The 57671-nt window shown below is 39.1% G+C and carries 58 protein-coding genes, 1 tRNA gene and 2 pseudogenes (1 of these 61 running past the window's edge); 34 read left to right on the top strand and 27 right to left on the bottom strand.

The annotated features are described in order from the left end of the window. A protein-coding gene (gdhA, locus tag IR083_RS05580) for an NADP-specific glutamate dehydrogenase (protein ID WP_194223579.1) crosses the window boundary here: on the bottom strand, positions 1-581 show its 5' portion. It extends 757 nt beyond the left edge of the window; 581 of the gene's 1338 nt are visible here — the first part of the coding sequence; it begins with the start codon at positions 579-581; its stop codon lies beyond the left edge, outside the window. A gap of 183 nt (positions 582-764) precedes the next feature. On the opposite strand from gdhA, the gene epsC reads away from it, so the two are divergent. The 7 genes from epsC (at position 765) to IR083_RS05545 (ending at position 7100) form a co-directional block, all read left to right on the top strand. Continuing rightward, positions 765-1583, top strand: a complete 819-nt coding sequence (gene epsC, locus IR083_RS05575; protein WP_006798396.1) for a serine O-acetyltransferase EpsC — start codon at positions 765-767, stop codon at positions 1581-1583. 31 nt (positions 1584-1614) lie between these two features. After that, positions 1615-3132 carry a TlpA family protein disulfide reductase gene (locus IR083_RS05570; RefSeq protein WP_194223578.1) on the top strand — a complete coding sequence of 506 codons (1518 nt, stop codon included), beginning with the start codon at positions 1615-1617 and terminating at the stop codon, positions 3130-3132. A gap of 104 nt (positions 3133-3236) precedes the next feature. Then, positions 3237-3692, top strand: coding sequence for a hypothetical protein (locus IR083_RS05565; protein ID WP_006798394.1), 456 nt, complete (start codon positions 3237-3239; stop codon positions 3690-3692). A 193-nt stretch (positions 3693-3885) separates the two neighbouring features. Next, positions 3886-4491 (top strand): hypothetical protein, encoded by a 606-nt coding sequence (locus IR083_RS05560; protein WP_194223577.1) that lies wholly within the window; start codon positions 3886-3888, stop codon positions 4489-4491. A gap of 2 nt (positions 4492-4493) precedes the next feature. Then, positions 4494-4793, top strand: coding sequence for a winged helix-turn-helix domain-containing protein (locus IR083_RS05555; protein ID WP_006798392.1), 300 nt, complete (start codon positions 4494-4496; stop codon positions 4791-4793). A 62-nt stretch (positions 4794-4855) separates the two neighbouring features. After that, the gene (gene creD / locus IR083_RS05550; RefSeq protein WP_194223576.1) at positions 4856-6217 is read left to right on the top strand and encodes a cell envelope integrity protein CreD; all 1362 of its coding nucleotides are present in this window, start codon (positions 4856-4858) and stop codon (positions 6215-6217) included. 115 nt (positions 6218-6332) lie between these two features. Continuing rightward, entirely contained in the window at positions 6333-7100 is a 768-nt protein-coding gene (locus IR083_RS05545) for a hypothetical protein (protein WP_194223575.1), read from the top strand. Here the strand turns inward: IR083_RS05545 and IR083_RS05540 are convergent. After that, complete coding sequence (locus tag IR083_RS05540) at positions 7072-7650, bottom strand: hypothetical protein (RefSeq protein ID WP_194223574.1); 579 nt, start codon at positions 7648-7650, stop codon at positions 7072-7074. The two genes, IR083_RS05545 and IR083_RS05540, sit on opposite strands and share 29 nt — an antisense overlap. Positions 7651-8307: 657 nt before the next feature. On the opposite strand from IR083_RS05540, the gene IR083_RS05535 reads away from it, so the two are divergent. Further along, positions 8308-9615, top strand: coding sequence for a Na+/H+ antiporter NhaC family protein (locus tag IR083_RS05535; protein WP_194223573.1), 1308 nt, complete (start codon positions 8308-8310; stop codon positions 9613-9615). Between the two features lie 21 nt (positions 9616-9636). Here IR083_RS05535 and IR083_RS05530 read toward each other — a convergent pair whose 3' ends face one another. Beyond that, a complete protein-coding gene (locus IR083_RS05530) occupies positions 9637-10401 on the bottom strand; it encodes a DeoR/GlpR family DNA-binding transcription regulator (protein ID WP_006798387.1) in 765 nt (254 codons plus the stop codon). Between the two features lie 296 nt (positions 10402-10697). Here IR083_RS05530 and IR083_RS05525 point away from each other — a divergent pair, with 296 nt between their 5' ends. The 4 genes from IR083_RS05525 (at position 10698) to IR083_RS05510 (ending at position 15655) form a co-directional block, all read left to right on the top strand. After that, the gene (locus IR083_RS05525) at positions 10698-12287 is read left to right on the top strand and encodes a glycerol-3-phosphate dehydrogenase/oxidase (RefSeq protein WP_194223572.1); all 1590 of its coding nucleotides are present in this window, start codon (positions 10698-10700) and stop codon (positions 12285-12287) included. Between the two features lie 127 nt (positions 12288-12414). Continuing rightward, positions 12415-13902: a glycerol kinase GlpK gene (gene glpK, locus IR083_RS05520; RefSeq protein ID WP_194223571.1), complete on the top strand. Its 1488-nt coding sequence runs from the start codon at positions 12415-12417 to the stop codon at positions 13900-13902. Between the two features lie 152 nt (positions 13903-14054). Continuing rightward, on the top strand, positions 14055-14753 hold the full coding sequence (locus IR083_RS05515; RefSeq protein ID WP_006798384.1) for an MIP/aquaporin family protein: 699 nt from the start codon (positions 14055-14057) through the stop codon (positions 14751-14753). Positions 14754-14896: 143 nt separating this feature from the next. Continuing rightward, entirely contained in the window at positions 14897-15655 is a 759-nt protein-coding gene (locus IR083_RS05510; protein ID WP_194223570.1) for a hypothetical protein, read from the top strand. Positions 15656-15755: 100 nt separating this feature from the next. Here IR083_RS05510 and IR083_RS05505 read toward each other — a convergent pair whose 3' ends face one another. Continuing rightward, entirely contained in the window at positions 15756-16898 is a 1143-nt protein-coding gene (locus IR083_RS05505; RefSeq protein WP_194223569.1) for an aldose epimerase family protein, read from the bottom strand. Positions 16899-16907: 9 nt separating this feature from the next. After that, complete coding sequence (locus IR083_RS05500) at positions 16908-17903, bottom strand: glycoside hydrolase family 43 protein (RefSeq protein ID WP_194223568.1); 996 nt, start codon at positions 17901-17903, stop codon at positions 16908-16910. 181 nt (positions 17904-18084) lie between these two features. On the opposite strand from IR083_RS05500, the gene IR083_RS05495 reads away from it, so the two are divergent. From IR083_RS05495 to IR083_RS05470, 6 genes are all read left to right on the top strand, one after another. Then, a complete protein-coding gene (locus tag IR083_RS05495) occupies positions 18085-19065 on the top strand; it encodes a polyprenyl synthetase family protein (protein WP_006798380.1) in 981 nt (326 codons plus the stop codon). A gap of 25 nt (positions 19066-19090) precedes the next feature. Then, entirely contained in the window at positions 19091-19798 is a 708-nt protein-coding gene (locus tag IR083_RS05490; RefSeq protein WP_006798379.1) for a hypothetical protein, read from the top strand. Then, positions 19785-20561 (top strand): TatD family hydrolase, encoded by a 777-nt coding sequence (locus IR083_RS05485; RefSeq protein WP_194223567.1) that lies wholly within the window; start codon positions 19785-19787, stop codon positions 20559-20561. The genes IR083_RS05490 and IR083_RS05485 overlap by 14 nt, the downstream gene beginning before the upstream one ends. 32 nt (positions 20562-20593) lie before the next feature. Continuing rightward, positions 20594-20681, top strand: a tRNA-Ser gene (locus tag IR083_RS05480). 76 nt (positions 20682-20757) lie between these two features. Continuing rightward, on the top strand, positions 20758-21276 hold the full coding sequence (locus IR083_RS05475; RefSeq protein WP_194223566.1) for a thermonuclease family protein: 519 nt from the start codon (positions 20758-20760) through the stop codon (positions 21274-21276). A gap of 192 nt (positions 21277-21468) precedes the next feature. Beyond that, positions 21469-22851 carry a tyrosine phenol-lyase gene (locus tag IR083_RS05470; protein ID WP_194223565.1) on the top strand — a complete coding sequence of 461 codons (1383 nt, stop codon included), beginning with the start codon at positions 21469-21471 and terminating at the stop codon, positions 22849-22851. A 147-nt stretch (positions 22852-22998) separates the two neighbouring features. Here the strand turns inward: IR083_RS05470 and IR083_RS05465 are convergent, their stop codons facing one another. Both IR083_RS05465 and IR083_RS24455 read right to left on the bottom strand, forming a co-directional pair. Continuing rightward, positions 22999-23598 carry a nitroreductase family protein gene (locus tag IR083_RS05465; RefSeq protein WP_199343192.1) on the bottom strand — a complete coding sequence of 200 codons (600 nt, stop codon included), beginning with the start codon at positions 23596-23598 and terminating at the stop codon, positions 22999-23001. 234 nt (positions 23599-23832) lie between these two features. Beyond that, positions 23833-24003, bottom strand: a complete 171-nt coding sequence (locus tag IR083_RS24455; protein ID WP_206759850.1) for a hypothetical protein — start codon at positions 24001-24003, stop codon at positions 23833-23835. Between the two features lie 530 nt (positions 24004-24533). Here IR083_RS24455 and IR083_RS05460 point away from each other — a divergent pair. After that, positions 24534-24902: a YccF domain-containing protein gene (locus IR083_RS05460; protein ID WP_194223564.1), complete on the top strand. Its 369-nt coding sequence runs from the start codon at positions 24534-24536 to the stop codon at positions 24900-24902. A gap of 28 nt (positions 24903-24930) precedes the next feature. Here the strand turns inward: IR083_RS05460 and IR083_RS05455 are convergent, their stop codons facing one another. The 3 genes from IR083_RS05455 to IR083_RS05445 form a co-directional block, all read right to left on the bottom strand. Next, the gene (locus IR083_RS05455) at positions 24931-26688 is read right to left on the bottom strand and encodes an LIC_10190 family membrane protein (RefSeq protein WP_194223563.1); all 1758 of its coding nucleotides are present in this window, start codon (positions 26686-26688) and stop codon (positions 24931-24933) included. Positions 26689-26726: 38 nt separating this feature from the next. Beyond that, the gene (locus IR083_RS05450; RefSeq protein ID WP_194223562.1) at positions 26727-28655 is read right to left on the bottom strand and encodes a carboxypeptidase-like regulatory domain-containing protein; all 1929 of its coding nucleotides are present in this window, start codon (positions 28653-28655) and stop codon (positions 26727-26729) included. A gap of 135 nt (positions 28656-28790) precedes the next feature. Beyond that, positions 28791-29273 carry a surface-adhesin E family protein gene (locus tag IR083_RS05445; protein WP_194223561.1) on the bottom strand — a complete coding sequence of 161 codons (483 nt, stop codon included), beginning with the start codon at positions 29271-29273 and terminating at the stop codon, positions 28791-28793. A gap of 655 nt (positions 29274-29928) precedes the next feature. Here IR083_RS05445 and IR083_RS05440 point away from each other — a divergent pair. From IR083_RS05440 to IR083_RS05430, 3 genes are read left to right on the top strand one after another with little or no spacing between them, the layout of a single operon-like run. After that, positions 29929-30762 (top strand): ATP-binding cassette domain-containing protein, encoded by an 834-nt coding sequence (locus IR083_RS05440; protein WP_006800561.1) that lies wholly within the window; start codon positions 29929-29931, stop codon positions 30760-30762. A 4-nt stretch (positions 30763-30766) separates the two neighbouring features. Next, entirely contained in the window at positions 30767-31549 is a 783-nt protein-coding gene (locus IR083_RS05435; RefSeq protein WP_194223560.1) for a hypothetical protein, read from the top strand. Positions 31550-31553: 4 nt separating this feature from the next. Next, on the top strand, positions 31554-31913 hold the full coding sequence (locus IR083_RS05430; protein ID WP_006800559.1) for a GntR family transcriptional regulator: 360 nt from the start codon (positions 31554-31556) through the stop codon (positions 31911-31913). Between the two features lie 194 nt (positions 31914-32107). On the opposite strand, the gene IR083_RS05425 is transcribed toward IR083_RS05430, so the two are convergent. The 5 genes and pseudogenes from IR083_RS05425 to IR083_RS05405 all read right to left on the bottom strand — a co-directional run bounded on the left by IR083_RS05425 (position 32108) and on the right by IR083_RS05405 (position 36988). Further along, positions 32108-32698 carry a hypothetical protein gene (locus tag IR083_RS05425; RefSeq protein ID WP_194223559.1) on the bottom strand — a complete coding sequence of 197 codons (591 nt, stop codon included), beginning with the start codon at positions 32696-32698 and terminating at the stop codon, positions 32108-32110. 87 nt (positions 32699-32785) lie between these two features. Beyond that, a complete protein-coding gene (locus IR083_RS05420; RefSeq protein WP_006800557.1) occupies positions 32786-33223 on the bottom strand; it encodes a PaaI family thioesterase in 438 nt (145 codons plus the stop codon). A 6-nt stretch (positions 33224-33229) separates the two neighbouring features. Beyond that, on the bottom strand, positions 33230-33757 hold the full coding sequence (locus tag IR083_RS05415) for a Hint domain-containing protein (RefSeq protein ID WP_194223558.1): 528 nt from the start codon (positions 33755-33757) through the stop codon (positions 33230-33232). A 110-nt stretch (positions 33758-33867) separates the two neighbouring features. Beyond that, complete coding sequence (glmS, locus tag IR083_RS05410; RefSeq protein ID WP_194223557.1) at positions 33868-35712, bottom strand: glutamine--fructose-6-phosphate transaminase (isomerizing); 1845 nt, start codon at positions 35710-35712, stop codon at positions 33868-33870. A gap of 565 nt (positions 35713-36277) precedes the next feature. Continuing rightward, positions 36278-36988: pseudogene (locus IR083_RS05405) on the bottom strand (helix-turn-helix domain-containing protein). Between the two features lie 317 nt (positions 36989-37305). On the opposite strand from IR083_RS05405, the gene IR083_RS05400 reads away from it, so the two are divergent. From IR083_RS05400 to IR083_RS05390, 3 genes are read left to right on the top strand one after another with little or no spacing between them, the layout of a single operon-like run. Next, complete coding sequence (locus tag IR083_RS05400) at positions 37306-37857, top strand: hypothetical protein (protein WP_194223556.1); 552 nt, start codon at positions 37306-37308, stop codon at positions 37855-37857. Then, positions 37854-38069: a hypothetical protein gene (locus tag IR083_RS05395; protein ID WP_194223555.1), complete on the top strand. Its 216-nt coding sequence runs from the start codon at positions 37854-37856 to the stop codon at positions 38067-38069. The genes IR083_RS05400 and IR083_RS05395 overlap by 4 nt, the downstream gene beginning before the upstream one ends. 3 nt (positions 38070-38072) lie before the next feature. Further along, positions 38073-38453 (top strand): protein-export chaperone SecB, encoded by a 381-nt coding sequence (locus tag IR083_RS05390; protein ID WP_194223554.1) that lies wholly within the window; start codon positions 38073-38075, stop codon positions 38451-38453. A gap of 92 nt (positions 38454-38545) precedes the next feature. On the opposite strand, the gene IR083_RS05385 is transcribed toward IR083_RS05390, so the two are convergent. Genes IR083_RS05385 through IR083_RS05370 form a run of 4 tightly spaced genes read right to left on the bottom strand, consistent with a single transcriptional unit; the run spans position 38546 to position 43602 of the window. Continuing rightward, a complete protein-coding gene (locus IR083_RS05385; RefSeq protein WP_194223553.1) occupies positions 38546-39451 on the bottom strand; it encodes a glycosyltransferase family 2 protein in 906 nt (301 codons plus the stop codon). Positions 39452-39457: 6 nt separating this feature from the next. Beyond that, positions 39458-42031: a hypothetical protein gene (locus tag IR083_RS05380; protein ID WP_194223552.1), complete on the bottom strand. Its 2574-nt coding sequence runs from the start codon at positions 42029-42031 to the stop codon at positions 39458-39460. Positions 42032-42040: 9 nt separating this feature from the next. Continuing rightward, positions 42041-42943: a class I SAM-dependent methyltransferase gene (locus IR083_RS05375; RefSeq protein WP_194223551.1), complete on the bottom strand. Its 903-nt coding sequence runs from the start codon at positions 42941-42943 to the stop codon at positions 42041-42043. Continuing rightward, positions 42943-43602, bottom strand: coding sequence for an HAD family hydrolase (locus tag IR083_RS05370; RefSeq protein WP_194223550.1), 660 nt, complete (start codon positions 43600-43602; stop codon positions 42943-42945). The genes IR083_RS05375 and IR083_RS05370 overlap by 1 nt, the downstream gene beginning before the upstream one ends. Positions 43603-44637: 1035 nt before the next feature. Between IR083_RS05370 and IR083_RS05365 the strand changes: the two genes are divergently transcribed. After that, positions 44638-45024, top strand: a complete 387-nt coding sequence (locus IR083_RS05365) for a hypothetical protein (RefSeq protein WP_194223549.1) — start codon at positions 44638-44640, stop codon at positions 45022-45024. A gap of 39 nt (positions 45025-45063) precedes the next feature. Here IR083_RS05365 and IR083_RS05360 read toward each other — a convergent pair whose 3' ends face one another. From IR083_RS05360 to IR083_RS05350, 3 genes are all read right to left on the bottom strand, one after another. After that, positions 45064-46062: a hypothetical protein gene (locus IR083_RS05360; protein WP_194223548.1), complete on the bottom strand. Its 999-nt coding sequence runs from the start codon at positions 46060-46062 to the stop codon at positions 45064-45066. A 163-nt stretch (positions 46063-46225) separates the two neighbouring features. Then, positions 46226-46660: a hypothetical protein gene (locus IR083_RS05355; RefSeq protein ID WP_006800546.1), complete on the bottom strand. Its 435-nt coding sequence runs from the start codon at positions 46658-46660 to the stop codon at positions 46226-46228. A 140-nt stretch (positions 46661-46800) separates the two neighbouring features. Then, positions 46801-47541: a hypothetical protein gene (locus tag IR083_RS05350; protein ID WP_194223547.1), complete on the bottom strand. Its 741-nt coding sequence runs from the start codon at positions 47539-47541 to the stop codon at positions 46801-46803. 200 nt (positions 47542-47741) lie between these two features. On the opposite strand from IR083_RS05350, the pseudogene IR083_RS05345 reads away from it, so the two are divergent. The 4 genes and pseudogenes from IR083_RS05345 to IR083_RS05330 all read left to right on the top strand — a co-directional run. Then, positions 47742-48026: pseudogene (locus tag IR083_RS05345) on the top strand (zinc ribbon domain-containing protein); the annotation flags it as partial. 4 nt (positions 48027-48030) lie between these two features. Then, on the top strand, positions 48031-48918 hold the full coding sequence (locus IR083_RS05340; RefSeq protein WP_194223545.1) for a GyrI-like domain-containing protein: 888 nt from the start codon (positions 48031-48033) through the stop codon (positions 48916-48918). After that, positions 48915-49790 carry an SPL family radical SAM protein gene (locus IR083_RS05335; RefSeq protein ID WP_194223544.1) on the top strand — a complete coding sequence of 292 codons (876 nt, stop codon included), beginning with the start codon at positions 48915-48917 and terminating at the stop codon, positions 49788-49790. Before IR083_RS05340 ends, IR083_RS05335 begins: the two co-directional genes overlap by 4 nt. Before the next feature lie 25 nt (positions 49791-49815). Then, on the top strand, positions 49816-50574 hold the full coding sequence (locus IR083_RS05330; protein WP_194223543.1) for a GNAT family N-acetyltransferase: 759 nt from the start codon (positions 49816-49818) through the stop codon (positions 50572-50574). Between the two features lie 4 nt (positions 50575-50578). On the opposite strand, the gene IR083_RS05325 is transcribed toward IR083_RS05330, so the two are convergent. The 3 genes from IR083_RS05325 to IR083_RS05315 form a co-directional block, all read right to left on the bottom strand. Beyond that, positions 50579-51112, bottom strand: a complete 534-nt coding sequence (locus IR083_RS05325; RefSeq protein WP_006800540.1) for a GNAT family N-acetyltransferase — start codon at positions 51110-51112, stop codon at positions 50579-50581. Positions 51113-51259: 147 nt separating this feature from the next. Next, positions 51260-51931, bottom strand: a complete 672-nt coding sequence (locus IR083_RS05320) for an oxidoreductase (RefSeq protein WP_194223542.1) — start codon at positions 51929-51931, stop codon at positions 51260-51262. A gap of 199 nt (positions 51932-52130) precedes the next feature. Beyond that, entirely contained in the window at positions 52131-52784 is a 654-nt protein-coding gene (locus IR083_RS05315; protein ID WP_006800538.1) for a hypothetical protein, read from the bottom strand. A 204-nt stretch (positions 52785-52988) separates the two neighbouring features. Here IR083_RS05315 and IR083_RS05310 point away from each other — a divergent pair, with 204 nt between their 5' ends. The 4 genes from IR083_RS05310 to IR083_RS05295 all read left to right on the top strand — a co-directional run bounded on the left by IR083_RS05310 (position 52989) and on the right by IR083_RS05295 (position 56732). Then, positions 52989-53366 (top strand): hypothetical protein, encoded by a 378-nt coding sequence (locus tag IR083_RS05310; RefSeq protein ID WP_006800537.1) that lies wholly within the window; start codon positions 52989-52991, stop codon positions 53364-53366. A 209-nt stretch (positions 53367-53575) separates the two neighbouring features. Next, positions 53576-54136, top strand: coding sequence for an RNA polymerase sigma factor (locus IR083_RS05305; RefSeq protein ID WP_006800536.1), 561 nt, complete (start codon positions 53576-53578; stop codon positions 54134-54136). After that, entirely contained in the window at positions 54114-55427 is a 1314-nt protein-coding gene (locus tag IR083_RS05300) for an outer membrane beta-barrel protein (protein ID WP_194223541.1), read from the top strand. Before IR083_RS05305 ends, IR083_RS05300 begins: the two co-directional genes overlap by 23 nt. Before the next feature lie 39 nt (positions 55428-55466). Beyond that, positions 55467-56732 (top strand): LVIVD repeat-containing protein, encoded by a 1266-nt coding sequence (locus IR083_RS05295; RefSeq protein WP_194223540.1) that lies wholly within the window; start codon positions 55467-55469, stop codon positions 56730-56732. Between the two features lie 74 nt (positions 56733-56806). Here the strand turns inward: IR083_RS05295 and IR083_RS05290 are convergent, their stop codons facing one another. Next, positions 56807-57166: a DUF805 domain-containing protein gene (locus tag IR083_RS05290; protein WP_006800533.1), complete on the bottom strand. Its 360-nt coding sequence runs from the start codon at positions 57164-57166 to the stop codon at positions 56807-56809. 278 nt (positions 57167-57444) lie between these two features. Then, positions 57445-57671: transposase family protein (locus IR083_RS05285; protein ID WP_242052372.1), on the bottom strand; the 227-nt coding region annotated here is incomplete at its 5' end.

The raw sequence follows: 57671 nt of genomic DNA, 5'->3' as shown, positions 1-57671 counted from the left end.
CCTTTGCCTGTGAAAGTCCCGGTATTTTCTCTTGCCAGTTTTTTATACATGCCATACAAATAACCGATTTCGCGTGTGCCTACGCCGATGTCTCCGGCAGGAACGTCTGTGTCGGGGCCAATATTGCGCCAAAGTTCAAGCATGAAAGCCTGGCAGAAACGCATAATCTCGGCATTCGACTTGCCTCTCGGGCTGAAATCGGAACCTCCTTTACCGCCACCCATAGGTAGTGTAGTCAATGCATTCTTGAAAGTTTGTTCAAATCCTAAGAATTTGAGTGAGGATAGATTGACTGATGCATGGAACCGCAAGCCTCCCTTGTAAGGGCCGATAGCGTTATTGAATTGTACGCGGTATCCCAGGTTTACCTGAATATCGCCTTTGTCGTCTACCCATGCTACACGGAATGTGAAAATCCTGTCGGGTTCCACCAGACGTTCGATAATACGGTTTTTTTCAAACTCGGGATGCTGATTATATACATCTTCAATTGATACAAGCACTTCTTTTACAGCTTGCAGAAATTCATGCTCGCCGGGGTGTTTTGCCTCCAGCTCTGATAAAATGTTATTTATTTTCATGATTTAACGATTAAATCGGTTCTTGACTATACAAATGTAGGAATAAACAACGATTTTAAGTAATATTTTGTTTTGTTTTTCACATAGAAATACATGATTTAAAACATACAAAAATTAAGGGGAATCATAATTCCTGATTTTCTGTATTTAATTATTACATTTGTTGTTTTCAAAGCTAAAGTTATGACTAATATATACGAAATCGCGAATAAACTGAGAGCCGAGTCAAAGCACTTGCCAATCAATAGAATTGAACTGGAAGATGCGCTGAATACACTGATCCATCGAGTACTGTTTCCGATCTGCGATCAGGAGAAGTCCAGAGAGAAAAAACTGTATTATTTCTACTCTATTCTGGTAGAAAATATTTCCGCATTGTCGGACCGAAAAACGGCAGAGGCAATGGTTGACAGATTCATATCAGGGTTACCGGAACTTCAGGACAAGCTCTATGACGAAGCAGCTGTCTACTTTGAAAATGACCCGGCCGCCAAATCGATAGAGGAAGTAATTCTTACCTATCCCGGTTTTTTCGCACAGGTGGTCTATCGTATTTCCCATGAATTCTATAAAATGAATACGCCTATTATTCCCCGGTTATTTTCCGAATACGCCCATTCGAAAGTGGGTATAGATATAAATCCGGGAGCGCAGATAGGACGGGCTTTTTACATCGACCACGGGACAGGGATCGTGATAGGTGAAACTACGGTTATCGGTAATAATGTGAAAGTTTACCAGGGGGTTACTCTCGGAGCATTGTTTGTAACCAAAGGCCTTGCCAATGAAAAGAGGCATCCCACCATCGAGGATAATGTGGTTATCTATGCCGGAGCTACTATTTTGGGCGGTAAGACGGTTGTAGGCCACGATTCCACAATCGGGGGTAATGCCTGGCTGACAAAAAGCGTGGTACCCTATTCACTTGTTCAGCAGAATTCAGAGATAAGGATACACAATACGCTTAATGCGGGAGAGCATATTATCGATTTTAATATATAGTTCATTGTTAATGTCATAAAGCCTATACCACATGAAAACAACAATCAGAATATCCTGTTTATGCCTGCTATTATGCATAAACACTGTAATCGTATATTCACAAACAGATAATGCGTTACCGGCACCCCGGTTTAAATATGGTATAGCGACCTTATCAGGTAAGATAACCGGAAATGTACCCGATAGTATGAAAACCGTATCGCTGGATCTGCTTTTGAACAGGCCTTTCTTTGATTATGCAATTAATCAGATACCTGTTCAGGAAGATGGGACATTTACATTTACCACTCCGGTATTTGCTGTGGGTTCTTGTGTTATCAGATCTTCAGTATTTGAGGGGAATGTTTATATAATCCCAGAGGAGGAAACCAAGCTGGAGATAAATTTTGATAAAAACGGAGCTAAACATATAAAGATTTCCAATAGTCTGAACCTGACTGCTTATGACGCTATGAATATCGGGCTTGTGTTTAGGGATATTCTCAGCAATAATCCGGCGAATGATAATTACAGGATGACAATAGAGGAATATAGCAAATATGTTATTGACTACACTAAAGATGCTATAGCTAAACTGGACAGTTATACAGAGTTATCGGCAAATGCGAAACAGATCTTATCATACGAAATGAAGGCTTTTTTGTTGCATATGTTGTATCTGGGCTATGAGGAGAATATGCAGATGAGGTATAATTATAAATACCGTGATCAACCTAAGGATGAAAGAAAAGATTTTGTACCTCAAAAAACCTCTGTTGAGTATTATTCAATTCTTAGTCATCTGGATTTTAATGATTCCCGCTATTTGTACGCCTCTTATTTGCAGATAGCAATTGGTGAATTGCTGAAAAATAAAGTTCTGAATATTCCATCTATTGAGGGGCTGACTATTGATGAATGGTTAGTTAAAGCCAAAGAGCCTTTGCATATTATAACAGGAGCAAATCCGGGATTTTTCTGTAATGTACTTATTGCAAGTATGTATGCTGCGCAGTTAGATGCAATGAAGCCCCTGTCTGAAATACAAAAGAAAGATATCGATACATACTTTACTGATAAATCGTTTGCTGAGGTATTGTTTTCGAGGAATGAAGAGATAGTAAGTATGCTCAACTCGCAGACAGGTAGCAAGAAACTTGTGAAAAACGAAACGCCAGCCGTAGCTAAAGACGCTATGATGGATGCCATTGTGGCAAAATATAAGGGAAAAGTTGTTGTCGTAGATTTCTGGGCAACCTGGTGTGGCCCTTGCCTTGCCGCAATGAAAAGGACAGAGTCTATCAAATCAGAATATGCGGATAAAGATGTCGTGTTTGTTTATATAACCAACCCTTCTTCGGTACGTAAGACGTGGGAAGAGAAAATTCCACAAATCGGGGGAGAGCATTTCTATTTAACAGATGAAGCGTGGGACTACATTTTGGAGCAATTTGACTTCGAAGGAATTCCTACCTATCTGATCTTCGACAAGGAAGGAAAATTGAAAAGAAAGAGTGTCTCTTTTATGGGTGTAGAGAAAATGCGGGAATGGATTGAAGAATTATTTTGATTATCATCTGTTTATTGCTCTTTACATTTTATAAAAGAAATAGAAGAAAGCAGGATATAATGCAATATTTTTCTAACTTTGCATAAATATTATCTATCATCTACATGGGAACAGGAGCAAACAGGGACACATCTACTCTGATAAAAGATACTTTTAAACAGGCCATAGACAGTTTAGCAAAGGATTATAAGGGCAGTTCTCTGACCGATATCTTTATCACTGTGGATAAAGAGAGTGGAGAGGTAGCCTTTTATGACGACGAAGAAAATAAAGTGGCTGAGATCGTTATTTTCAATTGGGTAGACAAAGTCGATGAATTGCCGGATGAAAAAGTTATATCTGTTTTGCGTAAGGTGACAGAACAACTGGATGAAGAAAATATGTTCTCTTCTCTGGATCTGTTCAAACCTTTCTCTGTGAATTATGCCGATGAAAACTTTGTGGTAATGGAAGAACTTCTGCTTATCAGCGAAGATGATGTTGTTAAAATCGACAATGACCTGATGGAAAAGTTTGATCGTGAATTCGATGAATTTCTTGATAAGTTATTGAAAGAATAACGGCTTTAGACACCATTATAATACATACTTCTCATTATACAAACCTTGCAGTTTTTTATATGCTGATTTGTCACGTAAATCTTGTAAACTGACGGATCTGTGATGTTTATTTTCCCTTTCACAAAAAATATTACCCCAACTTATTGCATATCCCAAATATAACAGTTTACTTTGTGTTTCAAAGTGAAATGTTATGGATACTAATCTGGATGATTTAAAACACATTCGTTCCATGATGGAGCGGTCGAGCAAGTTCTTGTCTATAAGCGGTATGTCGGGCGTATTGGCTGGTACATTCGCTATTGTAGGAGCGGTAGTGGCATACCTTGTTCTCAAAGGACGGTTTACATTTACAGGCTCGCTCCTGTATGATTTCATCCTGATTGCATTTGCGGTGCTGGTCTCTGCTTTAACAGCAGGATTGGTTCTGTCTTACAAGAAGGCGATACGAAGCAATGCGAAGCTCTGGCAACCTGTAACCCTGCAAATAGCTAAGGACTTTTGTGTACCGATGGCTGTTGGCGGACTATTTTGCATCATTCTCATATATAAGCATGTCGCTTACCTGGTAGCACCCGGTATGCTGATATTTTATGGACTGGGGCTTATTGCTGCAGGCTCGCGTACCTACCGCGATGTGAAAATACTGGGAGCATGTGAGATTATATTGGGATTGGTAGCAGCTGTAGTTGTAGGTTATGACCTGATATTCTGGGGAATTGGATTTGGTGTTTTACATATAGTATATGGTATCCTCATTTATTATAAATATGACATGAAGTCTGTAAAAAACGGTTAATTATGAAAGATATTATATCAGGATTGAATAAGGTCTTCGACAGCCGTGTACGCTTGGGGATAATGTCGGTGCTGATGGTAAATGACAGCGTGGACTTCAATACAATGAAGGAGTTACTTGATGTTACCGACGGCAATCTGGCCAGTCATCTTAAAGCATTGGAAAAAGAAGAGGTTATAGAGGTCAGAAAACAGTTTATAGGGCGCAAGCCTAATACTTCTTATCAGGTTACCTCCTTGGGGCAAAAGCTATTTAAAGAACATATCGACGCACTTGAAAAATTAATTAATCCTTTGCCATAAAATTTTTTATTTATATACTTTGAAATTCAAAGAACTTTTATTTAAATATTAACTTGAAACTTATGAAAACAAACTTTGGAACAAACGTAGACATGCTTATCGTCAAAATCGTTGTCGTCGCTGTCCTTGTAGCAGTAATGCTGCTACCTATTACTATGATAAAAAGCCTGATCGAAGAGAGGGAACAGAATCAGCAGGCAGCTCAGGACGATATTGTAAACAAATGGGGAGGAGCTCAGCAATTGACAGGTCCTGTATTGGTACTGCCTTATCAGAGCGGTATCGATAAAAACGGTAATCCGCTTATCGCTTACTCTTACTACCTTCCGGATGATTTTCGTGTAGACGGTAATATCACGGCGGAGGAGCGTTCACGGACATTATTTCATACTTTGGTATATCAGTCGGATATGAAAATCAGCGGAAGATTTAGTCTGCCCGATTATGCGAAACTGAATATAAAAGAGGAACAGGTAAGATGGCAGGATGCCTTCGTTTTAATTGGCATCCCATACCTACAGGGTGTGAGGAACAAGATTGAGTTTAACGTAAATGGCAAGTCATTGCCGGTACAGCCCGGTGTGAAAAGCAACACGCTTATCGATTCGGGTGTGACAATCGGTATGCCTGTCGATCCGTCAGTACAGAGTTATGAGTTTAGTTTCGATCTGGGACTGAATGGTAGTGGAGGGCTTTATTTCACCCCGATAGGAAAGGAAAACCGCATTCATCTGAAGTCGCCATGGAGTACGGTCGCTTTCAATGGGGATTTCCTTCCTGCTGATCGTGTAATTAATAACGAAGGATTTGATGCCAGTTGGAATGTATTCGATTATAATCGCAACTATGTGCAGATGTGGACAGGGAGTAACGATGTAATCAAAACATCTTCTTTGGGTGTAGATTTACGGTATCCGGTAGATAAATACCAGATGACAATGCGTTCGGTGAAGTATGCGATTATGTTTATCGTTCTTACATTTGTTGTATTCTTCCTGGTGGAATTACTGAGCAAGAAACGGATCCACCCTGTACAATATTTGCTTGTCAGCTGTGCATTGGTGTTGTTTTATACCTTATTACTGGCAATATCAGAGCATCTTAGCTTTGGCCTTTCTTACCTGATTTCGGGGGCGGCAACCACATTGCTGATAACGGCTTATTCCACCACCATGTTCCGTAATGTGAAACAGACTGCTGTTATGGGACTCTTCCTTACAGTACTTTACGCTTATCTGTATATTATCCTGCAACAGGAAAATATGGCTTTACTATTCGGCGCGGTCGGATTATTTGTCGCCCTGGCTATAGTGATGTATGTTTTGCGGAAGGTGAACTGGTATAAGAATGACGAAGAGAATGATGAAACCGAAGAGATCCCTCCGGTATACACACCTGGGGATGAGGATCGTGATATGAATTAAGTTTAGTCAATCAATTACTTGAAGGATTGCAAAATGGAATCCCTGTACCGGGGTTTCATTTTGCAATTGTTATATGTTTATGCTATGTTTGTAAAGTTATTTAATACTGTCAAATATGTTTGGTATCTTCAGGTCGAAAAAGTATGAACCACTCAATTATGAACTGAGGAAATGGTTCGAAAACTCTCTTTTATGGTTGGAAGAAGAATTCCCTGAGCCTAAAGTGGAAGACAGGAAGATATTCTTACCTACCGCAGACAATATGCCCTTTATATGGAATAATGATGAGGATAGTGTGCAAAAAGCACTGAAAATGGTAGCCGGTTGTATGGCAATCCCTGAGAATGAATTGGAGTTGGATTTTTATGAAACCGGAATAACTGAAATAAATTCCGGGTATAATCCTATCTTTCTGAATAATGAAAGTGATCAGGCGGCAGGCTTGTATTATGAAAAAGATGAAAGAGGAAAATATACGATCGCTATTGATAAGCAATTTGTTAACAGCCCGGAACATGCTATTGCAATTATTGCTCATGAATTGTCCCATGTCAAATTATTGGGAGAAAAACGGATAGAGGAGAATGATGAACATCTGACAGATTTGGCAACTGTGCTTTTCGGATTCGGTATATTTTGTGCTAATACCAGTTTCCAATATTATCAGTCTTCCTCTGGCTGGGGGTATTCGTATCAGGGATATATGAATCAGGATGAATGGGCATATTCTCTTGCTTTATTAGCATATATGAGGAATGAAGAAAAACCTGATTGGGCCAACAGCTTGAATCCTACGCTGAAAAAAGATTTCGACCGGTCTTTAAAATATATTCTTGACAATGAAGATGAAATATTTAAGTTTGACCCTGAACCTGATAAATAATTGATTCCGGAAGTTGTTCTTCTATAATCTTCCATACTTGTTTATCATAGGCAAAAGCTACAGTTGAATTGCTGGCAGCTATATGTCTATATAGGTTAAGTTTTGAGTATATACCGTCGTTCGGTTTTATTATATCTTTTTTTGAAAGAATAATGTAGGTACTTGTGCGCTTCATCCATACCCCGTGTGTTTCAGGCGAATCTGTATATTTCCATTCCACATACATTTGCATCGGGACGGGGATATTTTTATTTTGTGTTTTACTTTTCAATAATTTGATGTCTTTAACATCATGCCATGCCAGTTCCCTTTTCCGGAAAAAGCCATAAGATGTGATTCCGCTTTTATTGATTTTTATGATAGGGAAAATGACGCTTCTGATAAGAAGAATATTCAATATTATGTAACATAGAACAATAATAGAATATACGGTATCGAATTCTGAAATAGTACCCAAATAAACGAAATATATTGTGAATAGAATGCATATAAAGGTTAGTATGATAAGCCCTGTGTTTTTCGAAAATATTCTATAGATGGTGTGTTTCATATCCGGTTATTTAATAAAGGCGAATTTAAAGAAAATATCCTATGCTTAGAGTCCAATATTTGGCTTTTTAGGGCAAGCTATGAAATTTAATCTTTTTGAAAAAGTTTATCTATACTATTTTAATGTGCCGATTGGTTAATATGCCAATGTGTCAATGAACGGAAAATAGAATAAAAAGTGACAAAAAGGAATATTGAAAAAGGTGTAACCTTTGTTACCTTTTAACAAGTAATGAGTTTTAAGTACTAAGTTGAAAGTTATATGAGATACGAGTAGACGAGGTACGAGATACAAGTTGTTGGCTGTTGACTGTAAATAGTGTTCTTTGTGTAAATCTCTGTGCCCCTTGTGGTAAAGAGTTTTTAACCACTAAGTACACGAAGGAAATCACAAAGGACACAAAGGCTAAAAGACTGTTACCTTTGTTACCTTTTAACTAAACGTAGTTAATGGATGCAAAATGCACGCAATGAAAATATTGAAGAATGTGTCAGATGTGTCAGTTTTTAACAAAATATAGTTAATAAATGCAAATGTATCGATGAGCCAGGTTTTACGTCTTAATGTTTCCATGTGAGAATACTGTTAATTGCTGACTGCTGACCGTTAACTGAAAAAAGCTATCTTTGCATCCGGTTATTAAAAAAGATTGAATAAATGAATCAAGATAAAAAGTGGTATCACTCAAAAGGCTGGGCATTGATGCCGTTGGCAGTGTTTTTCCTGCTGTATGTCCTCACCTTTATTTTCACAGGAGACCTTTATCAGATGCCTGTTTCGGTAGCCTTTATGACAGCATCGATGGTTGCGGTCTTATATTCGAAAGGAGGAAAGCTGGCAAACCGCATCACCCAGTTTTGCCGTGGTGCAGCCAACGAAACCATTATGCTGATGGTTGTTATCTTTATTCTGGCAGGAGCATTTGCCGGTACAGCCAAAGCAATGGGGGCGGTGGATGCTACGGTGAATATGCTTCTCTATCTCTTGCCGGAGCAATCTATATTGGCAAGTGTATTTATTGCAGCTTGTTTCATATCCATGTCTATGGGTACATCTACCGGAACTATTGCCGCTTTAGCGCCTATTGCAGTAGGAGTCTCGTCTCAGGCAGGACTCGATTTACCAATGATGTTGGGTGTTGTAGTTGGCGGGGCTATGTTCGGAGACAATCTCTCCTTTATATCGGATACTACGATTGTGGCTACACGTACGCAGGGATGCCAGATGCAGGATAAATTCAAGGTGAATATCCGTATTGTATTTCCTGTTGTCATACTGGTACTCCTGCTTTATATCTATCAGGGGCTGGAACTGACAGGCGGAGCATCTGTTTCGGCGGAGCAGGTAGAATGGGTGAAAGTGTTGCCTTATCTGGCTGTATTGATTACAGCTTTGGTAGGAGTTAATGTGATGGTCGTACTGGCTTTGGGGATTATCCTATCGGGTGTAATCGGACTTATCACAGGCGGCTTTGGTGTCTGGGACTGGACTGCGGCCATGAGTCAGGGTATCGTTGTGGATATGGGAGAGCTGATTATTGTATCGTTGATGGCAGGAGGTATGTTTGAACTGATACGCTTCAATGGTGGAGTCGACTGGCTGATAGGCAAGATGACACGCAATATACGGTCGAAGCGTTCCGCTGAATTTTCTATTGCCGGACTTATTTCGTTAACCAATCTTTGCACGGCGAATAATACCATCGCCCTGATTATAAGCGGGCCGATAGCAAAAAATATCAGCGATAAATTCGATTTGGACAATCGGAAGATCGCCAGCCTGCTGGATACTTTCTCTTGTTTTGTCCAGGGTTTGATACCTTACGGGGCGCAATTGCTTATAGCTGCGGGATTGGCTAATGTAAGTCCTATGCAGATTGTGCCTTATTTGTATTATCCTTTGCTGATAGGGCTTGCTGCAATAGCATCGATCATATTCCGCTATCCGAGGAAATATACCGGGTAATGCTGAATGGTCTGAATATCCTTATACAAGGGTAACTTCTATATCGCGTTCGCGGAGCATATCTATGATATGAGCAGGCGCGTTGGTATCTGTAATAATATGGTGTATCTTGTTCAGATCGCATATTTTGCAGAAGCCTCGTTTGCCGAACTTTGAAGAGTCGGTCAGTATAATAATCTTTTGCGCTGCGTCTATCATTTGCTGGTTTATGCGGGCTTCGCTCATGTCGCTGGTAGTCAGTCCGTAATCGAGGTCAATGCCGTCCACGCCAAGGAATAGCTTGTTGCAAGACAGGCTTTCCAGTATATTTTCGGCATAGTGGCCAATGACCGAAACAGAGTTCTTTCTCATATTGCCGCCCAGTTGCACTATCTCGATATTCGGGTTGTAGCAAAGGGTCAGAGATACTTTTACCGAAGATGTGATAACGGTGATATTATGATCCACGTTAATCTCATTTGCGAAAGTGAGCAGGGTAGTACCGGAAGCTATGATTATTTTATCGTTAGGTTCAAGCAGGCTATTGGCGGCTTTGGCAATTCTGGTCTTTTCCTCCATCTGCATCTTCTCTTTCACATCTATATGTTTATCCGTGATGATAGAACTCAGGCTGCTGGCACTACCATGATTACGATAAAGCATTTTTTTGCTTTCGAGATATTTTAAATCTTTACGAATTGTAACTTCCGAAACTTCTAACTTCTCACTGAGTTCCTGGACCTTTACGTATCCGTCCTGCTTTAACTGTTCCAGTATGAATTTGTGTCGTTTAGCTATATTTCCCATATCTCAAATTGAAAATTACAATTACTAACTACAAAGATATAAAAACTTTAAGAATTGAACGCTTTAAAAATCCTGAAAGATATTGGTTTCGTTTTATATTTCATTCGATAAAATTGAGATGTGTAATGTGCGAAAAGTATTGTTTGATTTGAAGTTTTGGATTATATTTTGTTTCGAAATATTGTGTTTGGTTTTGAATTTGATGTAAAATATTAATATTTGATATAAAAAAGTTTCGAATTTGTTTGTTTGTTTAAAATACATGTTTATCTTTGTGTATATTAAAGCTAAAAGTTATGAATCGATATAATCATATAAAGCAAATAGCAGACAGATCTATAGTCTGGGATTTTGTTGTTGTCGGTGGCGGTGCTACCGGGCTTGGTGCGGCAATCGACGCTGCTTCCCGTGGGTTCAAGGTCGCCTTGGTAGAGCAGGCTGACTTTACGAAAGCCACATCCAGCCGCAGTACAAAACTGGTACACGGAGGTGTGCGCTATCTGGCGCAAGGCGATGTGAGTCTGGTTATAGAAGCTTTGCGCGAAAGGGGATTGATGAAGAAGAACGCCCCGCATCTGGTGAAAGATCAACGGTTTATTATAGGAAATTATAAGTGGTGGGAAAAGCCATTTTACACAATCGGATTAACTATTTATGATATACTGGCCGGAAAGCGCGGATTGGGCCGTTCCTTGCCGATGAGTAAGAAATCTGTGGTCAAGGAAATACCTCAAATAGCAACTAACGGGCTAAGAGGCGGGGTTGTGTATCATGATGGCCAGTTCGATGACTCCCGTATGGGGATTAACCTCTTGCAAACTGCCGCAGAGCAGGGAGCTACTGTTGTAAATTATGTAAAAGTTTCGAATTTGATTAAAAACGAAACCGGAAAGATTGCGGGAGTGAAAGTATATGACGAATTAGGAAAACAAGAATATACCCTTCAGGCGAAAGTAGTAATAAACGCGACCGGAATATTCGTCGATGACCTGATGAAGATGGATGCTCCGGAAAAAGACAACATTGTACGTCCCAGCCAGGGAGTACATCTTGTTGTAGATAAGTCGTTTTTGGGAGGTGATACCGCAATTATGATACCGAAGACCAGCGACGGACGGGTGATGTTTGGTGTGCCGTGGCATGGAAAAGTAGTTCTGGGTACTACCGATACCCCGTTGAAAGAGTTCGTGCTTGAGCCGCAGGCACTGGAGGAAGAGATCGAATTTATACTTAAAACGGCAAGTCAATATCTGGCAAAACAACCGAAACGTGAAGACGTACTTTCGGTATTTGCGGGATTAAGGCCACTGGCGGCACCCAAAAAAGGAACTGATGGACAGAAAACAAAGGAAATATCGCGCAGTCATAAAATAGTTATATCAGATAGCGGGCTTATTACCATCACCGGCGGGAAGTGGACAACATATCGCGATATGGCCGAAGATGTGGTAAACAGAGCCTTGCCAATCGGAAGCCTGCCCTGGAAAGAGTGTGTGACACGCGACCTGAAAATACACGGATATAAAGAAAATGTCGACAGGTCGGATTTCAGTTATGTATATGGCAGCGATTACGAGAAGATACAGAAGCTACAGCAAGAGAGACCCGAACTGGCAAGGAAGCTCCATCCGCGTTTCGACTATACGGGGGCGGAAGTTGTATGGGCTGTCAGGGTGGAAATGGCTATAACAGTCGAAGATGTTTTATCCCGAAGGTTACGGGCCACATTTCTGGATGCACGTGCAGCCATCGATATTGCTCCGGAGGTAGCTTCTATAATGGCAAAAGAAACAGGAAAGGATTTAGAATGGGAGAAAGCACAGGTGCAGGAGTTTACAGAACTGGCACAACATTATCTGCTCGTTCCGTATAATCCCGATAAATAAGTAAAAAAAGTATTTAATGTAATATTTTTAGTCATAACTAACTATTGCTGTTGCAGATATAAAAGCAATAAATAGGTCTGAGACCTTAAAAAAGACACATTTTTTTAACCTAATCAATATCAACCACATGGAAAAGTATATCTTATCATTCGATGCAGGAACTACAAGTTCAAGAGCTATAGTCTTTGACCATAAGGGAGAAATATGCTCTGTTGCACAAAAGGAATTTCCGCAGATATTTCCACAAAGCGGATGGGTAGAACACAACCCGCATGAAATCTGGGCTTCGCAGGCTGCCGTTGCTGCCGAAGCAATTACGAAAATCGGTATTAACGGGACTAATATTGCCGCGATAGGTATCACCAATCAGCGTGAAACAACCATTGTCTGGGATAGAGAGACTGGCGATCCGGTCTATAATGCGATTGTCTGGCAGGACAGAAGGACATCCGAATATTGCGATAAACTGAAAAACGAAGGGCTTCTACCGTATATTAAAGATAAGACGGGATTGATTGTAGATGCGTATTTCAGCGCAACAAAAGTGAAATGGATACTGGATAATGTGGAAGGCGCCAGAGCAAAAGCCGAGAATGGCCAGCTTGTATTCGGCACTGTAGATACATGGATTGTCTGGCAACTGACCAGAGGAGAAGTGCATGCCACCGATGTATCCAATGCTTCACGCACTATGTTGTATAATATCCATACGCTGGAATGGGATGATGATTTGTTGAAGTTGTTTAATATCCCCAAAAGTATGATGCCGAAAGTATGTGCATCGAGTGAAGTTTACGGACATACCAAGACTACAATCTTCGCATCTAAAGTACCGATTGCAGGCATTGCGGGAGACCAGCAGGCTGCATTGTTCGGGCAGATGTGCGTGGATACCGGTATGGTAAAGAATACATACGGCACAGGCTGTTTTATCCTGATGAATACCGGAGAGAAACCTGTTGTGTCGAAAAATAACCTGGTAACTACTATCGGATGGCAAATCGGCGGAAAAACGACTTACGCGCTTGAAGGAAGTATATTTGTGGGAGGTGCTATCGTTCAGTGGTTGCGTGACGGTCTAAAAGTTATTAATTCCTCTTCCGAAATAGAACAACTGGCGATGCAGGTACCTGACAACGGTGATGTATATTTTGTCCCTGCTCTGACTGGCCTTGGAGCTCCGTACTGGGATCAGTATGCACGCGGAACGATTGTCGGAATATCGAGGGGTACAACTGCTGCTCATATTGCACGTGCAGCTCTCGAAGGTATTGCTTACCAGACTATGGACGTTATCAATGCCATGATTCTGGATGCAGGCCTGGGATTGAAAGAGCTGAGAGTGGACGGAGGTGCTGCGAAAAATGATTTATTGATGCAATTCCAGGCGAATGTACTCGGGCAAACGGTAATTCGTCCGCAGACAACGGAAACAACAGCTTTAGGAGCGGCTTATCTGGCAGGATTGGCTGTCGGCTTCTGGGAAAATATCGAAGAAGTGAAGAAGCAATGGCATGTAGATTCCCGTTTCGAAGCCGATCCGAAAGTGGATATGCATCTGGCTAAGAGAAAATGGTCTGAAGCGATATACCGTGCGCAATCGTGGGTGAAGTAGGTTGCTGAACATATCTTGATAACACAACACTAATTAGTCGTTATTTTAAATCGGGCCATGATGAAGGATTCGTCCCGGATTCTTCGTTCGGCTCGGGGAGCTGGCAAGCTAAAATAATACAGAACTAAATTAACCTTTTAATAATTAAGACCATGGGACAAGATATTTTATTCGAATTCATTGGCACAGCCATACTTATACTTTTTGGAGCAGGCGTATGTGCAAACGTCTCTTTAAAGAAAACATTGGGTAATAGCGCCGGATGGGTAGTTATCGCCTTCGGTTGGGGATTCGCCGTATTTGTGGGTGCCTTCATTTCAGCTCCGTTTTCGGGTGCTCACCTCAATCCTGCCGTAACAATAGGTCTGGCTATTGCAGGCAGCTTCAAAGGCAGTATTATCGGCTATATTATAGCCCAGATGTTAGGCGCTATACTTGGCGCATGTATCGTCTATCTTATGTACAAACCACACTTCGATGAGGAAGAAAATCCGAATGCAAAGCTGGGGGTATTCTGTACGGGGCCGGCTATAAAAAACTGGTTCTCTAATTTCTTCAGTGAAGTTGTCGGTACATTCGTTCTTGTGTTTGGCATTCTTTACGCTGCCGGAGCGGAAATAGCAGGACCATTGCCTGTTGCCATCCTTATTGTAGCCATCGGTATGTCGTTAGGTGGAACAACGGGTTATGCAATCAATCCCGCCCGTGATCTTGGCCCCCGGATTGCCCATTTTATATTACCGATAAAAGGTAAGAGGGACAGTAACTGGGGATATGCGTGGCTACCAGTTGTGGCGCCGATATGTGGCGGATCGCTCGCCGCTTTATTGTATATTGCTCTCGCCGCTTAAATAATTAGAAGGGGCATTCTGAAAATATCTCATTAATCATATTATTGTAGCAATATAACTATGTCTTTTCAGGCATAGAGTGGGAGTCGTATTGCTTTATTCTCGGGTTATGCCTCATTTTATAACCTTTCAAATAGTTAATTATGAAATACTTTAAACTAACAATTCTCGCATTATCCCTTTGCTTATTGCCGTCGTTATCTCTGCTTGCTCAGGATGAAGAGAAGTATACCCCGGTAGATTTTTCCCTGCAGTTGAAGAATATGCATCTTTGGAGAGGATTGCAGGTGACCAATACCGCTTTAGGAGCTGTTGATTTACATCTTAAGGATAAGAGCAACAGTTTTGCTGTAGGACTGTGGGGTGGTGCCGGCTTTACGGGTGATTATAAAGAATTCGACTATTATATGTCTTATTCCAAGAGTGGGTTTACTGTTGCGTTGTGGGATATCTATAACTTCTCGAAAGATGCGACATATAACAACAGGCAGGTGTTTAATTACAGTGCGCGGGATACGGGGCATTTTATCGATATCTCGATAGCATACCGTTTTCAGGGAAGTTTCCCTCTGAATATTAGCTGGGCTACGGTTATTTTCGGGCGCGACAGAGGAGTTTTGAACGAGAAGAACCTTTATTCAACATATGTATCTATGGATTACCCCGTTCTCAGGGGAGGTATGGTAGATGTGGATCTGGGTGTTGCCGGGGCATTTGCACTGAATCCGGAGGACGGTACCGATGCGCATTTTTATGCAAAAGATGCGGGGATTGTAAATATTAATGTTACAGCATCGAAGAAGTTAAAGTTTGGAAACTACACGCTGCCCGTGTCGGTGATGGGTATGTTTAATCCTGCTAATAATGAAGCGAATCTGCAGATTGCATTAGATATATTTTAGCCACTCCTTTTTAATTAAACGTAAGTTTGTGTGTTAAAGAAAGAAGCAGTCCGGATATCCGGACTGCTTCTCATTGTTTCATAACTTCTAAGATGAAAGCTTATTTCTTTACAGAGAATTTGAATATTGTTTCGCTCTGATATTTTTCTCCCGGACGAAGCGTAGTTGTAGGCCAGTCTTTTTTGTTAGGAGTATCAGGATATTTCTGAGTTTCGAGACATACGGCTGTACGGTGTTGGTAAACAATACCTTTTTTGCCCTTGTCGGTTCCTTGCATGAAGTTACCTGCATAGAATTGCATTCCCGGTTCGGTAGTATATACGTCTAATACGATACCGGTCTTAGGGGATTCCAATGTAGCGGCAACTTTGTTGATATCACCACCTGTATTCAATACCCAGTTGTGATCGTATCCTTTACCGTTTACCAGTTGAGTGAAAGTAGCATCGTCGATTCTTGCACCAACGGCAGTCGGTGTACGGAAATCCATTGGTGTACCTTCTACTGTAAGTATTTCACCTGTAGTCATGAACGTAGAATCAATAGGAGTATATTGATCTGCATGCAATGTCAGCAACCAGTCTGTGTTTTTAGAAGTAGGATCGCCGTCCATGTTGAAATATGAATGGTTAGTCAGATTCACGACAGTAGGTTTATCTGTTTCAGCTTCATATTTTATCTGAAGTGCGTTGTCGTCGCCAAGAATGTAGGTTACTTTCACATTCAGGTTGCCAGGGAAGCCTTCTTCTCCGTCTTTCGACAGATAGGTTAGTTCCAATATATTGTCGGCTGCAAGTTTAGCGTCGAAAATTACGGTGTGGAATCCTTTGTCACCACCATGTAAAGTGTGCCCGAAGTTATTCTTTGGTAAGTCATATTTTACATCATCAATTTGGAATGTACCATTTCCGATACGGTTACCATAACGTCCGATGATAGCACCATAGTTAGATGGTATATTGATGTAGTCCTGAATAGAGTCGAATCCCAATACAACATCTTTTTTGTTCCCGTCTTTATCCGGAACCATAATAGAAACAATACGGCCTCCGAGATTTGTTATACAAACTTCCATTCCTCCGGGATTTGTAAGTACGTACAAATCTGTTTTCTTTCCATTGACTTCCGTTTCAAAATTCTTCTTATCCAAGCCTGATTCCGTAAGCTTTCCTACAGGGGCTTTTTCATTACATCCTACAAAAAGCAGGCTAGCAGCGATTGCTGCAAAAAACATTTTCTTCATAATTAAAGTTTATTTTAATGGATTACTTTTCACACCTTCATTTGTCATTTTCACCGGCTTGATATGTCCGTTTTCATCGAAGAACATTTCGTCTATACATGTTTCTCTGTCGTCACGGTGTTTTTCAGTAAGCGGGCGACGATGATATACCATATACCATTTATCGGACTTCGGTTCGTGGATAATGGAATTGTGTCCGGCTCCTGTGGCTATATTCGGGTCTTGTTCGAGAATTGTGCCAATGCGCTCGAACGGACCGAACGGACTGTCGGAAATAGCATAAGCCACCTTATAGTCAGGTCCTCCCCATCCGCCTTCCGACCACAAGAAGTAATATTTGCCGTCTTTGATGAACATGAACGGGCCTTCTACGTATTTGTCTGGGGTCACTTCCTTAAACATTGTACCATCTTCTAACGGAACAATAGCTGTGAAATCATCGTTCAATTTAGCGACATTGCAATGTCTCCATCCTCCGTAATATATGTAATAGCTACCGTCTTTGTCTTTGAATACAAACTGGTCGATAGGTTGCGCCCCATTGTAGAACTTGTCGATAAGCGGTTTGCCGATATGGTCTTTGAACGGACCTTCCGGTTTGTCGGCAACAGCAACTCCTATACCTCCGTATTCGTCATCGTTCTGGATATCGTTTCCTGCAAAGAAAAGGAAGTACTTGTTATCCTTTTTTACAATGGCAGGCGCCCACATGGCACGTTTAATCCATTTCACGGAAGCGGTATCTATTATACGTTCATGCTTAGTCCAGTTCACCAGGTCGGGTGAAGAAAAAGCATCCATAAATACCTGGTCTTCATAAAGAGCCGAGTATGTAGGATAAACCCAGTATTTATCGTCGAAGATGATACCTTCGGGGTCGGCATACCGTCCTTCAAAAATCGGATTGCCAGCCGTTTCTTTAACATTTTGTCCGGGTTGTTTATTCTGGCTGCATGCCTGAATAATAAATAAGCTTGAAATAAGTAGTAAATAGTAGTTTTTCATGAAAAAAATCACTTTTTTGTTAATGACCCATAAAAATAGGAATAATTTCAAATTAAAATGTTCTATTTTAGAATATTTTGATTTTTGTTGTTAATAAACTATCTTTGCTAGAGTGCACCAATAAAAGAAAGGTTCTCCGTCTCATAGAATATTAATTGTAATTGTAAATAACTACTGATCAATGAAGAAGTCTCTATATAACTTCGATGAGGTTTTAGATATTGTAAATACTCGAATCACTCAGATAAACTATAAGAATAAACCACAGTCACTTTTCGATCCTATAACCTATATACTTTCTCTGGGTGGCAAACGGGTTCGCCCTGCCTTGGCCCTTATGTCATATAATTTATATAAAGAGGATGTGGAGAGGGTTATCCCTATCGCGCTGGCTATAGAGGTGTTCCACAATTTTACACTTTTACATGACGACCTCATGGACAGGGCTGATATGCGTAGAGGTAAACCGACCGTTCATATTAGATGGAATGATAATACGGCCGTGCTTTCGGGTGATGCAATGCTTATTGAGGCATATAAGGAAATTGCTAAAACAGACTCGGAGCAATTACCCCGTGTATTGGATTTATTTTCTGAAACTGCAACAGAAATATGCTGTGGGCAACAATATGATATGGAGTTTGAACAACGGCTGGATGTTACAATCCCTGAATATCTGGAAATGATACGATTGAAGACAGCAGTATTGTTAGGCTGTGCCTTAAAGGAAGGGGCTATTGTGGCAGGTGCTCCGGATGCAGATGCTGATAATCTGTATGAATTCGGGATAAATGTAGGCCTGGGATTTCAGTTGAAGGACGATTTACTTGATGTATACGGCGATAGCGAAAGCTTCGGGAAGAAGATAGGCGGTGATATACTATGTAATAAGAAAACATTTCTGTTGATTACTGCATTAGCCGATCCATTGACTAGAAACGAATTGCTGACATGGATAGATAAAACGGACTTTGAGCAAAATAAAAAAATTGAGGCGGTAACTAAGATATACGATAAACTTGATCTGAAAACGAAGTCAGAAAAGCTTATCAGTGATTATTATGAGAAAGCAATGGGTTGTCTGGATAAAGTCAGTATAATTGATGAAAGAAAGACTGAATTGCTTAAACTAGCGAAAAATCTGACATCCCGGATATCCTAAATTCTAAACATTAACCCTTATTATTATGCCGTATCGTCGTTTGCCCAATACAGATAATGCACGAATAAAGGCGTTGAAAGCAGCAATAGAAAAACATAATTCCCTTTTCGGACAAGGTGTCATATCTCTTGATATCCGCAAAATGGAATTAATGCTGCGTAACTTTGAAAATGCGCAGCTTCGTTATCGAGATAGTCTTGAGACACAGGCTGCATCGAATAGGAAATTTCAGAAACTGGTGAAGAACGCCAGGCTCTATATATCGCATTTTATACAGGTTATGAATTTGTGTGTTATCCGTAACGAAATAAAAAAGGAGCAGAAGCAACTTTATAATATCGATCCGGATAATTTTACGGTACCCGATTTAACGAGTAATGATGCATTGCTGTACTGGGGAGATAGCCTTATGAAGGGAGAGCAAGCCCGGCTGGGGCAGGGGGGAGCACCTATCTACAATCCTACTATTGCGAGGGTAAACGTAGCCTTTTCGCAATTTAAGGATGCCTATTTTAATCAGAAAACATATCAGAATACGACCGCCCGCCAGTTGGATATACTTAGTGAACAAAGGAAAGATATAGATAATGTCTTGTCTACGTTATGGAACCAGATTGAGTCGGCCTTTGCAAATCTTCCCGCTAAAGAACGTTTGGAAAGATGTAAAGAATACGGAGTTGTGTATTATCTGAGAAAAGACGAAAAAGAGAAAGAAGATCGTGAAAATAATTGATACGCATTCACATATTTATTCCGAAGAATTTGATAATGATATCGAAGAAGTGATTCTGAGAGCAAAACAAGCGGGTGTGGAAACGATCCTGCTTCCGAATATTGATGTGGATTCAATAGGGCGTTTGCATAATATAGCCGGCAAATATACAGATTATTGCATTCCGATGATGGGACTGCATCCTACAAGTGTAGGTGAGGATTGGCTTTCTCAATTAGAAATTATTAAACAGCAATTTTCGAAACGTTCCTATATCGCTATTGGTGAAATAGGGCTGGATCTCTATTGGGATAAGACATATGAAAAAGAACAGAGACAGGTCTTTGAAGAGCAGCTTCGCTGGAGTATAGCGTATGATTTACCGGTAGCAATACATTCACGTGATGCTATATTGGAGTGTGTAGAATGTATTAAGAATGTAGGCCCTGAAAAGTTAAGAGGGGTATTCCATAGTTTTGGTGGAAGTGAGAACGAACTGGCTGAAATACTTAGGTTAGAAAACTTTTTATTGGGAATCAACGGAGTTGTTACATTTAAGAATTCTACACTGTCAACTGTTCTGAAGCAGGTCGATTTATCTAAAATAATCATTGAGACTGATTCTCCTTATCTCGCTCCTGTACCTTATCGTGGCAAGCGAAACGAATCTTCGTATACGATAAAGGTTGTTGAAAAACTGGCTGAAATATTTGGCCTTAGTTTAAACGAAGTAGGAGAAATAACAACAGAAAATGCAATAAAGCTGTTCGGATTGAAAAAATAATTTTATCTTTGCACCCGCTACAACCAGAAAAAGGAGAGGTGCTCGAGTGGTTGAAGAGGCACGCCTGGAAAGCGTGTATACCCCTAAAGGGTATCGAGAGTTCGAATCTCTTCCTCTCCGCATAGGAAAAATAAAAGGAGTAAAACGGGGTATTGCCCTATTTTGGTCCTTTTTCTTTTTAAACAATACTCTTCTGATGAAAAAAATACTATCTATATTATCTCTTCTGCTAAGCACAGCACTGATTATTTATACAGCCTATACAGGAGAGGGTGAGAGTGATGCTTCAACGGGATCATTGACAGGTAAAGTTGTGAGCGTTGCCGATGGAGATACGTTTACCCTGCTGACGAACAATAATGAACGGGTTAAAATTCGCTTATACGCCATAGATGCGCCTGAGCGAGGACAGGATTTCGGAACCAAATCGCGCGAATTCCTGAATGATTTATGTTACGGGAAGATGGTTACTATAGAAAAAAAGGATACAGACCAATATGGCCGTACCCTGGGCATTGCATTTGCGGATGGCGTGAATCTGAATGAAGAAATGGTACGCAACGGTCTGGCGTGGTATTACAGCCATTATGCCAATGATCCGAAACTTGAGGCTTTGGAGCAATCCGCCCGTCGTCAGAGGTTAAATATATGGAGTATGAAAAATCCGGTTCATCCTCACGAATTCAGAAAGAACAAAAAGAATAAAGATAAATAAACATGGAGAGTTTATATATTAAGTGAATTGCTTTGTGATAAAATGATAGAAAAATAAATATATTTATCGCTTCTTTTCTCATCTAAATGTCTTATATTTGTTGAATGTCGCTGTCTTTGTAGTCAAATAGATAGCTGTTAGCCTTGGTTAGTATATTCTCAACATAGAAGTTTAACCCTAAAATACTACAGTATGGCATTCTCTAAGAAACCATGGGCAGAGCCCTACCGCATCAAGGTTGTAGAACCATTGAAAACAACAACACGTGAACATCGTTTAAAAGCAATGAAAGAGGCCGGATGGAATACGTTTCTGCTCCATGCCGATGACGTATATATCGACTTGCTCACCGACAGTGGTACAAATGCTATGAGCGATATGCAATGGTCGCGTATGATGATAGGTGACGAAGCGTATGCGGGTAGCCGCAGCTATTATTACCTGGAAGAAGTTTGCCGGAAATATTACGGATATAAATATATCTTACCTACCCATCAGGGACGGGGAGCCGAAAACCTGTTGAGTAAATGTACCATCACACCCGGACAGTTTGTTGCCGGAAATATGTATTTTACCACTACACGTCAACATCAGGAAATTGCCGGAGGTACATTCGTGGATGTGATCATAGACGAAGCTCACAAAAGCCAGTCCGATCATCCGTTCAAAGGGAATATAGATCTGGATAAATTCGAAAAACTGATAAATGATAAAGGGGCAAAAAATATAGCATATATCACAGTAGGCGCTCCCGTAAATATGGCCGGAGGGCAGCCTGTAAGTATGGACAATATGAAAGCTGTGTCTGAACTTGCACATAAACACGGCATTAAGGTTGTGCTGGATGCAACCCGTAATATTGAAAATGCTTACTTTATCCAGCAGCGTGAAGAGGGATACAAAAATAGAACGGTAGAGGATATTAACCATGAATTTTGTTCATATAGCGATGCGGCGACAGTAAGTGCCAAGAAAGACCTGTATGTGAATATAGGAGGGCTCGTAATGTGCAATGACCCCGATCTGTTTGATGAACTCCGCAGCCTGATTGTGGTCTACGAAGGTATGCCTACCTATGGTGGATTAGCCGGTCGCGATATGGAAGCAATGGCACAGGGTTTGATAGAAGCCGTTCAGGATGATATGATCGCTTCACGTGTAAGGCAGGTAGAATATTTCGGTAATCTGCTTAAAGATGCCGGGATTCCTATTGTTTTACCAATAGGTGGTCATGGGGTATTTTTGGATGCTAAAAAGTTTTATTCACATATACCACAGGACCAGTTTCCCGCGCAGAAATTAGCGGCCGATCTATTTGTAGAATCAGGAGTGAGAGGTATGGAACGCGGAATCGTTTCTGCTGGAAGGAATAAGGATACAGGCGACCATTATTATCCTGCGTTGGAACTGGTACGCCTTACTATTCCCCGGCGTGTATATACGCAGGCGCATTTCGACGTGGCAGCATGGAGTATTATAGAAATGTATAAAAACAGGGAAAAAGCAAGAGGGTTGGAAATGGTGTATGAACCGAAATATCTTCGTTTCTTCCAGGCACGTTTCGAAGAACTATGAGACTCAGAAAGGATTTGACGTAATAGTATTTGATTATAACAAACAAAAGGTCTGCGACCTTACTTGTAGATTAGTAGTGAGAGATTAAACAGAAAAAGCGGATGAAATTAATATTCATCCGCTTTTGAATTATATGTAATCACCTGCTTATTTAAAAACCACAACCCTTTCTTCTAGTGGTTGAAATTCTTTTGGTGCAGGTTCGCTGGTAGGAGTGCCGAATGGCATTTGAGCGATCAATTTCCATTTAGCATCGATAGAAAAAGACTTAGCTACTTCTTCATCTATTATAGGGTTGTAATGTTGCAGCGATGCTCCGAATCCCACCTCTTCAAGCATTGTCCAGATGGTGAACTGATGCATAGCCGATGTATGTTGCGACCATACAGGGAAGTTATCGCTATATGAAGGGAATGCCTTTTGCAAGCCTTCTACTACACTTTGGTCTTCATAGAATAGCACTGTGCCGTAACCGGCAGCAAAAGCATTGTCTATTTTTGCTTCTGTCGATGGAAATGCATCGGCAGGAACTATTTTTTTCAATACTTCCTTTACGATATTCCACAGTTTTTTATGATTGTCATTCAGTAAAAGAACTACTCTTGTCGATTGGGAGTTGAATGCTGACGGAACATTTAATACAGCAAAATCGATAATTTCTTTTATTTCTTCATTCGATACAGGACTTTTGTCACTGATACTGTAATAAGTCCGGCGTCCTTCGATTGCTTTTTTCAGATTTTTCATAATGTGTCTGTTTTTGTGTATTACTATTATAGTTTATTTCACTATTTAACATTGAAGTAAGCGTAAAAGTTTTAATTAAAAGTATAAAAATAATAATAGATATTCTTATATATATTTATATAATTAATGCAATCCTGTATTGGAATCAGTAATTACGGGAATGAAGTGTTTGTAAATGAAACACTCTATTCTATTAGTCATTTTTCATACAACTGGAAAGATTTCAACTATTAATTAATAATTCGAATCAGTAGTTGAGTTTATATGTTCTATTTTATCTAACGCGCCGTCCGGCTTGTTTTTCATTTTGCCTTGATGCAAAACGAAACAAAAAATCAAGGCTGCATCCCTTTGGCGACCCAAAACCGCAGCTTCGGTGGGGCAAAATAATACGGAATCATCCATAGCCGGATTATCAGTCGTGTATAGCAGCTACCCTATTTTGCCCTACACCTCCGCTTTATGGATTGGGTCCGCCTGCGGAATGAGGCCAGAATCGCGATGCGGCGACAGAATAGAGTTTCTTGATGCTTTAGCCCCGCGTGCGTCAGCCCTTGCGCATTAGTGACGCAGGCGGGGTACCCAATCCGTTGCAGACGGCGTAGAATCAAACGGGGCGGTAGCCCGTGTGTTTGATTCAGACGGCAAAACGGTTTTGGGTCGCCGAGGAACGAAGCGCTAGCTTTTTGCTTACTTTTGGGCAATGCCAAAAGTGAGGACAAGCCCGGGAGGGCGCGGCAGGCTTGAACTGAATGATAAAAGTTTTTACCAAGAACGCTTATATGCATAGAAGAAACGAACAATTTTATACTACAATAATTACTTTAACTACTGATTGGCATTAATATTATATATATCTGATAGAAAAAAAACGGGTAATGAATAACATGTCATTTTTCCTGCTATATTTGCTTAAAACATAATGTATAATTGATATGAAAACGATAGGAAATATTATCTGGGTATTATTCGGCGGTTTTATGTTAGCTCTCGAATACTTTATTGCGGGCTTTCTGATGATGATTACAATCATAGGCATTCCATTCGGCATACAGTCTTTCAAACTGGGGATTCTTGCCTTATGGCCTTTTGGTAGTAAGGTCGTAGATGATAAAAGTTCTGTCGGTTGCCTTAGTTTGGTAATGAATATTATTTGGATTATTATAGGAGGATTCTGGATTGCCCTTACCCATTTGTTTTGGGGAATTATATTCTGTATTACAATAATCGGGATTCCTTTTGGAAAACAACACTTCAAGCTGATACATCTGGCGCTATTCCCTTTCGGGAAAAAGATAGAATAGGCTCTTTTATCCTGAAATAAAAGTGAACTTATTTAGGTCTGAATCCGTCTTGTAAACTTTTCCCCCGTGTGGTAACAGAGCTTATGTCCTGATACTTTCCCGGAGCATCGGCTTGTAAGACTGTACACGGAAAAGGACTTTCGAAGCATACAAAGCGTCCGTCAGGTATTTCGGGAGACTTGCTAATATAAATGATTGCCCCATTGTCCAATTTGTAAGGAAGAAACTCATCGGTATATAAAGTGAGCGATTTGAGCAATTCCCTGTAAGGATATTGTCTTATAAGAATGTTGGATACAGGTCTGCTATTTGCTTTAGGAGTTTTTAAGTCAAACATATTGTAAAACTTAATAGAGCGGCTTACAGCCCAGTATCCCATAAGAAGGGCAAACGCAGCAGTAAGTATCGTGCCCGCTTTAGGATATAGTTTTTCTTCTCTTGTAGCGAATAAAAGATAACAGATATAATATATAACAGCAAACAATATCCCTCCTATAAAACGGGGATCGGGGCCTCCCCAATACCACAATCCTATTACCGCTAACAATATGATATACACGAAGTATACGTTCTTATGCAAATACCTTTTCTTTATCAGAGAATAAACGACTACGACGGGAGAAAGCAGGGTAGGAGCTATAAAAATAAGATTCATTCCCCACCGGTATATTCCATCAAAACTGTTTAATTCAGGATGTACAATTTGCCAGATAACATCATTCAGAGCACGTATTCCACACGAAAAAATAAAATCTTTTTCTTCTATGGCTACAAAGGCAGGAATTTTCCAGTCGACAGTAAAAATGTCTATTTCGTGAAGCGGAAAAATCAGATAGCCCGAAGTAATAACATTCCTGATAAACCAAAGTACCAGTATTACCACAGGGATGAAAGCAAGCAATAAAGCTGTCCTGTATCCTTTGTTTCGAGCCAACTGCACAAGTATATATAAAGAAATAAGACCAAGCGGAATTATGGTGAGTTTGAATGTAAATAAGGCTATGGGGATAATAACAAAAAACAATTTTTTGTCTCCCGGAGAATCCGGATATAATAGTAGTTTTGCTATCAGATATAAAGATACTATATTGGGTATGGCATCTGTAGAGGTTGCAGCTAATGAATATCCGAATGTAAAGATATATCCTGTTATTATCAATAACAGTAATATGCGCTTTATTTCATAACCCGATTGTATAATCTCTTTTATTGTCCAGCATATTACAGCTATCAATACCAGTACCTGCAAACTGTACACACCCTCGCCGAATATGGCTCTCAGGCTGAAAATGGCAGATAACAAAAGGTAATTGGAGTTGAAACTATACCTGTGTTCTATATTCCCGAGTCCGGGTACGACTGCAAATTCTTCATTCCATCGTATATTCTGTTGATGATAAAGCAAGGAGTCGAACACACCTACCTGCCAGATGATTGCTATCATCAGGCTGATTATAGGTATAATAAAAATTGCTGATTGTAAGAGGGATAGATGAGCGAAGCTCGATCTGATTTTTCGGAAGACAACCAGAAAATGGTTTTTCCTTGTAATCCAATATACAACACATGTTACAAGAAGCGCCAATAATACATAATGATTGGAAGGCAACCAGAATGAAGCAATGGATAGAGGTATCAGGGTAAAGCACATCCCGAGCAGGAATGTATCTGTTAGTCCATATTGTTCATTTTGTTTGCAAAGTCTGTTATATAAGGAGGCAAGAATGTCTCCCATGGAAAGGAATACTACCGAAATAGCAATCCATGATATAGTTATAGCGAGCATCTTCGACTAAATTAGATTACAAAGATACGGATTTTCTTTTATTTGAATCTCAGTAATACGCCAAACTGAAATCTATTTACATTAAATGACTCCCATGAAGAATCGTTATTGAAAATAAGAGCATCATCATCACTTTGTAGTTCTATTTTCTTTTTGGAGAATAATCCACCTTCCTCTTCTTTTATACGGAATATTTTATCTGAGGATAAATGAATATCGTAAGACATGTACATTTTCATAGAGAATACTCTGCTTACTCTTTTAACCAATGCTATTTGAGGAGTAATAGAATGATATTTATATCCATAATCAAAAGATATGATATTTGAATCAATTTTTTTGCCTTTATATCTAAACTCAGCCGGATTATCATATTTACCCAGATTGGAGTAATAACTATTTAATGAATACATCAAGGATGTTTCTATAAATAAAGGAAAACCGGTTTTCTTTAGGTTCTTACTATATTCTATACCCAACTTATTTTCACTTACCGAAATAGACTTATTGAATAAATCGGTACTTCCTTGATAGAATAAACTTATATTTTTAGTTAACTTATATCCCATAGCTGATTGTATTAAAACATTATTACTCTGATGCTTTTGAGTACTCTGAATTCTAAATGGGATAAAATCGGTATGGGGCCGGAACAAAATATCATGGGTCACTTTGTTTACACTAACAGGCCTGTAGGAAAATCCAAAGTCGTAACTAAATCTGGTTAAAATTGAAATTAATCTCATAGTTCTCCGGGCTTTTGTCTGTGGATATTCCTTTTCAAATATTTTAGCAGACTCATTTATTGAAAACTCAAAATTAGCCTTGTTTAAATGTTTCTCTTCAAGGCTCTTGTAGTCTGTCCATCCTTTTTTGTTATATTCATCGGCTTTTAGAATGAGAGGGTCAAAGAACTGTAACTGTTTTTCAAAGGGGATAGGATTAACAGAATCCTGTTTTACATTGAGAGCAACGTAATCTATCGCTCCATATATTCTTTTATTACCAAATCTGCGAATATCCTCCTTTTTCAGAGTAGAATATTTTAAATGCCATTTTCCATCTAGTTTCTCATAAGTGGAATTAATTATTCTTAATCGTTGCTTAATTTGAGTTTCCAACGAATTTTTATTATTATTTATATCAAATGACACATATGCCAGACTTTCTTTCTCTATTAGCATTGTCCCTGAGAGAGCTAAAGAATCTTTTGATATTTTACGAAAGTCGATCTCATAAAAATCAGAACCATTTAATGTTTTTATCCCATTGAATTTATAGTTGTAATTTTTAAATTTCTTTGGTTGAATAAATTCAGCACGGGATAAAACGAAGTCATTTTTTATAATCAGGAATGGACCGCCATAATACAATATTCCGGTATCACGGATTTTCCTTTTTCGCGATTTTATTAATTCTATTTGTCCCGGATTTTCACTGGGCTTTTGATAAGGGTCTTTATATACAGATAGTAAAGCTTCAATGAAATCCGCCTGCTCTTCATTTTCATTTTGGGCACTCTCCCTATAAAATCCTTCAGTAAGAGTCGGAGTCTCAGGATAGTTTTCAGGGATCCTGTCATAGGCACTTCTGAGCAATGTTAGCAAAGTACTGTCAGGCATAATATATACTTCGGATAGCTGATATATTTCGGATGATAATTTTACTGTTAATGGAGAGATGATATCTTTAATAAGGATACTGTCTTTTCTTAAAGCTATACCTGTAAAATAAAGGTATTCTTTTTCATACATGGTTGGGATATTAAGCACGAAGTTGCCATTTTTATCTGTTATTGTACCAAATCCGACATTTTTTAGAAAAACACTTACATTAGGAATATAGCTATCATCAGAATCATTTATAATATTTCCTTTTATTAATCGTGTTTGAGAGAATACAGTCAATGGAAATATGAGTAACAAAAGAATTAGAAATGTAGTTTTAAGGCTCTTTATATCTACCATATTGCGGTACGCTTTAATTTAATTAAATATTAGTTTAAGTACTCAATATTCCAGTTTTACTCAAAGATATATTACTATTTGCTTAAGAAAAAAGTTGAAAAGACTTGTGTATAAAAATCGATAGTCGCATATTATTTATTGCTGATAATCACAGACAAAGAAGAAGGTATAGTCTCCAACAGTTTCACTGTCTACGTTCAGCCACCTGATATTGTTTTTAGCTGGAGTGGTTTTGGCTATTCGCTTTCCGGCAGAGTCATAGTCTTCGACCGATAATATTCTGAATCTTTTGTTGGTACACTCATACAGGCAATTGTAGATACAGTAACTGAAATCGTTCCATTTATCGGCTTTCTCAGCTTTTCCCATTTTAGTATATTCTGCCCTGATTTTGTCTACATACAGCTTTTTGCTTTCAGGTGTTATATAGACCCTTTTCTCACGGGCATAAGCTACCGCCCCTTCGTGTCTTATACTGGTCGTATCCGTATATATTTCCACATCTTCGGCTACTGCGATGTTGAACCATCCTTCAGGCTTTGCTTGTACATTACTTGTAGTTGATCTGCAACCTGATAAAAGGAGAATGAGACATGAGAGGAAAACGATATGTTTCATATATTTTATTATTGTTTATAGTTAAAAACAAAGATAAACTATCAAAAGATTATATTTAGGCAAAAGGCGTGATATTTTTCAGAAAGTTTATCTATGTATGTAGCTGATAGCCTTTAGCTGTTAGTTGATAGTTCTTTGAAAGATTGATTCGTAAATCTGTAGATTAGCATATTAGCATATTAGCAAATGAGTGAAATAGTGTAACCTTTGTAACCTTTTAACAAGTAATAAGTTTTAAGTAATGAGTACAAAGTTGAAAGAACTGTATTTATGTTTACCCTAAAGTCTCTTGTGTGATAGCCTAAGCTAACGGCTAATAGCTATCAGCTAAAAGTGATACATGTGTTACCTTTGTTACTTTTTATTTAAACACAGAGTAAAAGGAGTAATACGGAGTTTTTTATAAACAGGGTACCCTGCTCTGCTCAACATGATAAGCTAATTATTAATTATTAATTATTTTCTCTGTTACTATTGTTACCTTTTTAGGCGTGTCTAATAAGTTTGTGTTAATCATGTTTCTGTTTATCAATTGTTTATCCGTATTGATTGAAAGTCTATATAGATTTTTCAAAAAAAGTTTTCATTTTCTATTGGATATATAAAAATATGCAATATATTTGCAGTGTACTAATAAACTAATACACTAAAATGTATGATAAAGATAAATGACTTAAGCTTCTATTATAATAAGAAACGGCCTGTATTCGAGCATGTTTCTTTTGATATGCAAGGAGGGATATATGGTCTGCTGGGTGAAAATGGGGTGGGTAAAACTACTTTGCTGCATTTAATCAGCGGATTGTGTTTTCCTAAGAATGGTAGTTGTAAAGTTTTTGAGTATGAGTCTGCATACAGGAACCCGGAGATGTTGAAACAGCTTTTCTTCTTGCCGGAGGAGTTTCATGTGCAGAATATGCTTATAAAAGATTTTATAAAGTATAATTCTTCATTCTATCCCAATTTCAGTGAGACGCAGTTCGATGTTTATCTGAACGACTTTCATGTGGATAAGGACAGAAAGATGGCAGAATTATCTTTTGGGCAAAAAAAGAAGGTAATGATAGCATTCGCTCTTGCTCTTAATACACCAATTACTTTGCTCGACGAACCTACCAATGGCCTGGATATTCCATCAAAGGCGCAGTTCAGAAAGATCGTAGCTTCGGCTTTTGAGGATAGCAGATGTATCCTGATTTCCACCCATCAGGTACGGGATCTGGAAAGCCTGATAGATCCTATCATTATATTGGACCGTAATCAGATATTGTTGAATAACTCGGTGGAAGAGATTACCCGAAAACTTTTGTTCTCATATACATCAACCAAACCGCAAGAGGCGCTTTATTGCGAGCAGACGATGCAAGGCTATGCGTCGGTACAGGTAAACGAATATAAGGAAGAGAGTACCTTAAATATAGAGACTCTATTCAATACGGTTGTGAGTAATAAGGGGAAGATCAAGGAATTATTTAACTCTAATAAGTGATAGGATGAATGCAATATTTAATATAAATCGTTTTTGGGAATTGGAAAAGCGTAACTTCTTCTTGTCGAGGATGCAGTACTTGTACATTGCAGGCGGACTCGTCGGGCTTTACTTTTTGTCCATGCTTTTGAACGTGTTAACAACCGATAGCAATTTGATTGCATTGATATATTTGATAGCTGGTACAATTATAATTGGCGGACCTTGTTTTTTTGAGAAATCGAGGGGAAGGCATTCGAGCATTTTCGATTTTACATTACCGTCATCAACTTTTGAAAAGTTTATAAGTGTCTGGATTAAATATGTGATTGTACTACCAGTAATGATATTCATATTATTGTCACTGTTGAACATTATAACAGGCTTTATTCCGGTCGAAGGAGTACAGGTACATGCTAAAGAAATGGTATTGACAGATAATCTTTATAAGCCAAAAGTTCTGTTTGTGATGCTGTTTTTCCAATCTATATTCATGTGTGGATATTATTATTTCAAAAGGTATTCTTTTGCTAAAACCTCGGTAATCTTATTGATATTGTTTATAGTACTCATATTTGGAGCAATATTGATGGTGCATCTTTCCATGGAGCATGGTAATATGACCTTTAACCTGAATAGTGATCAACAGCAAGCTTTTAATATAGGTTATGAAGCAGGACACTCTATGGGGCTCATGGCTTTTACCTCCGATGCTATAATCAGGGCTTGTAGTGTTATTATAGATATTGTGGTACCTGTAGGTATGTGGACTGTATCCTTTTTTAAACTGAGAGAAACAGAAATTTAACATTATGGATTTTAAATCAAATAAGCCGATATATCTGCAAATAGTGGACTTCTGTTTTCAGAAAATGCTGACCAATGAATGGGCCGAAGAGGAGCGTGTTCCCTCTGTCAGAGAGTTGGGTACAATATTGCAGGTCAATCCCAATACAGCCATGCGGGCTTTTGAATATATGCAGGCAGAAAATATCATCTATTCAAAACGTGGTATGGGATATTATGTAGCAGAAAATGCCCGTAAACAAATACTGAATCTTCAGAAGAAAGATTTCTTCGAGGAAATGCTTCCTGAAACTTTCAAGACTATGGAATTGCTGGATATCAGTATAGATGAGGTGGTTGATAGGTATAATAAGTCAAAAGGATAGAGATATTATGAAAAAATATGCAAATAAAATTTTAGCAGGTATGATAGCAATCGTTGTAGTATGTATAGTTGTTATAGTATACAAACTTATTGATATACTGACAGCGTCTTTGTGATAGGAAATAATAAGAGGAAGTGATGAGACTCAATACTATAAAATACCCATTTTTAACAGGTAAGAATGGGTATTGATTTTTATTTTTTGTCTTTATTTTCTTCGGTTTGTTTACTTTGCTCTGTCGTCTGGGTGTTGCTTCTTGACGATGGTCTGTTACCGGTGCCATAAGACGGTCGCTCTGTGCCGCCGGATGAAGGTCTGCCACTATTACCGGGTTTATTATCCTCCGACGGTCTAGTTGTAGGCCGACCTGAATTGGAAGTGCTATTTCCTGGCCGGTTTGTATTTGACGGCCTACTGCTTTCCAGTCTGTTCGGTTGTGATGGACGAACGGGCTGAGACGGCCGGTTAGGATAAGTGGTGTAAGGTGGCCGTGGAGCAATTCCGGCAGGGGGGATGTCTTCATACATAAAGTCGTATCGGGATAACCTTCCGTCCCAAAACTCTATCGCATAGGCTTCATTTCTGTAGGTATAATACTCATATACGTCCTGTCGTCCGTCTTGTGTATAAGTGGAAGATAACACTCGTATTGGTTGTCCCATTATTTGGTTTACCTCATTTTGAGTCATCCCTATAGCCAGATTTGAAACATCCGCGAGCCGCATAGTACCACAGGCTGAGAATAGCAGAATTGTAAATATGGTGATGAATATCAACTTTTTCATAACAGTTCCTTTTAGTAGTTTGTTTTCCTATTAGAACATAGAAAGTGGTGAAAGGTTTAATCTGGTTTACATAAATTAAGGGATATACTATTTTCCTTTTCCGAAATATACGACCTGTTTCACAACAGCATTTGTTATACGTATAGACGATATTAGCCGGCCTGTATTTTCTGAGAATACATCCACATTCCACACGTGTGTAGAGCGTCCTTTATGTTGGATTATCCCTTTTGCCCGGACTGTGTCGCCTACATTAGCACTCGATATATGACTTGCGCTTATCTGCATACCAAAGCATCGTTCATCACTTGCACATATGTTATTCGAACCTGCTCCTGCCAACGATTCGGCAAGGGAGATGGTTGCCCCGCCATGCAATATGCCCATAGTTTGAGTCATCTGTTGGGTAACGGGCATAATCGCTTCAAGAGACATTGGATCATCAGATTCTATGAATGTGATGTTCAATGTCTCCAGGAAGGTATTCTTTATTCGCTCTCGTATATTATTTGTATCAAGCTTCATTCTTTATTAATTCTGTCCTACAAGAAAACCGTTAGCTACAATAGCTCCGTCTCCTTCCAGTTCTACTATATAGGTCTGGGTTGGATCCATTATGCCTTGTATAACGGAGATTTCTACATAGTCTGTACTTGTCACATTGTAGAAAAGAGCAAATTCACCTATCTGACAACGTTTTACATCAGTATATTTTTTATTTGACTTAGTCAACTCCGGATCGACAGATACCCAGCCTTTTTCGGCAAGGAACGGACAATCGCTGGTCATGGTAAGTTGTATTCCGCTATTAAGGGTCACACGGACAAGCCGGCTGTACATTCTTTTGTTTATGCTTTTTACCTTCTTTTCTTCATACACTTTATCTTTGGTATTGAAAGATAAAACAACATCACCAACTTCTAAGGTTTCAATATTCTTTTTCTTATCGTCGAACATCGTTATTTTTGTGCCGGCAGCCAGACTAGTGCTTTGTGCAACCATACTCACGCTGAGGATGAAAAAGCAGGTCAGTGTGAAAAGGAAGAATCTGATTTTCATATTAATTTCGTTTTTCTATGTAAAGTTTTATGCAAAGATAGAAATATTTTGCAAAATGCCTCTGGCTGATAATATATATCGATAAATATAATTATAATATATCAAAACAATCACTCTACAGTAACAGATTTTGCAAGATTGCGCGGCATATCCACATCTCTGTTTTTATTCACAGCTATATGATATGCAAGTAATTGCAGTGGGATCGAAGTTAATAGCGGATCAAGGCACTCTTCTGTAGCCGGGATCTCGATATAATGATCAGCCAATGCTTTCATTGTTTCGTCACCTTCATTGATGATGGCTATGACACGGCCTTTACGGGCTTTTATTTCTTGTATATTGCTGACTACTTTTTCGTAGATAGCACTATGCGTGGCAATTGTTACTATCGGCATTTCGTTATCAATTAAAGCAATAGGGCCATGCTTCATTTCAGCCGCAGGATAACCTTCGGCGTGGATATATGATATTTCCTTCAACTTTAAAGCTCCCTCCAAGGCAATCGGGTAATTGTAACCGCGGCCTAAATAGATAAAGTTCTGTGCGTAGGTGAAGATTAACGAGAGTTCTTTTATCTTATCGTTCAACGTAAGAACACGTTCTATCTTTGCCGGAATACTTTGAAGTTCTTTTATTACTTTCAGATATTTACTGTCCGGTATAGTTCCTTTCTCCTTAGCAATAGCAAGCGCCATCATTGTCAGGACGGTAACTTGTGCTGTAAATGCCTTTGTGGAAGCAACCCCGATTTCGTGCCCGCAATGTGTATATGAACCGGAGTCGGTATTGCGGGGAATGGAAGAGCCTACCACATTGCAAACCCCATAAACAAATGCACCAGCCTTACGGGCCAGATCGATAGCTGCAAGTGAATCGGCGGTTTCTCCCGATTGCGAAATAGCTATAACAATATCATCGGGGCAGATTACCGGATTACGGTATCTGAATTCCGATGCATATTCCACTTCCACCGGAATACGGCAAAATTCTTCGAACAGATATTCGCCTATCAATCCTGCATGCCAGGATGTACCACATGCTATTATTATAATGCGCCGCGCATTAACGAATCTCTCTTTATGGTCTATAATACCCGACAGAGTCACGTGTGTACCTTCGACATTGATACGTCCACTCATGCAGCTTTTTAATGTTTCGGGTTGTTCGAATATTTCTTTCAGCATAAAGTGTGGATAACCTCCTCTTTCCAGCTGGCTGAGGTTCATTTCCAATTCTTTAACTTTCGGAGTATGCTCGATATTCGATATCGTGACTATTTTGGGTTCTTCGTCCCTTTTGATAATGGCTATTTCTTCATCGTCGAGATATACAACTTTCTTTGTAAATTCGATAATCGGTGATGCATCGGAACCTATAAAGAATTCTCCTTCACCTATTCCTATTACCAGGGGACTGCTTTTACGGGCGGCGATGATCTGGTCGGGATTTCCTTTTTCTATTACAGCGATAGCATAAGCTCCAACTATCTGATTTAGCGCAATCTGTACGGCAGAGAAGAGGTCACAGTGATTTATCTGTTTTATATATTCGATCAATTGCACCAATACTTCAGTATCGGTGCTGCTATGGAATGAATATCCGTTATTTATCAGTTCGGCTTTTAGAACAGCATAATTTTCGATGATCCCGTTATGGATAAGGGCCAGTGATTCCGATTGGGAGTAGTGGGGGTGTGCATTGGCATTACTGGGTTCACCATGTGTAGCCCAACGTGTGTGTGCAATACCGATTGTGCCTGTTGTGTCTTTGTCGCGGGCGTATTCTTCAAGGTCTTGTACCCGTCCTTTGGCTTTATATACCGATAGTTTATTTTCTTCGTTGATGATGGCAACTCCCGCACTATCGTAACCTCTGTATTCAAGCCTGTGTAATCCCTTAATTAAAATTGGATAGGCTTCCCGAAAACCAATATAACCTACTATTCCGCACATATATTTAATATTTTTTTATGCAAAGATAAACAGAAAGACTTTTTTTTAACGTTAAATTGGGTCTTTAACAACTTTATTCTATTTTTTCACCGTTTTTTTATCTTTGTGTTATTTGATGTGGTTTATACAGACTAAGTTTATAACTTAATACATTAGTCTTTATACATTGTCTTATTATATTTGCCAGCCAACCAATGCCGGATAGTCCGGATACTTTTTATTTTAACCTGCGTTTGCAATTTATTGCTAAAAGGTAACAAAGGTAACACAGAAAACAATTAATAATTAAGAATGAAAAATTAACATTTAGCTTATCGTGTTGAGCAGAGCGGAGTATCCTGTTTATAAAAAAACTCCGTGCTACTCCTTTTACTCTGGGTTTAAATAAAAAGTAACAAAGGTAACATATATTTCAGCTTTTAGCCAATAGCTATTAGCCGTTAGCACAAGCTATCGCACAAGAGACTTTACAGTTAGCAACTTGTATCTCGTGTCTTGTCTACCCGTATCTCATATAACTTTTAACTTATTACTTATTACTTATTACTCATTACTTACTACTCCCTCAATCCGTTCTCGATGTATATCCCGGCGGCAGAAACGGATAAAGATTCACCTTGGGCTTCTCCACCGGAGCGGCGGATGGTTGAGCGACAGTCATCTGTTCTATAACTTACCCTTGTTCAGTTTGCTCTTGCCCATTTTTCACTTTTAATTCTTCACTTTTCACTTTTAGTTCTTCCTCCAGTTTCTTGTCCACGGCCGCCACTACCTCCGCATTGAGCGAACCGCCCGGACGGAAGCCGTTCTCCTGCAATATCATCAGTTGGCGCCTGGTTTCCTCATCCTGTACTTCGATGACCAGCGGACGGCGCTCCGATGCCAGTAACCGGTCTTTGTCTTTCTTCCTTTCCTCCCGGTCAAGTACGTACTTTATAGCACGGATACTCGGCGGGCAGAATTTCTTTTCCACCACACGACATTTCTCCACATCGTTTACAGGATCGTTCTTATCGGGAACATAGGTGATCTTCTCTTTTTTCTGTACATACCCTTCCAGTAATTGTTTCAGTCCTATCCGTGCCGAGGCTATCATCACATCTTCGCGGTGGTCGATGGCCTCTTCTACCGCTTCTCCGAATTCAGGCTTTACCTTTTTCCATTCGTAAAATGTCTTACGGCTGATTTTAAATGATTTGCAGATTTCTGATATGCTGCACAAGTCCTGCTCTATCATCCGGATAATCTCTGTTGCAATTTTTTCTTTATACTTCATAAGATACTTAAATATTAATGTTAATAATTAGTTTCTTATATAGATAAAGTTTTTTTGATAAATTTGAAGTTCGTGCTGATATCCCGTCTGTGTATTACGAAGCGAAGGTTTGCTCTACGAGCATGACACGTATAAGATGTCCGTGCCAGCGGCCATAACAAAGACATCCTTCTCTTTGAGAAACGTTTAAATCACTTTATTGAATGATTCTCAAAAACGTTTATAATATTTATTAATACGTTTAATTGTTTTTTCAAAATAAATTTAACTACTTTTGCGATTAATAATAAAATTAATTCATCAACTACTATCTAAATATGAATTTCTTAGGAACGCATGGAACTAATAAAGAAAATATAGATAGTATAAAAAGAAATAATTTTCAACCGAGTAAGGGACACCATCACTGGTGTGGAAAAGGAGTATATTTCTTTATAGATGGAATAAATTCTCAACCAATAGAAGTATTGGCTGAACACTGGGGGAAGGATAACGCATACGACAAAAGAATAAAAGGATATAAGTACAAAGAATATTCCGTGCTGCGGGTTCCCTTTGAGGTAATGGATGAACATATTTTTGATCTAAGAATTGAAGCAGCAGCTAAATTTTGCAATGAAATAAGGCTTTTATTAGAGAATGAAACATTAAGGTTGGGTAAAAAGATGAATGACTTTCAAATATGGGAATATATTCATCATAAATTAGGAATCCAACTATTTATAAAGAATGATTATATCAAATTGGGAATTTCTAGAAAATTGAGAATTGAATCAAGAATAGATAACTGCACCATCGTGTCACTCGTGAACCCAAAGCTATACATAGACGTTAATAAGATAGAAATAATTAAAGAAGGTAGCATATGAATGAAATATTACGACAAAAAATAGAGGCTTTTTTAAAAGAAGCTACCGGAGAATCAATACTTAATGAATGCAAGGAATTTGGTATTGATTTAGAAGATATTGAATACAACGATGAATTTTATGCAGATTTAAATGATAATTTATTCAAATCTACAGAAACAATTGATGTATTCAAAGATGAAAAGAATTCTAATTATGAATTGGCTGCTTAAATTATGCATATTTCCCTAAAAGATACATACGCGTCTTCAGTTTCTCTTAAGAAGAGAAACAATAAGCAAAAGACTAAAAGGGTTTTCGATCTTAAATACAATGCCTCATACGACACCAATAGCTTAAAAGAGTTTGTAATAACTTTCAATATTAAGGTTACTGATTCTTCTAAATTTGATCTTAACATTGAATATATTGCTGAATTTATGACTAGTGATAATGTAGATGATGAATTCATAAATTCTGATTTTGCTAATATTAATTCACCCGCTATTGCTTATCCTTTTCTAAGGAGTTTCGTCTCTATTTTGGCACTAAATGCGGGTTATGGATCTATATACTTACCTGCTATAAATTTTGTAGAATTTAGCAAAAAGCAGTGAACCAACACTTACCCTACAAACAAAACCTTTTTCAATTTTCAAATAATTCCCTACTACCACACGATTATATCATATGGTAACGATGGTTCAATTTACTGAACCATCAGCCCCTTACTTACATACCATCTGAATTGCATCAATTTCCAACCCTTGCCCGGAGAAAGCGCCAATGTGTATCCGGCAAACAGGACAAGAGATGCCATCCATTTCTTGCATTCCGCCAATACCCTGTTCCTATATGCCTTCGGAGAGACACCTTTTGTGCGAATCCGCTCGCTTTTTCCTATGGAATATGTCAACTCTTTGAAATGTGCTATAGTCAGTTTCTTTTCGGGTATATAGTGATGAATACCCATCTGAGGCAGATAATAGAATTGCTCATTACCACGTGTAAACCTATCGTAAAGGTCTTTTTCTTCCGCCCCTATCAGCCCTGTGCCTTTCCGTCCGAGTTCGACATTAAAAAGCCCGTATTTTTCAAAGACTTCTTTTCTGAATGCAGAATTTCCTCCTCCGGGATATTTTCCGTTCCTGAACGGTTTCACTTTATTTCCTTCATACAGTGCACCTCCAAGAAGCTGCTCGGTATAATGGGATAGCCATTTTGGTTTTTCCACCTCATAGATGGGGACAATAGGGCCTCCGCAGGCATTCACCTCCGGATAGGTATCAAAAAAGTTATTTATTGAGGATAAATATAATTCAAATACAGTTGCGTCGTCGTCCACAAAGACAAGAATATCCCCCCTGCTCTCCTTCACACCTCTGTTGCGGGCATACGACAACCCCTGATTTGTCTCGATAAAATAGCGGAATCCGACCTGTGGATAATCCTCCCTGAATCGGTTGCAGATACTTTCCGTACTATCTGTACTGTTATTATTTATAAGCACTATCTCATAGTCCGAGCATGGAAAATCCTGTTCGGCAATGCTTTTCATGGCATTGTAGATATATTTTTCCCTATTGTAAGTACAAAATATGACGGAAAATTTCATCTTGTTTTATTCTTGTTTTTTCCTGACAAAAGGCACTACTACCATACCGATCAGTAACAATACCAGGGCAGCGGATGAAGCGGTAGCAACTGTGCGGCTCAGATAATAGTCTTTAGGTTCGAACTTGAATACAATTTCATGCTCGCCCGCAGGAACACGCATTGCCCTCAGTGTCCAGTCGGCACGAAAATGCGGCGCTTCCTTTCCATCAATATATGCCTGCCAGCCGTCAGAGAAATAAACCTCCGATAATACGGCTAGTTGCTCTGTTACGGCTTTCGACTTATATTTAAGTATATTCGGCTTGTATTCTGTCATTTTAATTGTGGCTGTCGAATCCGTAACGATATTCAGCCCCGACAACTCCTGTTCGAAGCGTTTATCTACAACCGCCATTTCAAGCGGGTTAAGGGTATTAACAGCCGCAATTTCTTCATCGGCATTATTCACAAACTTATAAGTCGGAACAAACCATGCTTCACCCAAAGCATACGGATTCACTATCGGTGCCAGTTCCGGATGGTAAATCACATATTTGGCATTCAGCATATTCAAAGCTGTAGTGGCTCCGAACATCGGAGAAATACTATCTTGCATAGCCTGATTGATAGTCTCGGGACTTCCCTGCCCTTGTTGAAGTTTAGCGACTTCCTGCTGCAATAACGTATTCGCTTTTTGCCGTATAAATCCGACTTCGTTAAACAAACGGTGGTCTATCAACTCCTGATAACGCTTCAATTTGGCAGCATGATAGCCACCTATAGATTTGTGATAATAAGACGTATTTGCATCTTCGAATGTATTTGCAAGATTCAATACCCTGTACGATGGATATTTATCTTGCAGGATAATCTTATCAACTGTCGCTTGTGGGAAACTTTGAGTTTCGTATGTATTCTTATTTACAAATTTAGAGTCATTCAGATAACGCTTGTCTACACCCCAAAGATCAACCAATACCAACAATATAATAGCTATAGAACCATATAATGCCAGTTTTTGTTTTTCCATTTTGGTCCGGAGTGAGAAAAACAGCACTGCACCTGCCAGCAATACAAATATCAATGAACGCAGCGCGTCGGACGATAACAGATCTTTACGGTCGGCAAGCAAGGCATTGTAATACCAATCAGGAACCTGCGTGCGCCAAGCGGCATCGGCTTCAGCCATAAAATTGAAGAAGAAGCCCGGTGCAATCCAAAAGAACAGGCACAATCCACCTATTATGCCGAGAGAGATATAAAGTGCCTTTTTCAGTTTTTCTTTATCTATATCTGCCGTAAAGAACTCTTTCAGTCCCCATACGGCAATTATCACCATCGTGAGCGCCGGGATAACTAAGGCTGTAGATACCGCCCTGAACTTGCTATACAGGGGGAAGTGGTAGAAAAACAGATCGTTGAACCACTCCATATTCTTACCCCATGCAAGAAAAATAAAGAATATGGTCGCAATCAGCAGTCCCCACTTTACTTTACTACGGATAACGATCATCCCCAATACAAAAAGGAAACATATAATCGCCCCGAAATAAACAGAGCCTTGAGTAAATGGCTGAGCACCCCAGTATGTATACGCCTGTACTCCTTTAGGGTCTACCTGTGCTCCCTGTTTCACCATTTCTTTATACAAATTCGAAGACTGGTCCAATGTACCGCCGGATACACCTCCATGTATATTCGGTATCATCAGGGTGAAAGTCTCTGCTTTCCCGTAACTCCAGGCAAAGACATAATCTTTGTCGAGCCCCGTCGATTGTTTTTCTCCGGCAGAAGCCGCAGCTGCGGTAAGCTCCGATTTTCCCCGTGTACTTTCCCTTGCCATTTCCATATTGGCATAGATACTCCCCATATTACACAAAGCAGCGAGTACCAGCGCGACAGCCATCGCTCCTGATGCTTTAAGCAAGGATTTTATATCTTTCTCCGAAATCATCTGCACGGCAAACGCGATAAACAGAATAGCACAAAGGATTCCTGTATAATAAGTTATCTGCAAGTGATTGCTTTTAATTTGTAAGGCCAAACCTAAAGCGACTAGAAAACCGCCGAGAAGTATTTTCTTCCGGAACAGCACCATTATCCCCGCCACAATCAGTGGCATATAAGCGAGTGCCCACGCTTTGGTCACATGTCCGGCTTCGAGTATAACGATATTATAGGATGACAGCGAATAGGCGATTGCCCCAAGTATGGAGAATCCGGGCTTGAAACCCATCAGGCAGAATAATATATAAGCCATCAGCATACCGGCAAAAACAGGCCCGGCTGAGCTTCCACCCAAGGCCTTCAACGGATATTCTATATAATCGAGAAAATTGGGGCTACCACCCCATATACCTATCTGGTAGGCAGGCATACCCGAAAACATAGCTCCTGTCCAGGGAGAAGATTCTCCTTCATTATTATAATATTCTCGTAATTCCTGCGATCCTCCGGTATAGTGCATCACATCGTTCTGAGACAATATCTTTCCTTCCATCAACGGGCTGAAATAAATCATCGTTATTGCCAAAAAAGCTATAATAGCAATAATATGCGGCAATATTTTCCCAACTAATGATTGTTCCTTTTTTATCATCCTATTTTATTATTTTTTGTTTTTCTTGAGTATATAAATCAGCGAGCTGCTTTTCTCCTTATCGGCCAGTGTACGCAGGAAGAATATTCCGCCTTTTGCTAACCCTACTATAGTAGCCATTAAAGTACCTTTGTTTTTCTCGCTAAGCATGGAAATATAAAAGGCATCGAAGTACATTGGCTTCACATCTATCACTTCGAAGTGGTGCTTCTCTGCCAGACGCTCAAAATCGGGAAGAGAAAAATGCCATAAGTGACGGGGTACGTCATAAGCTGCCCAGTATTCTTTATAATGAACGGCGTCGAGTGAGCTTTTATTAGGCAATGCGATAATAACTGTTCCGTCATTTTTCAATATAGCCGAAAGATGTCCCATCACATGGTTCAGATGTTCCATATGTTCAAGTACATGCCACATAGTTATGACATCCTTTGTTTTTTCACATACGTTATAAAGATACTCGGAACATTGGCAATCAATATCAAATTTCTGTTTTGCATACTTGCGTGCAGATTCAGATTTTTCAATGCCTGTAACGATCCATTTTTCTTCTTTCATCTTATTCAGAAAATAGCCTGTGCCCGAACCGATATCAAGCAGCATTCCCGTTTTTTTAGAAGCATAGCGGCTCACTATTTTCGATTTGGATTTCAATGCCATCTTCCTTGCCAAATGGTACAAGGTATTTATAATACCTCTATGTGTGTCGGAATGGGAAATGTATTCCGGAGCGTCGTAATAAGGGCCAATCTCATTTTCGGCAGGAAAATCTTGTGTAAGCGCAAAACCACATGATTTACACTGGCAAATATCAAATATTTCCTGTGTTGTCAGATAATCTTTACAGGATAGATACGGAACCAGTTCTATACTTCCGCAAACAGGACATATATCGGTGTGTATTTTCTTCATCAACGCTTAAATTGTGTCCTGTCCACTTCATCGAAACTTTTGATAATCTGGCAATCCGCCCAATCAGTATAGTCGTCATCATTGGAATCGACCACGATAATTTTTCCGGCTCCGGCATTTCTTGCAGCCTGCAAACCGGCTACTGCATCTTCGAAGATAATTACTTCTCCGGGCTTTTTATTTATTACAGACAATGCTGTCTGGTATATCTGTGGATCGGGCTTGCCTTTTATCTTACCATTATTGTAAACTACCTTATCATACTCGAACCAGCTGGAGAGTGGCAGATGCTCGAAGTAAAAATCAAGATTTTCTTTACCTGATGCCGTCGCTATTGTAAAAGGAATATTCTCATCTTTCAGGAAATCGAGAAAACCGGTGACTCCGGGAGCCAGCTGCATGTCTGTATTTAAGCATAATTCCTGATAAAGCAACTCTTTTTCCATTGTATAATCGATTATCTGCTGGTCGGAAAGTTGCCCTCCAAAGATAGAGATAAATATATCGCGGTTATTTTTTCCATGCATTTTGGAAAATTTATCATCATCGGAAAGATATAAGTCTTGCTTTGTCAGGAAAATATCCCATGCTTTGTTATGCAATTTGGTATCCCAAAACAATGTCCCGTTAAAATCGAAAATTACTCCTGAAAACGACATCTGTTAAATATTAAATTGAGAGACAAATGTACGAAATACTTGGATATGGTCGCAGACCTTTTTGCGACTTTTATATGTATAAGCCTTAATTTAAAATTTGCAAGGTCTTTTATCTCCTTGGTTAACGAGATATTATAAATAGGGAAAGATTATTTAGCTGCTACTTTTCTATTGTATTCCGACACGTGTTTTACTGGCAAATATTACTTATGTGAATCTGTTGTTGAGTTTCAACGTTCAGTTCTTTTCTACGCAATTCCTTAGTTATATATGCCAATCAGTAGTTAAAGCAATTATTGTAGAATAAAATTGTTCTATTTTTTTCTGCTTCACTTCGTTCCGCTTAAATATTCATTTTGGCATTGCCCAAAACGAACCAAAAGGCTAGCGCTCCGCTCCTCGGCGACCCAAAACCGTTTTGCCGTCTGAATCAAACACACGGGCTATCGCCCCGTTTGATTCTACGCCGCCTGCAACGGATTGGGTACCCCGCCTGCGTCACTAATGCGCAAGGGCTGACGCACGTGGGGCTAAAGCATGAAGAGCCTCTGTCCTGTCGCCGCATCGCGGTAACGGCCTCGTCCCGCAGGCGGGGCACCCAATCCGTAAAGCGGAGGTGTAGGGCAAAATAGGGTAGCTGCTGTACACGGCTGATAATCCGGCTAGAGATGATTCCGTATTATTTTGCCCCACCGCAGCTGCGGTTTTGGGTCGCCAAAGGGATGCAGCCTTGATTTTTGTAACTTTTTATCAAGAAAAAGTTAAGAAAAACAAGCCGGCAGGCGCGTTAGAAAAAATAGAACATTAAATCTCAACTACTGATTCGCATTATATATTAGTTCTTAGCCTATCTCTGCCATGCCCTTCCTTTTGATATTGCCCAAAAGGAACACAAGCAATCTGTGATTGAGTGTAGTAGAGAAGAACTGAGCGTTTAATTTGTACGCACTTTGTTCCTGTGATTATTAATTCAAACGCAGATTAGCGTATATAATAAGAATTTATTCGTTAATTTGTGACTGATACTTATTATTTATGATCAAATACGTTTACATTATCACTTTATTCCTTACAGGATACCTTTTTTGCGGTTGTACCCCCTACAATGCAGATAAGGTAAATACTTCACTGATACAGGGAAAATGGATATTAACAGATGTAAACAGAGCTATCTACGACAGCATAAATGTTGATTATAATAAAGAACGTACATACCTGATTTTCGAGGGTGACAAATGCACTCAGCATATGTCAGACTGGGAAGACACCTTAACCTTCAGATTTACAATACACAATTACGAATTGAATTTATATAAAGACGATACCCCCTTCCGAAGCCTGGATATCGATGCCCTGTCAAAAGATTCGCTGGTACTTTCGCTTTCCGATAACAAATGGGTATATAAAAAAGCAGAGCAATAATACCGCTATTATTGCTCCGTCCTATCTTTAATATATTTTTTACTCTTTCCGCTGAACAAGATATTGATCTGTTGTTATTATCACAGATATATCATTCCCAAGCCTTTCGTTTTTCTTATCTATAAAAGTAAGTGATCCGTTTTTCGTTTTCCAATCTGTCACCCACATATAAATATCTTTCGTTTCGCCGGTTTCTGCTTCTGTGTAAAATAAATAAATGACATCATCCACTATTACGACGGGGTAGGGATCACTATCTTCTATTTCATTTGTTTTCGGATTAAGAGAACTGATGATACAATATTTCTTTCCCTGCTCATTTTTGTAAAATCGATACGAAGTCTTGGTCTTCAACAGGGCATCTTCCATTATCTTCGTCTCATCGGGTTGATACAAACTATTGTAATAATAGGCGCATCCGGTGATATCCCACGGAGCTTTTGACAATTCATCGAAACGGGAGTCAACCATCACTTTCGACGGCAGCGCGTCTGTATATGTAGGGGCAATCGCAACATTACGATTGGCTTTCATGTCTGTTACTTTAAATTTCATACCCGTATTCCCGATAGTTCCCGGATAAATATCTTCTGTTTTAAATATCCCTTTAGACGGGTCTAATCGGCGGATGATCTGCTTCGTTGTAGTATCTTTCGGCTGACCGGCCAGATAAGTGAAATTAAAATGAACAGTATCACTACTCGCCGAATATGTTCCCTCATCGATTACTTGATCGATGACATTATAACTCTTAAATTTGTATTCATTATCTTTCGAATCAATATAAAATTCTGTTCTGAAACCATCATACTCGATAAGCCTTAAACCGGGAAATATCTGCTGTTCGCCCGAGGGATAAATATAAATTATATCCTTCTGGTAATAATATGTTTCCCAAAGGCCTATCAGATCATCTGCTGTCGCACTTACCGGAGGTTCGGGAGGTGGTATTACAATCGGATCGGGCTCATCATTATTATTGACGCAACCGGATAGTCCCAGTATAGAGAAAAACAGAATGTAGAAGTTTTTTTTCATCGTTTTGTAGTAATGGACCATTGTGTATTGTTAGAGTACAAAGATATATAATTCTGCTACAAGATTAGTCTGTCTATAGTTTTTTTATATTATTGAAATACTTAAGCCTCTATTTTTAACAGCTTTACATAGACATCAACGATGGAATACTTAATATATTGCATCATTGAGACTGCTTGTTCAATAGCATTGTATATTCGTAATCATAATCTTTTACCATAACATACATCTCATCGTCGGAAACAGAGAGTATTTTAAACTGAATTTTCTTTGGTTTCAGCCTGTTTGCCTTATTCAGCAGGTAATTATTATAGTAGATGGTTATAAAATCACCTTCCATCTCATATTTTCCGGTTATATTGAATACTATGACTCCTTCTGCGGCTTCACCTTTGTGAAACACCATATTATCGCGGAATATATATGTATCGGGAAATTCTCCGGCAGGTTTTGTCTTCTCTCCTTCTGTACGCTCTGCCTCAACCCACCTGCCTACAATATTTTCTTTCCGGAAAGATTGTACAAATAGACTGTCCTGTGATTTTATCAGCTGCGTAAAGCTGAGAAAAAGGGCTATGACCAATAGATATTTTCTCATTATTGTGGTTTGTGTTAATTGTATTTATATATGCAAAGATATAATAAGCATTTCAATTTTATAAAGATTAAGGTGTATATCCTGATAGATATACACCTGTCACTTTCATTCAAAAACCATTCACCTAAACCTATATTTAATTACCTCTTGTTACTTCTTTCCGAGCCTGTATTCGACACCATTCTTAAGTCGCTTCTACCCGAAGAAGACTGCGTGGCCTTACTGTTGCGGTTATCACCACGGCTTGTAGACGGGCGGCTCTTTACATTGTCATTCCTGTTGGAGCGGTTATCCCGGCTGCCATATTCGGAACGCTTGTTGTTATTCTTCCTTTGGCTATTGTTGTAATTCTTGTCCTTATTACGGTTATTGTCGTAACCATCCTTGCGGTTATTATTATAACTATTATTAGGACGACCGCTATTGTATTTATGGTCTTTTCTATTGTCGGAATACCAAGTCACTCTATTGTTGCGGCTATCATGATAACGATGGTCACGGCTGTCCCGAATCACTATCTGGTTACGGTGGCCTCTGTAACGGGCATAGTCCCGGTAGTGAATATGATGATATCTCCACGGATCACGTACGTTCAGCACCACTTTATACAGCCCGTATAAGTCATAGTTACGGTATCCGTATGGTAAGTAACGTGCCGAAATCCACCGTCCTCTGTCAAAATAATAGAATAACCCCACATTTACATCATAGTAACAGTCTATATCAGGGAAATAATAATATCCCACGTAATCATATCCTACGGGACCCCATGCCGGTTGACGGCCTATATTGATACTTATATTTATATTTTGGGCTTCAACTGTGCTATAAAATGATGTAACACCTATGAATAACGCAAATGCCAATAAAAACTTTTTCATAACTTTAAATATTAAAAGGTGAATACTGAATTTCATCTCTTTGTATCTTTGATATAATAACGGCAAAAAGGATTAATTGAAACACCCTTGCTTAACTTTAATTAACCTTCAGGCAGAAGATATACTAATTTAGCAAGAATGGATAACCTGACATACCATATAAATCCTTTTATTTGCATTAAGATTATTAACCATTAAAACAGAACATTATGAACCAAAAATTTTGCCAAAGCTGTGGAATGCCACTGAATGCGAGTGAAGATTTCGGAACGAATGCAGATCAAAGCAAGAATGACGAATACTGCACTTATTGTTTCAAAAACGGTGAGTTCACCGAAGATATCACAATGGACGAAATGATAGAGCATTGTGTGCAATATCTGGACGATTTTAACAAAGACACGGAGCAAAAACTAACGAAAGAGCAGGCTGTTTCCCAAATGAAAGAGTATTTCCCAACATTAAAGCGCTGGGCATCTGCATAAAAGAATGAAGGAGACGACTCAAAACGGGTACGATAAAGCTGTAAACCGGGTGATAGATTATATCAACCGTCATTTATTCGAAACCCCTGATATAAAACAACTATCGGAGATAGCCAACATATCCGGATATCATTTTCACCGGATATTCAAAACTACCATCGGAGAAAATATCAGGGGCTACATCAAACGTATCCGTCTCGAGTACATTGCCGAATGCTTACAAATGACCCATTGCAGTCTCGACGAAATAGCCGCCAAAACAGGCTATGGAACAAAACATGCATTATCTAAGGCCTTCAAAAAGCATTTCGGCATATCACCTTCAGCTTTCCGGGCACAAGACAGAGACCCTTTCAATTTCTTCGGAAGAGGTGAACGAAAAGTTATACAATTATCGGTAGATATGAGGGAAGTCGAACCCAAGAAGCTGGTTTACATTCGTATTATAGATTCGTACGGCTTTCCCGAATCGTATCGTATCGCATGGAAAAAACTGGGGCAATTCGGAAAGAAGAACAATCTGTTGAATCATTCGACAGAATTTATCGGACTCAGTTTTGATAATCCCACGATAACCCCTCCGGAAAATTGCCGTTTCTACGCCTGCTTTACGGTAGGAGAAGAGGTAAAACCCTCAGGCGCTTTTGGAGTACAGCATTTAAGCGGAGGCTTATATGCTGTTTTTACTCTTAAAGGCTCTTACAATAAATTGTTGGATATGTACTATAATATCTATATGATATGGCTACCTCAAAGTGGTTATAAATTGAGGGGCGGTGGCTCATTCGAAAGATATCTCAATAATCCCGACCATGTGAAGGAAGAAGACATTCTTACGGAGATATATGTCCCTGTATCGAAACGCTATAAACAACAAAATTCCGTACAGTGAATGCCATACAATATACCGAAGCCAAAAGCATCCTGTCGAAATTACAGGGAAGCGACCCGATGTTCGGACTCACCTACAACATGAATCTGTATAGGGGGTGTCAGCACGGTTGTATCTATTGTGATACCCGCAGTGAATGCTATAGAGTAGGCAATATAGCACGGATTTCTGTGAAAAAGAATGCTCTCGGATTACTCTCCGGGGAATTGAAAAGCAAACGCACAAAGGGAACTATCGGTACAGGGTCTATGAACGATCCCTATATGCCTGTAGAGGCTAAACAGAATATAACACGGAAAGCAATGGAAATAATTTCCAATTACAGGTTCCCCGTTCATGTTATCACCAAAAGCGATCTGGTAACACGCGATTATGATATTTTGCAGGATATAAGTAAAATATACGCTGCTGTAAGCATTACAATAACGACATCCGATGACGCTCTGGCAAAAAAGTTGGAACCCAATGCCCCATCATCATCCGACAGATTCAAAGCTATCGAATTTCTGGCAGAGAAAGGAATATATACGGGCATTACCCTTATGCCCTTACTGCCCTTCATCAATGATACAAAAGAGAATGTAAAAACAATAATACAAAAAGCCAAAGACGCCGGAGCATCTTATATTATCCCTATGCTTGGCGTAACATTGCGAAAAGGCTCACGTGACTACCTGTATAACAGATTTGACAAGGATTTTCCGGGGATACGAGGCTTGTATGAAAAGACTTTCGGAGAACAATATATCTGTCACAACAGCAATTATTACTCACTCCTTAATGAATTTACATACGAAAGAAACCGGGTGGGAATCCCGTCTCAGATGCAGTTTTACAAACCGCAAAAAGAACAGCAATTAACGTTATTTTAAAATTTAAACAGTTACTTAGTATAAGATGGATATAATTACACTATCTCCCGAAAATATCGCGACCGAACATATCTGCTGTTCGATAAGCAGCAAATCAACCGAAACTGGTGTTGCCGCTAAAAAAGAATGGCTTAGTTGCCGTATGCAGGAAGGTTTGAAGTTTAAGAAACTCGATGCCCGGGGTAAAGTATTTATAGAATATTTGCCCGCAGAAAATGCATGGGTGCCAATAATAGCAGACGGATACTTATACATTAACTGTTTCTGGGTATCTGGTTCGTTTAAAGGGAAGGGCTATGGTAAACAATTACTCGCCGAATGTGAAGCCGATGCACTCAAAGACGGATGTAAAGGCTTAGTATTGATTGTAGGTGAAAAGAAAAAGCCATTCCTTTCCGACAAGGCGTTTATGATGCGCCATGGATATGAAATAAGCGATAGTTGTCCTCCTTTCTTCGAACTGGCAGTAAAGCGCTTCGACAAGTCAGCTTCCCTGCCCCGTTTTAAAGATTCCGTACGGTTAGGGATGGGACAGGACATAAAAGGTATCGATATCTTTTATACGGCTCAATGCCCGTTCACCATACCATATACAAAATTATTAGAACCTGTTATTTTAGCCTCTGACTATCCGGTGCGGTTACACCAGATCACGACAAAAGAAATGGCGCAAAACCACTTGGCCCCGGTGACAAGCTACTGTGTTTTTATCAACGGGAAATTCTTTACAAATGAAATATTGACTCCCGATAAGTTGAGAAAAATAATAGAGAAAGAACTATAGATTTTTACAGTTCTCCAAATTCTCTGGCATACTTTACCGTACCTTTAATATCCGACAAACCACCGTCAATTAACTCTTTTGCCATAAATACATTGGACGGAACATTGAACGGAGGCTTTATTCCCCATTTGCTGGTAGGTACAAAGCCAAAACGCGGATAATACTCGGTGTGCCCCAAAACGACAACAGATTTATACCCAAGTTCACGCGCCTTGTCCAATCCGTAGCGGATCAGTTGCTGGCCGACACCTTTACGTTGCAGGCCGGGGCTAACTGCCATGGGGGCAAGCGCCAGACTATCCTGAGATCTGCCCTCGTCTACAATACTGATTTTAGTAAACATAATATGCCCCACAATCTTATTCTCGACTATCGCGACAAGCGATAGTTCGGGTATAAATCCGTCACTCAGGCGTAAACGGTCTGCCAACCGTGCCTCTTCTTTTCTGTTGAATGCTTTTAGATTGATATCGTAAACCGCCGGAAAGTCACATGCTTCTTCCTGTCTTATTTCGACCTTCATGTCTTTATCTTCCATGGTAACAAGAAATTAAGTACCCCATAAAGATAATGAATTAATAATGAATAGGAAAGTAGTTATATAAAAATAACTATTGGACCTTGTTTAAATTTTATTCGGCTAAGTTTTCACAATTATTTCCACAGTGGGGGAATAACGTTACTTTTATCTATGGCTCTCTACATATATTTCGGCAATCTCTTCAGATTCGTAAATGTGATAGCCTACTGTGTTTTTTTGTGCAATATTGTACATGGCATATGCCACTTTCTTTACGTCTACCGGTTTATATCTTTTCAGTTTGCCAACAAAGAAAACTCCAAATATCTTCATGGCATATTCACCCAGTTTTTCCCCAAGTCTGAATTCTTTTCTGTTGCCTAATAGCAACGACGGACGGAATATTGAAATAGATTGGAATGGCAGTTTTCTTAATTCCTCTTCACACCTGCCTTTTGTCCGCAAATAGAAATTGTTGGATTTGGCATTTGCACCAATCGAAGAAATAATCGAATATTGTTTTATCCCTCTATTCACTGCGGCTTTAGCGAATTGGACAGGATAATGCAGGTCTACTTTTTCAAAAGCCTCTTCGGTTCCGGCCTTCTTTATTGTTGTGCCCATACAGCAAAACATATCATTCCCCTCTATCAAATCCTGATATGATTCAGGATTATCAAAATCTACAACATGCTGTATCAGCTTAGGATGTGATATTTTCGATCCCTTACGCACAAAACTGATAACTTTCTCATATACATTACTGGTTAGTAATGCTTTCAGTAGTTGTGAGCCTGTGAGTCCAGAACTTCCTATTATAATTGCTGTCTTGGTCATCTACAATATTTTGGGTTTAAAATGCGGCAAAGATAACATTATTATAATAAATCCGAGTTTTCTTATCCTATTTATGCTTACTTATCTGCTTTGACTATGTATAGATAATCAAAAAAACGGAATATTCATGTCTCCCGACTCCTAATTAAACTTAATTGCTCCAATTACATGATAATGTGAATATCTGAGCTGCTAACCTCTATTGTTTGATAATGTAATTAAAACCTATCCCTATCTGTATAGGTGTTGCGTTTTTGTATTCAATAACTTCCGGCTTCACTTTCGAAAAATCAAATGTGTTATATCCCAGCCAGCAACTCATAGCCCATCTGTCATCTATCGGAAACTGATATCCTAACCTTATTTCGTATACCAGGCGGTATTTATGCGCAGCGGCATCCATTCCTTTTGCTTTATTCAGATTGATACGGGTATATGAAAACCTGTTTTCAATAAAAATATATTTAGCCCTGTCTTTTTTATCGTCATATGCTATCGGAAGATAAAGTTTTGGAGCTATATATGGAGCCCAATACGTTCCTTTATAGGATGTTTCGGTATAGCTGTAAGGATTATCAAAACCATCAACCCCTATATTAGGATCATAATAACGGATACCCTGATTAAAACCTCCGGCTCTGAATCCGGCTTCTATGCCAAAGAACATATTCACATCATATTCGTAACCGAAACTCGCCCCAAGAGCGGCAGGGTCTTTAATCCCGTCTTTGCTATCAAATGCATAGTTGAGATTAAAAGATGCATCTATATCTATATTCAACTTATGTCCCTCCTGCCCCAGTACAGAGACGAACATCGTTATTGACAATATAAGAAACAATAGCTTTTTCATATCCGGTGATTTAATTATTCAACATCCAAAAACATCTTCTGACAGACGCACATATATATGCTTGATAATAAGAACACAAGTAATAAAATGGTATTTTTCGCTCTCATGATATGTAGATTAGATACTATACAAATCTAAGAAAAAATATCATAAGATAGCGGATATTTTTATATATTGCACTGCTTTTCTCTGAAAGAAAAAATAATGAAAAAATTAGTATTTTGTTGTCTGTGTATTTTTGCCTTGATGGCTTGTGGTGAACGAAATGCCATCATAGGAAGATGGGCAATGGAGATAGACGGTACAGATGAGACATCTATCAAAATGCCTGATGATACCATTGTGTCACCGGAACTCCGTTTCGAATATGATACCGTATACATGGATGTGCGGACAAGCGAAGGCTCTGTCAGAAGCCAGTGCATAGGTATCTACACCATTAAAGGAGACAGCGTAATAATAACAGATAGCTACGGAAAACATCGGGAGTGTAAATTTGTACTGAAAGACAACATTCTTATTGTTATGGATAAAGACGATCCGGAGAAGATAGTGATGAGGCTGCGAAAGATAAAAGAATAGAGAATATAAAGAATCGAAAAGATTTTCCCCAGTTAACAGAAAGCTCCCTCAGGGAGTTTTTTTATTATGCATTATAAAAATTATCGTACTTTTATAACCTGTTAAACTACAAGTTATAAAATGTCCGACAAAAAAATCCTTTATTTTTATATAAATGCAACTTTTGGAAATAATATTGCATCAATGTAAGTAGAGAGTATAGTTAGCCGATGAACGAACAGTTATTAATAGCGGGATGTAAACGTGGCGAATCATGGGCTCGTAAGCAATTATACGAGTTGCATGCACCGGTCATGATGGGAGTTTGCATGCGCTATACTAACGATAGGGAGACGGCTAAAGATATACTTCAGGATGGGTTTATCAAGGTATTTACCAAAATAGACACCTATTCCGAAACAGGTTCGCTAGGCGGTTGGATGCGCCGGGTTTTTGTAACTACAGCACTCGAATATCTCCGGCGAAACGACGCTCTGAAACTAAGTGTAAGCATCGACGATTACAATGAAGCGATGGAAAATGTTGATGTTTCGGCTTTGGATCAGATTTCGGCAGATGAGTTGATGGCATGTGTAGCTGCATTACCGGAAGGTTACCGGACAGTTTTCAACCTTTTTGCTATAGAAGGATACACACATAGCGAAATAGCAAATATGCTGAATATCAAAGAAAGTACCTCGCGTTCTCAATTTATCAGGGCGCGAAAAGTTTTACAAAATAAAGTGGAATCTCTATTAATGCATGAAAATGCCAGACAAGAAAAACCATAACGAACAACCTGACGAGTTCAGCAGACTGATAAGGCAAAAACTGGAAGATTACCGGATGCCTGTAGAAGCAGGCTGCTGGGACGAGATTGAGCTTCAGATGAAGCCCAAACAGAGGAAGTCTGTCTGGTGGATTGGGGGCTCTGTTGCAGCAATAGCTGTCATCGTGATTTTACTACTCTCTATACCCAAAAATGACGAGCCCCCTTTCAATCCGGTAGCAGGAATAAATAATTTCAATGCTACTGATATTAGAATATCAAAACCGGAGAAACAAACAGCCACAGTTACTAGCACAACTAACAACGATGTATTACAACTACAAGCTAAAAGATATCCGGTATCTATCTCCGGCAAGACAGATAAAGGGAAACTGTTAGCTGAGGAAAGCAACACTTTGAACGAGTCATTGCCTGTAACGATTACCGATACCATTAATCTGGCGCATGTAGAAGAGATTGTACAGGAAGTAGCTGCTGAAAACAATAATCTGGCTGAGAATAACGTCAATATTACTGATACTATTTCTGGTGCTCCGACTATACAGGAGAAGAAACCCATAGAGAAGACATCAAAAGAACCTGCCAGGCTATTAATTGCAAAGGCTGAGAATAATAACAACAAATGGCTCATGTCTGCATCGGTGTCATCAGGAGGAGGTTCCTCATCCAACGGAAATATGCATAAGGGTCTTATGTATGACTATGCTACGTCGGCAAACGTTTCAGAATCATTCTCTGATGCGGCTCCGTCCTTGTTAAATAGAGAATTGAATGTTAATGATTTTTCAGAAATAGATCACTCTTTGCCGCTGTCATTCGGCGTGAATGTTCGCAAGGATATTAACAGGTATATCGGTATTGAAACCGGATTGACATATACCTACTTGTCATCAAAATTCCAGAAGAAAGCGATTAAATCGCTAGAAGCCCGTCAGGAATTGCATTATCTGGGTATTCCTGTCAATGTAGTCCTGTATTTGTGGAACAGTTCAAACTGGAATATCTACCTGTCTGCCGGAGGTATGGTGGAAAAAGGATTAACCTACAAATATACAGAAGATATATATGACAAGAATAATAGTGCTGCTGTTGTTCATGACAAGGGTAGTATAAGTGGGCTGCAATGGTCATTGAATGCATCATTGGGTGCATCCTATATGTTCTATAATGACTGGAGTATATATTTCGAACCTCGATTCTCTTACTATTTTGATAATAAACAACCAATTAGCATTAGAACAGAAAAACCTTCAGTATTTGGTCTTGGTGCCGGACTCAGATACAAGTTTTAAAAGCAACACGGAAATTTTAATAACTTAAATCTTTAAACAATGAGAAAACTATTGTATTTATTATACATTAGCACATTCTGTGTATTGTATAGCTGTAGCGACAATGACAATACTGAAACCATCACCTACAAAATCCACGAACCGGTATTTATGAATGCCACCGCTTTTCGCAATTCCGTAAAGGTATCTGTCACACCTCAAGAGATTTCGCAAAAAGGCAAAATCTGCTTCTATGAGAATTATCTCTATATATCTGAGCCGGACAAAGGTATCCACATCATTGACAACCGCTTTCCTTCTGCTCCCAAAAATGTGGGTTACATAGAACTTATGGGAAATGCAGACCTGAGCATCCGTAACAATATGCTCTATGCAGATTCCTATATAGACCTTGTATGGTTTGATATAAGCAATCCTGCACAACCGGAACTCAAAGGTCGGTTAGAAAATGTCTTTGAAAAAGCTTTACCTCCAATGGAAGATTTCCAGTTTGGATATGACTATGCAATGTGCTATCCAAACAATGATAATAAAGATATCATAGTAGGCTGGACGCTGGTAGAAAGAACCGAAACTGTTAAACGGAATCCGGGTTGGTACTATGATTATGCATCTATGGAAAATAGCAGTAGCAGTGGTAACAGTGCAAGCGGTTTGAATGGTTCCATGTCCCGCTTCGGATTATACCAGGGCTACCTATATACTGTAATTAATAACAGCATGAGTATATTTAACCTGTCCGGGGAGAAACCTGTAAAAGCTGCAGATAATATTTATATTGGAGGAAATGTAGAAACAATCTTCAGTTACAAGGATAACCTGTTTATGGGTACACCTACCGGAATGTTGATATATTCGGTAAAAGATCCTCTAAAGCCCGATTATCAATCATCTTTGCAACATGTCTATGGTTGTGACCCTGTGGTTGTGGAAAATGATCTGGCCTATGTCACCATTCATTCGGGAAATATGTGCGGACAAAATGCAAATGAATTGTTTATAGTAGATGTAAGTGATGTGAAAATGCCAAAACAGATAGTATCTTATACAATGACCGGCCCTAAGGGTTTGGGAATAGATAATGGTACATTATTCCTTTGTGATGACGGTCTGAAAGTTTATAAATCGGACGACCCTCAGAAGTTGATGTCAAATCAACTGGCTCACCATAAAGGCATGAACGGATACGATGTAATACCGCATGGCAATACATTGATGATGATTGCTGAAAACGGTTTGTATCAATATGATTATAGCGATTTACAGAATATCAGGCAAATCAGCGTACTAAGTATCGGTAAATAAGGGATAATAAGATAAATGATAAAAAATGAGCCAAAATAAAATCCGGCTCATTTTTTATGTACTTATATATACAATTAACGCTCACCTGCTTTAGGATCGGGACCATATTGATTGTCTCCTTTTTCTCCTTCGGTGATAGCTAATATAAAGCTGTAAACTGGGATAAGCAGATACCAGCCGCTTTTACCTACATCATGCATGCGTCTGATGCCGACTGCTAAACCCGGAATTGCTATTGCTAAGGCAAACAATCCTATAACAATAAAAATAATGGCACTTAAGATGCCGGAAATAAATGCAAAGATTATTCCAAGAATATAAAGGACTATAATTGGGATTGTTGCTACCAAAGCAAACATCCAATACTCTTTGCGTCTTGCTCTTCCGTTAAAATCTGCATAATGTCCTTTTACAACTTTTAAAAACCACTCCATATAATTCTGTTTGTTACGTTAAGTTCCTACTCATATGGCTTTTCGGGTCCGCCTCGTTTGTGTATGGTCTCTGAACTCCATATAATTTTGTGTGTTTTGCGAATATATATAAAAAAACGAACAGTTTATGTATTTTAATTAAATTTTAATGCGGTTAATCTCAATCGTATCTGATATTGCATGTTTTTTTTAAATAATAGATAATTATATAAATATGTCAAAGAACTATATCAATTTGAACTTTAGATATAGATAAATAGACATTATATTCAATAAAGTTATATATGTTTCACAATCAGTGAAATTGAAATTCTGAAATTATGCAGACCGCAAGCAATAAGCATGACTAAATCGTCAAAACCAAACTTGCGACATCTGAATCGTTCTTTGACAATACGACATTTTTTGACACTACCGATGGCATGTTCAACAAGAATACGAAAACTTGATATTTTTCTGTTTTCTTCTTTTTGACTATCAGTTAAAGACTTGCTTTTTGGCTTCT

The sequence above is a fragment of the Dysgonomonas sp. GY75 genome, assembly GCF_015234155.1.
Classification (GTDB): Bacteria; Bacteroidota; Bacteroidia; order Bacteroidales; family Dysgonomonadaceae; genus Dysgonomonas; species Dysgonomonas gadei.
Note: the sequence above shows the minus strand (reverse complement) of the source record. Positions and strands in the feature narration are given on the sequence as shown.

Bases quoted from the DNA above. Each gene is read 5' to 3' on its own strand.
- epsC (WP_006798396.1), top strand. From the start codon at position 765: ATGACTAATATATACGAAATCGCGAATAAACTGAGAGCCGAGTCAAAG.
- IR083_RS05570 (WP_194223578.1), top strand. From the start codon at position 1,615: ATGAAAACAACAATCAGAATATCCTGTTTATGCCTGCTATTATGCATA.
- IR083_RS05565 (WP_006798394.1), top strand. From the start codon at position 3,237: ATGGGAACAGGAGCAAACAGGGACACATCTACTCTGATAAAAGATACT.
- IR083_RS05560 (WP_194223577.1), top strand. From the start codon at position 3,886: ATGGATACTAATCTGGATGATTTAAAACACATTCGTTCCATGATGGAG.
- IR083_RS05555 (WP_006798392.1), top strand. From the start codon at position 4,494: ATGAAAGATATTATATCAGGATTGAATAAGGTCTTCGACAGCCGTGTA.
- creD (WP_194223576.1), top strand. From the start codon at position 4,856: ATGAAAACAAACTTTGGAACAAACGTAGACATGCTTATCGTCAAAATC.
- IR083_RS05545 (WP_194223575.1), top strand. From the start codon at position 6,333: ATGTTTGGTATCTTCAGGTCGAAAAAGTATGAACCACTCAATTATGAA.
- IR083_RS05540 (WP_194223574.1), bottom strand. From the start codon at position 7,650: ATGAAACACACCATCTATAGAATATTTTCGAAAAACACAGGGCTTATC.
- IR083_RS05535 (WP_194223573.1), top strand. From the start codon at position 8,308: ATGAATCAAGATAAAAAGTGGTATCACTCAAAAGGCTGGGCATTGATG.
- IR083_RS05530 (WP_006798387.1), bottom strand. From the start codon at position 10,401: ATGGGAAATATAGCTAAACGACACAAATTCATACTGGAACAGTTAAAG.
- IR083_RS05525 (WP_194223572.1), top strand. From the start codon at position 10,698: ATGAATCGATATAATCATATAAAGCAAATAGCAGACAGATCTATAGTC.
- glpK (WP_194223571.1), top strand. From the start codon at position 12,415: ATGGAAAAGTATATCTTATCATTCGATGCAGGAACTACAAGTTCAAGA.
- IR083_RS05515 (WP_006798384.1), top strand. From the start codon at position 14,055: ATGGGACAAGATATTTTATTCGAATTCATTGGCACAGCCATACTTATA.
- IR083_RS05510 (WP_194223570.1), top strand. From the start codon at position 14,897: ATGAAATACTTTAAACTAACAATTCTCGCATTATCCCTTTGCTTATTG.
- IR083_RS05505 (WP_194223569.1), bottom strand. From the start codon at position 16,898: ATGAAGAAAATGTTTTTTGCAGCAATCGCTGCTAGCCTGCTTTTTGTA.
- IR083_RS05500 (WP_194223568.1), bottom strand. From the start codon at position 17,903: ATGAAAAACTACTATTTACTACTTATTTCAAGCTTATTTATTATTCAG.
- IR083_RS05495 (WP_006798380.1), top strand. From the start codon at position 18,085: ATGAAGAAGTCTCTATATAACTTCGATGAGGTTTTAGATATTGTAAAT.
- IR083_RS05490 (WP_006798379.1), top strand. From the start codon at position 19,091: ATGCCGTATCGTCGTTTGCCCAATACAGATAATGCACGAATAAAGGCG.
- IR083_RS05475 (WP_194223566.1), top strand. From the start codon at position 20,758: ATGAAAAAAATACTATCTATATTATCTCTTCTGCTAAGCACAGCACTG.
- IR083_RS05470 (WP_194223565.1), top strand. From the start codon at position 21,469: ATGGCATTCTCTAAGAAACCATGGGCAGAGCCCTACCGCATCAAGGTT.
- IR083_RS05465 (WP_199343192.1), bottom strand. From the start codon at position 23,598: ATGAAAAATCTGAAAAAAGCAATCGAAGGACGCCGGACTTATTACAGT.
- IR083_RS24455 (WP_206759850.1), bottom strand. From the start codon at position 24,003: ATGGATGATTCCGTATTATTTTGCCCCACCGAAGCTGCGGTTTTGGGT.
- IR083_RS05460 (WP_194223564.1), top strand. From the start codon at position 24,534: ATGAAAACGATAGGAAATATTATCTGGGTATTATTCGGCGGTTTTATG.
- IR083_RS05455 (WP_194223563.1), bottom strand. From the start codon at position 26,688: ATGCTCGCTATAACTATATCATGGATTGCTATTTCGGTAGTATTCCTT.
- IR083_RS05450 (WP_194223562.1), bottom strand. From the start codon at position 28,655: ATGGTAGATATAAAGAGCCTTAAAACTACATTTCTAATTCTTTTGTTA.
- IR083_RS05445 (WP_194223561.1), bottom strand. From the start codon at position 29,273: ATGAAACATATCGTTTTCCTCTCATGTCTCATTCTCCTTTTATCAGGT.
- IR083_RS05440 (WP_006800561.1), top strand. From the start codon at position 29,929: ATGATAAAGATAAATGACTTAAGCTTCTATTATAATAAGAAACGGCCT.
- IR083_RS05435 (WP_194223560.1), top strand. From the start codon at position 30,767: ATGAATGCAATATTTAATATAAATCGTTTTTGGGAATTGGAAAAGCGT.
- IR083_RS05430 (WP_006800559.1), top strand. From the start codon at position 31,554: ATGGATTTTAAATCAAATAAGCCGATATATCTGCAAATAGTGGACTTC.
- IR083_RS05425 (WP_194223559.1), bottom strand. From the start codon at position 32,698: ATGAAAAAGTTGATATTCATCACCATATTTACAATTCTGCTATTCTCA.
- IR083_RS05420 (WP_006800557.1), bottom strand. From the start codon at position 33,223: ATGAAGCTTGATACAAATAATATACGAGAGCGAATAAAGAATACCTTC.
- IR083_RS05415 (WP_194223558.1), bottom strand. From the start codon at position 33,757: ATGAAAATCAGATTCTTCCTTTTCACACTGACCTGCTTTTTCATCCTC.
- glmS (WP_194223557.1), bottom strand. From the start codon at position 35,712: ATGTGCGGAATAGTAGGTTATATTGGTTTTCGGGAAGCCTATCCAATT.
- IR083_RS05400 (WP_194223556.1), top strand. From the start codon at position 37,306: ATGAATTTCTTAGGAACGCATGGAACTAATAAAGAAAATATAGATAGT.
- IR083_RS05395 (WP_194223555.1), top strand. From the start codon at position 37,854: ATGAATGAAATATTACGACAAAAAATAGAGGCTTTTTTAAAAGAAGCT.
- IR083_RS05390 (WP_194223554.1), top strand. From the start codon at position 38,073: ATGCATATTTCCCTAAAAGATACATACGCGTCTTCAGTTTCTCTTAAG.
- IR083_RS05385 (WP_194223553.1), bottom strand. From the start codon at position 39,451: ATGAAATTTTCCGTCATATTTTGTACTTACAATAGGGAAAAATATATC.
- IR083_RS05380 (WP_194223552.1), bottom strand. From the start codon at position 42,031: ATGATAAAAAAGGAACAATCATTAGTTGGGAAAATATTGCCGCATATT.
- IR083_RS05375 (WP_194223551.1), bottom strand. From the start codon at position 42,943: ATGAAGAAAATACACACCGATATATGTCCTGTTTGCGGAAGTATAGAA.
- IR083_RS05370 (WP_194223550.1), bottom strand. From the start codon at position 43,602: ATGTCGTTTTCAGGAGTAATTTTCGATTTTAACGGGACATTGTTTTGG.
- IR083_RS05365 (WP_194223549.1), top strand. From the start codon at position 44,638: ATGATCAAATACGTTTACATTATCACTTTATTCCTTACAGGATACCTT.
- IR083_RS05360 (WP_194223548.1), bottom strand. From the start codon at position 46,062: ATGAAAAAAAACTTCTACATTCTGTTTTTCTCTATACTGGGACTATCC.
- IR083_RS05355 (WP_006800546.1), bottom strand. From the start codon at position 46,660: ATGAGAAAATATCTATTGGTCATAGCCCTTTTTCTCAGCTTTACGCAG.
- IR083_RS05350 (WP_194223547.1), bottom strand. From the start codon at position 47,541: ATGAAAAAGTTTTTATTGGCATTTGCGTTATTCATAGGTGTTACATCA.
- IR083_RS05340 (WP_194223545.1), top strand. From the start codon at position 48,031: ATGAAGGAGACGACTCAAAACGGGTACGATAAAGCTGTAAACCGGGTG.
- IR083_RS05330 (WP_194223543.1), top strand. From the start codon at position 49,816: ATGGATATAATTACACTATCTCCCGAAAATATCGCGACCGAACATATC.
- IR083_RS05325 (WP_006800540.1), bottom strand. From the start codon at position 51,112: ATGGAAGATAAAGACATGAAGGTCGAAATAAGACAGGAAGAAGCATGT.
- IR083_RS05320 (WP_194223542.1), bottom strand. From the start codon at position 51,931: ATGACCAAGACAGCAATTATAATAGGAAGTTCTGGACTCACAGGCTCA.
- IR083_RS05315 (WP_006800538.1), bottom strand. From the start codon at position 52,784: ATGAAAAAGCTATTGTTTCTTATATTGTCAATAACGATGTTCGTCTCT.
- IR083_RS05310 (WP_006800537.1), top strand. From the start codon at position 52,989: ATGAAAAAATTAGTATTTTGTTGTCTGTGTATTTTTGCCTTGATGGCT.
- IR083_RS05305 (WP_006800536.1), top strand. From the start codon at position 53,576: ATGAACGAACAGTTATTAATAGCGGGATGTAAACGTGGCGAATCATGG.
- IR083_RS05300 (WP_194223541.1), top strand. From the start codon at position 54,114: ATGCCAGACAAGAAAAACCATAACGAACAACCTGACGAGTTCAGCAGA.
- IR083_RS05295 (WP_194223540.1), top strand. From the start codon at position 55,467: ATGAGAAAACTATTGTATTTATTATACATTAGCACATTCTGTGTATTG.
- IR083_RS05290 (WP_006800533.1), bottom strand. From the start codon at position 57,166: ATGGAGTGGTTTTTAAAAGTTGTAAAAGGACATTATGCAGATTTTAAC.